Source organism: Methylobacterium amylolyticum (genome assembly GCF_030700245.1).
Taxonomy (GTDB): domain Bacteria; phylum Pseudomonadota; class Alphaproteobacteria; order Rhizobiales; family Beijerinckiaceae; genus Methylobacterium.
The window spans coordinates 55,625-107,696 of record NZ_JAUYZI010000020.1; the positions used below are offsets into that span (position 1 = coordinate 55,625).

50 protein-coding genes and 1 tRNA gene (1 of these 51 only partly in view) are annotated in these 52,072 nt (G+C 71.8%); 26 read left to right on the plus strand and 25 right to left on the minus strand.

From position 1 onward, the window contains the following. The 8 genes from Q8W71_RS15530 to Q8W71_RS15565 form a co-directional block, all read left to right on the plus strand. A protein-coding gene (locus tag Q8W71_RS15530; RefSeq protein WP_305526287.1) for a hypothetical protein crosses the window boundary here: on the plus strand, window positions 1–36 show its 3' portion. It extends 357 nt beyond the left edge of the window; only the last 36 of its 393 coding nucleotides appear in the window; the start codon falls outside the window, past its left edge; the stop codon is at window positions 34–36. 9 nt (window positions 37–45) lie between these two features. Then, window positions 46–339 carry a hypothetical protein gene (locus Q8W71_RS15535; RefSeq protein ID WP_305526288.1) on the plus strand — a complete coding sequence of 98 codons (294 nt, stop codon included), beginning with the start codon at window positions 46–48 and terminating at the stop codon, window positions 337–339. After that, a complete protein-coding gene (locus tag Q8W71_RS15540; protein WP_305526289.1) occupies window positions 329–751 on the plus strand; it encodes a hypothetical protein in 423 nt (140 codons plus the stop codon). The genes Q8W71_RS15535 and Q8W71_RS15540 overlap by 11 nt, the downstream gene beginning before the upstream one ends. 69 nt (window positions 752–820) lie before the next feature. Next, window positions 821–1,861, plus strand: coding sequence for a S49 family peptidase (locus Q8W71_RS15545; RefSeq protein ID WP_305526290.1), 1,041 nt, complete (start codon window positions 821–823; stop codon window positions 1,859–1,861). After that, the gene (locus Q8W71_RS15550; RefSeq protein ID WP_305526291.1) at window positions 1,858–2,877 is read left to right on the plus strand and encodes a hypothetical protein; all 1,020 of its coding nucleotides are present in this window, start codon (window positions 1,858–1,860) and stop codon (window positions 2,875–2,877) included. The genes Q8W71_RS15545 and Q8W71_RS15550 overlap by 4 nt, the downstream gene beginning before the upstream one ends. A gap of 153 nt (window positions 2,878–3,030) precedes the next feature. Beyond that, window positions 3,031–3,435, plus strand: coding sequence for a hypothetical protein (locus Q8W71_RS15555; RefSeq protein ID WP_305526292.1), 405 nt, complete (start codon window positions 3,031–3,033; stop codon window positions 3,433–3,435). Window positions 3,436–3,601: 166 nt separating this feature from the next. Further along, window positions 3,602–5,839 (plus strand): transglycosylase SLT domain-containing protein, encoded by a 2,238-nt coding sequence (locus tag Q8W71_RS15560; RefSeq protein ID WP_305526293.1) that lies wholly within the window; start codon window positions 3,602–3,604, stop codon window positions 5,837–5,839. Window positions 5,840–6,114: 275 nt separating this feature from the next. Further along, complete coding sequence (locus Q8W71_RS15565) at window positions 6,115–6,510, plus strand: hypothetical protein (RefSeq protein ID WP_305526294.1); 396 nt, start codon at window positions 6,115–6,117, stop codon at window positions 6,508–6,510. On the opposite strand, the gene Q8W71_RS15570 is transcribed toward Q8W71_RS15565, so the two are convergent. Together Q8W71_RS15570 and Q8W71_RS15575 are read right to left on the minus strand one after the other, a co-directional pair. Then, entirely contained in the window at window positions 6,482–7,327 is an 846-nt protein-coding gene (locus Q8W71_RS15570) for a hypothetical protein (RefSeq protein WP_305526295.1), read from the minus strand. The genes Q8W71_RS15565 and Q8W71_RS15570 overlap by 29 nt on opposite strands. Before the next feature lie 104 nt (window positions 7,328–7,431). Then, on the minus strand, window positions 7,432–8,718 hold the full coding sequence (locus Q8W71_RS15575) for a hypothetical protein (RefSeq protein ID WP_305526296.1): 1,287 nt from the start codon (window positions 8,716–8,718) through the stop codon (window positions 7,432–7,434). A gap of 542 nt (window positions 8,719–9,260) precedes the next feature. Here Q8W71_RS15575 and Q8W71_RS15580 point away from each other — a divergent pair. Beyond that, the gene (locus Q8W71_RS15580) at window positions 9,261–9,512 is read left to right on the plus strand and encodes a hypothetical protein (RefSeq protein ID WP_305526297.1); all 252 of its coding nucleotides are present in this window, start codon (window positions 9,261–9,263) and stop codon (window positions 9,510–9,512) included. Continuing rightward, window positions 9,509–9,889 (plus strand): hypothetical protein, encoded by a 381-nt coding sequence (locus tag Q8W71_RS15585; RefSeq protein WP_305526298.1) that lies wholly within the window; start codon window positions 9,509–9,511, stop codon window positions 9,887–9,889. Before Q8W71_RS15580 ends, Q8W71_RS15585 begins: the two co-directional genes overlap by 4 nt. A gap of 125 nt (window positions 9,890–10,014) precedes the next feature. On the opposite strand, the gene Q8W71_RS15590 is transcribed toward Q8W71_RS15585, so the two are convergent. The 4 genes from Q8W71_RS15590 to Q8W71_RS15605 form a co-directional block, all read right to left on the minus strand. Then, window positions 10,015–10,209 (minus strand): hypothetical protein, encoded by a 195-nt coding sequence (locus Q8W71_RS15590; protein ID WP_305526299.1) that lies wholly within the window; start codon window positions 10,207–10,209, stop codon window positions 10,015–10,017. Between the two features lie 283 nt (window positions 10,210–10,492). Beyond that, window positions 10,493–12,118, minus strand: coding sequence for an anti-phage dCTP deaminase (locus Q8W71_RS15595; RefSeq protein ID WP_305526300.1), 1,626 nt, complete (start codon window positions 12,116–12,118; stop codon window positions 10,493–10,495). Window positions 12,119–12,223: 105 nt separating this feature from the next. Continuing rightward, the gene (locus Q8W71_RS15600) at window positions 12,224–12,610 is read right to left on the minus strand and encodes an NADPH-dependent FMN reductase family protein (RefSeq protein ID WP_305526301.1); all 387 of its coding nucleotides are present in this window, start codon (window positions 12,608–12,610) and stop codon (window positions 12,224–12,226) included. Between the two features lie 180 nt (window positions 12,611–12,790). Continuing rightward, window positions 12,791–12,866, minus strand: a tRNA-Glu gene (locus Q8W71_RS15605). 136 nt (window positions 12,867–13,002) lie between these two features. On the opposite strand from Q8W71_RS15605, the gene cobU reads away from it, so the two are divergent. From cobU to Q8W71_RS15625, 4 genes are all read left to right on the plus strand, one after another. After that, entirely contained in the window at window positions 13,003–13,530 is a 528-nt protein-coding gene (cobU, locus tag Q8W71_RS15610; protein ID WP_305526302.1) for a bifunctional adenosylcobinamide kinase/adenosylcobinamide-phosphate guanylyltransferase, read from the plus strand. Next, window positions 13,527–14,177: a cob(I)yrinic acid a,c-diamide adenosyltransferase gene (gene cobO, locus Q8W71_RS15615; RefSeq protein WP_305526303.1), complete on the plus strand. Its 651-nt coding sequence runs from the start codon at window positions 13,527–13,529 to the stop codon at window positions 14,175–14,177. The genes cobU and cobO overlap by 4 nt, the downstream gene beginning before the upstream one ends. A 23-nt stretch (window positions 14,178–14,200) precedes the next feature. Then, entirely contained in the window at window positions 14,201–15,640 is a 1,440-nt protein-coding gene (locus Q8W71_RS15620) for a cobyric acid synthase (protein ID WP_305526304.1), read from the plus strand. 177 nt (window positions 15,641–15,817) lie between these two features. After that, window positions 15,818–17,095, plus strand: coding sequence for an MFS transporter (locus tag Q8W71_RS15625; RefSeq protein ID WP_305526339.1), 1,278 nt, complete (start codon window positions 15,818–15,820; stop codon window positions 17,093–17,095). 15 nt (window positions 17,096–17,110) lie between these two features. On the opposite strand, the gene Q8W71_RS15630 is transcribed toward Q8W71_RS15625, so the two are convergent. After that, window positions 17,111–18,286, minus strand: a complete 1,176-nt coding sequence (locus tag Q8W71_RS15630; protein ID WP_305526305.1) for a vWA domain-containing protein — start codon at window positions 18,284–18,286, stop codon at window positions 17,111–17,113. A 251-nt stretch (window positions 18,287–18,537) separates the two neighbouring features. On the opposite strand from Q8W71_RS15630, the gene Q8W71_RS15635 reads away from it, so the two are divergent. After that, window positions 18,538–18,933 carry a hypothetical protein gene (locus tag Q8W71_RS15635; protein WP_305526306.1) on the plus strand — a complete coding sequence of 132 codons (396 nt, stop codon included), beginning with the start codon at window positions 18,538–18,540 and terminating at the stop codon, window positions 18,931–18,933. Here the strand turns inward: Q8W71_RS15635 and Q8W71_RS15640 are convergent. Together Q8W71_RS15640 and gltA are read right to left on the minus strand one after the other, a co-directional pair. Continuing rightward, complete coding sequence (locus Q8W71_RS15640; protein ID WP_305526307.1) at window positions 18,849–19,823, minus strand: DNA-3-methyladenine glycosylase family protein; 975 nt, start codon at window positions 19,821–19,823, stop codon at window positions 18,849–18,851. The genes Q8W71_RS15635 and Q8W71_RS15640 overlap by 85 nt on opposite strands. A 72-nt stretch (window positions 19,824–19,895) precedes the next feature. Next, a complete protein-coding gene (gltA, locus tag Q8W71_RS15645) occupies window positions 19,896–21,185 on the minus strand; it encodes a citrate synthase (protein ID WP_305526308.1) in 1,290 nt (429 codons plus the stop codon). Between the two features lie 367 nt (window positions 21,186–21,552). Here gltA and Q8W71_RS15650 point away from each other — a divergent pair, with 367 nt between their 5' ends. Continuing rightward, complete coding sequence (locus tag Q8W71_RS15650; protein WP_305526309.1) at window positions 21,553–22,392, plus strand: YfdX family protein; 840 nt, start codon at window positions 21,553–21,555, stop codon at window positions 22,390–22,392. Between the two features lie 167 nt (window positions 22,393–22,559). On the opposite strand, the gene gltX is transcribed toward Q8W71_RS15650, so the two are convergent. After that, window positions 22,560–23,990 carry a glutamate--tRNA ligase gene (gltX, locus tag Q8W71_RS15655; protein WP_305526310.1) on the minus strand — a complete coding sequence of 477 codons (1,431 nt, stop codon included), beginning with the start codon at window positions 23,988–23,990 and terminating at the stop codon, window positions 22,560–22,562. Between the two features lie 271 nt (window positions 23,991–24,261). Between gltX and Q8W71_RS15660 the strand changes: the two genes are divergently transcribed. Beyond that, window positions 24,262–26,523 (plus strand): ComEC/Rec2 family competence protein, encoded by a 2,262-nt coding sequence (locus Q8W71_RS15660; protein ID WP_305526311.1) that lies wholly within the window; start codon window positions 24,262–24,264, stop codon window positions 26,521–26,523. Here the strand turns inward: Q8W71_RS15660 and lexA are convergent. The 6 genes from lexA to Q8W71_RS15690 form a co-directional block, all read right to left on the minus strand. Further along, a complete protein-coding gene (lexA, locus tag Q8W71_RS15665; RefSeq protein ID WP_305526312.1) occupies window positions 26,517–27,248 on the minus strand; it encodes a transcriptional repressor LexA in 732 nt (243 codons plus the stop codon). The genes Q8W71_RS15660 and lexA overlap by 7 nt on opposite strands. Before the next feature lie 321 nt (window positions 27,249–27,569). After that, complete coding sequence (locus tag Q8W71_RS15670) at window positions 27,570–29,270, minus strand: methyl-accepting chemotaxis protein (protein WP_305526313.1); 1,701 nt, start codon at window positions 29,268–29,270, stop codon at window positions 27,570–27,572. Between the two features lie 647 nt (window positions 29,271–29,917). Then, window positions 29,918–30,628 carry a DUF1013 domain-containing protein gene (locus Q8W71_RS15675; RefSeq protein ID WP_305526314.1) on the minus strand — a complete coding sequence of 237 codons (711 nt, stop codon included), beginning with the start codon at window positions 30,626–30,628 and terminating at the stop codon, window positions 29,918–29,920. A 448-nt stretch (window positions 30,629–31,076) separates the two neighbouring features. Continuing rightward, the gene (locus tag Q8W71_RS15680; RefSeq protein ID WP_305526315.1) at window positions 31,077–33,341 is read right to left on the minus strand and encodes a xanthine dehydrogenase family protein molybdopterin-binding subunit; all 2,265 of its coding nucleotides are present in this window, start codon (window positions 33,339–33,341) and stop codon (window positions 31,077–31,079) included. Window positions 33,342–33,352: 11 nt separating this feature from the next. Next, complete coding sequence (locus Q8W71_RS15685; RefSeq protein ID WP_305526316.1) at window positions 33,353–34,393, minus strand: FAD binding domain-containing protein; 1,041 nt, start codon at window positions 34,391–34,393, stop codon at window positions 33,353–33,355. Next, window positions 34,390–34,905, minus strand: coding sequence for a (2Fe-2S)-binding protein (locus Q8W71_RS15690; protein ID WP_305526317.1), 516 nt, complete (start codon window positions 34,903–34,905; stop codon window positions 34,390–34,392). Before Q8W71_RS15690 ends, Q8W71_RS15685 begins: the two co-directional genes overlap by 4 nt. Window positions 34,906–35,151: 246 nt before the next feature. Here Q8W71_RS15690 and Q8W71_RS15695 point away from each other — a divergent pair, with 246 nt between their 5' ends. Together Q8W71_RS15695 and Q8W71_RS15700 are read left to right on the plus strand one after the other, a co-directional pair. Next, the gene (locus Q8W71_RS15695; RefSeq protein ID WP_305526318.1) at window positions 35,152–35,403 is read left to right on the plus strand and encodes a type II toxin-antitoxin system ParD family antitoxin; all 252 of its coding nucleotides are present in this window, start codon (window positions 35,152–35,154) and stop codon (window positions 35,401–35,403) included. Further along, window positions 35,400–35,717: a type II toxin-antitoxin system RelE/ParE family toxin gene (locus Q8W71_RS15700; RefSeq protein WP_305526319.1), complete on the plus strand. Its 318-nt coding sequence runs from the start codon at window positions 35,400–35,402 to the stop codon at window positions 35,715–35,717. The genes Q8W71_RS15695 and Q8W71_RS15700 overlap by 4 nt, the downstream gene beginning before the upstream one ends. Here Q8W71_RS15700 and Q8W71_RS15705 read toward each other — a convergent pair. Continuing rightward, window positions 35,714–35,992, minus strand: coding sequence for a hypothetical protein (locus Q8W71_RS15705; RefSeq protein ID WP_305526320.1), 279 nt, complete (start codon window positions 35,990–35,992; stop codon window positions 35,714–35,716). The two genes, Q8W71_RS15700 and Q8W71_RS15705, sit on opposite strands and share 4 nt — an antisense overlap. Window positions 35,993–36,140: 148 nt before the next feature. On the opposite strand from Q8W71_RS15705, the gene Q8W71_RS15710 reads away from it, so the two are divergent. The 4 genes from Q8W71_RS15710 (at window position 36,141) to Q8W71_RS15725 (ending at window position 42,581) form a co-directional block, all read left to right on the plus strand. After that, window positions 36,141–37,376, plus strand: coding sequence for a sensor histidine kinase (locus tag Q8W71_RS15710; protein ID WP_305526321.1), 1,236 nt, complete (start codon window positions 36,141–36,143; stop codon window positions 37,374–37,376). A 101-nt stretch (window positions 37,377–37,477) separates the two neighbouring features. Continuing rightward, window positions 37,478–38,599: an efflux RND transporter periplasmic adaptor subunit gene (locus Q8W71_RS15715; protein ID WP_370875428.1), complete on the plus strand. Its 1,122-nt coding sequence runs from the start codon at window positions 37,478–37,480 to the stop codon at window positions 38,597–38,599. Then, complete coding sequence (locus tag Q8W71_RS15720) at window positions 38,592–41,834, plus strand: efflux RND transporter permease subunit (protein ID WP_305526323.1); 3,243 nt, start codon at window positions 38,592–38,594, stop codon at window positions 41,832–41,834. The genes Q8W71_RS15715 and Q8W71_RS15720 overlap by 8 nt, the downstream gene beginning before the upstream one ends. A 138-nt stretch (window positions 41,835–41,972) precedes the next feature. Then, window positions 41,973–42,581 carry a Uma2 family endonuclease gene (locus tag Q8W71_RS15725; RefSeq protein ID WP_305526324.1) on the plus strand — a complete coding sequence of 203 codons (609 nt, stop codon included), beginning with the start codon at window positions 41,973–41,975 and terminating at the stop codon, window positions 42,579–42,581. A 372-nt stretch (window positions 42,582–42,953) separates the two neighbouring features. Here Q8W71_RS15725 and Q8W71_RS15730 read toward each other — a convergent pair whose 3' ends face one another. The 5 genes from Q8W71_RS15730 to Q8W71_RS15750 form a co-directional block, all read right to left on the minus strand. After that, window positions 42,954–44,720: a DEAD/DEAH box helicase gene (locus Q8W71_RS15730; RefSeq protein WP_305526325.1), complete on the minus strand. Its 1,767-nt coding sequence runs from the start codon at window positions 44,718–44,720 to the stop codon at window positions 42,954–42,956. A 79-nt stretch (window positions 44,721–44,799) separates the two neighbouring features. Continuing rightward, window positions 44,800–45,576 carry a precorrin-6A synthase (deacetylating) gene (gene cobF, locus Q8W71_RS15735; RefSeq protein WP_305526326.1) on the minus strand — a complete coding sequence of 259 codons (777 nt, stop codon included), beginning with the start codon at window positions 45,574–45,576 and terminating at the stop codon, window positions 44,800–44,802. Window positions 45,577–45,629: 53 nt separating this feature from the next. After that, window positions 45,630–46,058: a type II toxin-antitoxin system HicB family antitoxin gene (locus Q8W71_RS15740; protein WP_305526327.1), complete on the minus strand. Its 429-nt coding sequence runs from the start codon at window positions 46,056–46,058 to the stop codon at window positions 45,630–45,632. A 23-nt stretch (window positions 46,059–46,081) separates the two neighbouring features. Beyond that, on the minus strand, window positions 46,082–46,315 hold the full coding sequence (locus Q8W71_RS15745; RefSeq protein ID WP_305526328.1) for a type II toxin-antitoxin system HicA family toxin: 234 nt from the start codon (window positions 46,313–46,315) through the stop codon (window positions 46,082–46,084). A 146-nt stretch (window positions 46,316–46,461) separates the two neighbouring features. Beyond that, the gene (locus Q8W71_RS15750) at window positions 46,462–47,598 is read right to left on the minus strand and encodes a pyridoxal-phosphate dependent enzyme (RefSeq protein ID WP_305526329.1); all 1,137 of its coding nucleotides are present in this window, start codon (window positions 47,596–47,598) and stop codon (window positions 46,462–46,464) included. A gap of 128 nt (window positions 47,599–47,726) precedes the next feature. Between Q8W71_RS15750 and Q8W71_RS15755 the strand changes: the two genes are divergently transcribed. Further along, the gene (locus Q8W71_RS15755) at window positions 47,727–47,975 is read left to right on the plus strand and encodes a type II toxin-antitoxin system Phd/YefM family antitoxin (RefSeq protein ID WP_305526330.1); all 249 of its coding nucleotides are present in this window, start codon (window positions 47,727–47,729) and stop codon (window positions 47,973–47,975) included. Window positions 47,976–48,170: 195 nt separating this feature from the next. After that, window positions 48,171–48,503 (plus strand): hypothetical protein, encoded by a 333-nt coding sequence (locus Q8W71_RS15760; protein WP_305526331.1) that lies wholly within the window; start codon window positions 48,171–48,173, stop codon window positions 48,501–48,503. 31 nt (window positions 48,504–48,534) lie between these two features. Here the strand turns inward: Q8W71_RS15760 and Q8W71_RS15765 are convergent, their stop codons facing one another. After that, window positions 48,535–49,629 carry a molybdopterin-dependent oxidoreductase gene (locus Q8W71_RS15765; protein ID WP_305526340.1) on the minus strand — a complete coding sequence of 365 codons (1,095 nt, stop codon included), beginning with the start codon at window positions 49,627–49,629 and terminating at the stop codon, window positions 48,535–48,537. A 202-nt stretch (window positions 49,630–49,831) separates the two neighbouring features. Here Q8W71_RS15765 and Q8W71_RS15770 point away from each other — a divergent pair, with 202 nt between their 5' ends. After that, window positions 49,832–50,302 (plus strand): DoxX family protein, encoded by a 471-nt coding sequence (locus Q8W71_RS15770; RefSeq protein WP_305526332.1) that lies wholly within the window; start codon window positions 49,832–49,834, stop codon window positions 50,300–50,302. 19 nt (window positions 50,303–50,321) lie between these two features. Here Q8W71_RS15770 and Q8W71_RS15775 read toward each other — a convergent pair whose 3' ends face one another. Beyond that, on the minus strand, window positions 50,322–50,927 hold the full coding sequence (locus Q8W71_RS15775; protein WP_305526333.1) for a glutathione S-transferase: 606 nt from the start codon (window positions 50,925–50,927) through the stop codon (window positions 50,322–50,324). 104 nt (window positions 50,928–51,031) lie between these two features. Next, window positions 51,032–52,072, minus strand: a 1,041-nt coding sequence (locus Q8W71_RS15780; protein WP_305526334.1) for a transposase, incomplete at its 5' end; no start/stop codon positions are given.

Here is a 52,072-nt window from a genome sequence, read left to right on the forward strand (position 1 = left end):
ATAGACGATGATGCTTGGAATACCCTGGACGCTTAGGAGGCAACGATGTCCGCAAAAATCAATCAGACCGTCAAGATCCTTGTCGAAGCACAAGAGTCGCTCGCAGGGATGAGCACTGAAGAGAGGATGCTTGTGGGAGAGCGATTGGTTGTCGCCTTACGGAAGGCAGGCACTCTTCAGCGCCAAGCATTCCAGCATGAGAGCTACGGACAGGAATGCGAGGTCGTAGCGGGAGCGTTTCAGCTCACCATCAATGCCTCATTCAAGCCTCTCCAGAACAGCGGGCCGGGCGCCGACGTCTCGCTGGATGAATGGCTCGGGGGATCTGATGGACGATAGCGGCCTCCCTCTATTCAGCGGCATTCCCGCCATCGAGCCCCCGCCATCGAGGAAGCGCCGCCCTGAGCGGCGCACCCTCTTGGCCGAGCTCGTACCGGTTCACGTCGAGCCACCGGCGCCGCCGGCGGCGGGCAGCGCGGTACTGCTGCCGTTCCCGCCCTCCCGCGACCAGCGCCTGATCGCCGACCTTGCGAAGGCCTTCATCAGCCTGCGCCGGCGCCACGGTCGCCTATGCCGGGCGATGCTCCTCGACAAGCGCTTCCGGCCGATCGCCACGAAGTTGCGGCGCATGGGTGTCCAGGCGCCGGACGTCGAGGCCGAGCTGGCACGGCTGGAGAAGGCCGTGGCCCGTGTGGTCTGGATCCACGACGGCAGACCCGACTGCAGCTCTGGCGGAGGGTCGGCCGCGTGAAGGGAGATGATGTCGAGGCGGCCAGGGCGATCGATAGCACTGCACCTGAGGCCGAACCGCGGCGGGTACGTGGGCGCCTCCTCCGGCGTGATCTCGTACGAGGGCTTCAAGTACCAGGTCGAGAGCGCCGCGCGGGATCCGCGCACCCGGGCGATCCTGCTGGACATGGAGAGCCCCGGGGGCGAGGCGGTGGGCGCCTTCGAGGCGGCCGCCGCAGTGCGCGCCGCCGCGGCGACGAAGCCGGTCTGGACCTTGGTGAACGGGCTGGCGGCCTCGGCCGCCTACGCGATCGCCTCCGCCAGCACCCGCATCGTCTCGATCCCCACGGGGATCAGCGGCAGCATCGGCGTGGTGCTGGCACACTTCGACTACAGCGAGATGCTGGCGAAGGAAGGCATCAAGCCGACCTTCATCCACGCCGGCGCCCGCAAGGTGGACGCCAACCCCTATCAGGCGCTGCCGGAGGCCGTGCGCGAGCGCCTGCAGGGCGAAGTCGGCCAGTTCTACGACCTGTTCGTGGAGACGGTGGCCGCCGGCCGGCCGGGCCTGACCGAGAAGGCGATCCGCAGCACCGAGGCCGGCACGTTCATGGGCGCCGAGGCGCTGGAACTCGGCCTCATCGATGCACTCGGCACCTTCGAGGACGTGCTCGCCGATCTGAGCGCGGGCGGCGGGTCCGTGGCCCAGACGCGACCCGTGGCGGCCGGCCCGGGTGCCACTTCCCCCACCCCTGCGGTCCCGTCCGCCCGTACCACCATGGAGACACCTGTGACCGACACCGAGGCCGATCAGGTCCGCGCCTCCGAGCGCGCCCGCTTCGCAGCCATCCTGAATTCGCCGGAGGCGAAGGGGCGGGAGGCGCAGGCGAACGAGCTCGCCTTCAACACCAGCCTCAGCGCCGAGACCGCGGTGGCGATCCTGCGGACCGCTCCCCGTTCCAGCGGCGACCTCGCCGGCTTCGTCGCCGCCAAGGAGGGGCGCACCGCGCTCAGCCTCGATCCCGAGAAGCAGGCGAAGGGCGGCGGGAACGGCGACGAGACGCTCGACTGGGACGAGGTGATCGCGAGTGAGAACGCGAAGGTCCCAGGCTACCGGAAGGGCGAACGGTGAAGCGCCTACTCAAGAACCTGTTCGCCCTTGCGGGCCGCGAGGATGCGACCGTGCTGGAGATCGGGCCCGGTTTGCCTGAGGCTGAGGCAGAGCTGGCCGCAGCGCATGAGAGGCAGCAGGCGGCGGAGGCGACCTACAAGGCCGGCCTCCTCTCCGTGGACGAGGCCGGCCTGCTCGCTCTCGATACGGCGCGCCGCGATGCCAACGTGAAGGTTGACCGCGCCGAAGCCTTGGTGGCCGCCCTGAAGGAACGGCTCGCCGCCGCCCAGGCTCGCGAGGCGGAGGCGGAGCGGGTCGCGAGGCACGAGGCAGCCCGGCGACAGGCCGACGACGCCGCGGCGGCGCTCTCCGAGATGTACGCGCATCTCGCAACCGGCATCGTCGACCTGATCGAGGGCATCGCCCGGGCCGAGGCGGCCGTGCAGGCGGCGAATGCTGACCTGCCGCGTGGAGCCGAGAAGATCCCTGGTGTCGAGCGGCGCATCCGCAGTTCCCCCGTGTTCCCGGAGGAACTCCTGTCGGAGTCGTTCGAGGACCGGTGGGTTCTCGTGGGTCAGGTACGACCGGGGGAATTCGATCAGGATCGGGTTGTCACGTCCACGCGCGACCGCGGCCTGCTGCCGACCCCGGGGTTCCCGAATGGCCAGGGTCGGCCGGTCGAGCGACGCCGGTTCCGGGTGCAGAAATTCCTCCCGGCAATCGGCGGGGAGCCCGCGAACGCCCTCGCCTCGAGCGTGCGCCTCCCCGGGTTGCTCCACGGGGACGCCACGCTGTTCGAGCCGGTCGAGCGCGACGCTCACGGCCTGCTGGACCCGGTCTACGTTCTGCGGGCCATCGAGAAGCGCCGCAGGGTGGCGCCACGTGGGGAGCCCACGCGGGCGGTCAATGAGCGGCTGATACCGCTCGACGCAACGCCGGTCCCGGCCACGCCGCAGACTGATCACTTTCAATCCTTCGGCTCGCGGTTCCCGGAGGATCGTCAAGCCTCCGGGCGGTTCCCGGCCGGCCAACGCTGATCGCCGGGCGCCCTGCGCGTCCGGCTCGACATCCGGGGCACCTTGTGACGGCGCCGTGGTCACGTCGAACAACGGGAACTTCGTCTCCGCGCCCCGGCCACAGCGTGGAATGGACGGTCAAGGCGAAGGCGACCACAATAAAACGAGGTAGCGATGAGAGCAAAGGTCACAATTCTTGGACGAATGTCGGCCGGCCAATCATTCGAAGTGATCGCCTCGCAGGATGTCACGCTCGGCGACGAGCCCGTGCCGGTCACGCCGGCCGTACCGACATCCGCGGCCGGCCTGGAGCTGCAAGTCCGGGTGGCCTTGGCCGAGGGCGTCCACTTCGCCTCGGGCCGTTGGCTCGATCCAGCGGCTTTGCCGGCGCGGAAGGCGGCCTCCGATGACGGCGATCCGCCGGAGGACGACGGGCCGGCCCCATTTGTTGTCGGGATCTACGGCCTGCACGGCGGCTCACACCGCGACGCGCCGTTCCTGACAGGGGGATCCATCGTAATCGCGCGTCTCGGCGTGCGGCTTACCCCGCGGGGAGCCACATGCATCGGCACCCGCTGATCGACGTTCGGCACGTGCACGGCGACCACGTGGCTGAGGGCACGAGGCTGATCCTCGCGAACTGGGTGGGCCAGCCCGCTCCGCCGGCCCCGGCCGGGACCGCGCCGCACGCGCGGCCCGCGGCCTCGGGACCGCAGCGGTACCGCGGCATCCGCGGAGCGCAGTCGTGAGCGGCAGCGCTGGCACGCCCGAGCCCGCGCCGCCCGCCGGCGGCTGGGCCGATCTGACCGTCGCTGTCCTGGCCGGCGGCGCCCCTGTCGCGGTGATGCGCCACTCCGACTACGTGAGCATGCCCGACAAGCTGAGCACCGGCGCCCTGGAGAGCGCGTTCCGGCTGAAGATCGGCAAGGAGTTCACCCCCGAGATCCGGCGCCAGCTCGACGCGATCAACAGCGACAAGGATCTGCTGGGCGATCAGGGCCGCTACACAGCGGCGGTCGTGCGGGCGACCGGAGGCATCCTCGGCAAGGACAAGAAGGGCCGGGTCCGGGCGAGCGATGCGAAGACGGCCGCCAAGGCGGCTGGGGACTTCTACCGGATGAGCGCCGGCAACGTCGATGTCGAGCGCCTGCTCGACGATGCGATGTCGCGGAACATGACGCTGGCGCAGCTCAACGCTCTGCTGACCGACAAGCACGGCGGCAAGGGTGCGATCACGCAGCGGCAGTGGGACGAGTTCAAGGTCGCCCGCGGCGAGATCAAGAAGGCCGGCGACGACCCGAACTACGCGAAAACCAGGGCAGACTACGTGTTTGCCGGGGTCGGCGGGTCGGTCGAAAATTTGAAAGGCTCCTTCGAGAACTTGGTTCTTCAGATCGGCGAAGCCAACGCGGGCCTGATCAAGTGGACCGCGGATCTCGCCGGCAACGGCCTCGACTTGTTCTCCAAGCTACCGAAGGGCCAGCAGCAGATGTTGAGCCTCGGCGGGGGCGCGGCGGCGATGGGCAGTGGTGCCGTTGGCGCGCTGGTGCTGACGAGCAAGCTGCTCGGGCTCGGCGGCGGCGGCGCGGCGCTCAACGGCTCCGCGGCGGCGCTCACGAAGTCGGCGGCGCTGCTCGATGCGGCGGCGATCAAACTGGCAGGTGGGGTTCCCGGCGCCGGGCCGGACAAGCTCAAGGATGCGGTCAAGGCCGCGCCGCTGGCCGGCTTCGGCCTGGGCGGCGTCGTGGTGGGCTTGGGGGCCGGCGCGGCGGTAGCGGGTATCGCCACCGCCGACCAACTGCCCAAGATCGCTGCGAAGGAGGGCATGGGCGCCATCGATCCCGGCACCGGCGAGAAGCTGGAGATGGAGATCCCGAAGACGACGCCGTGGCTGCGGAACTGGCTGACCGGCAAGCCCGCAGAGGAGGCCGGCAAGGCGATCGGCGCGGAGGTCGGCAAGGGCATCGTCGCCGCGCCGCTGCCGCCGCCGCGGCCGGACGCCTTCCGGCCGATCACGGATCGTGCGGGCGAGGCGGGCACCGAGGCGGGTCAGAAGGCCGGCCAGGGCGTGGCCGACGGCGTGCAAGCGAAGGCTCCGGAGGTCGAGGCGCAGGGCAAGTCCCTGTGGCAGCGGCTGAAGGACACGATGGCCAATCCGATCTTCGTGCCGATCAGCTTCGTCCCCGGCGAGGGCGGTGGCGGTGGCGGCGGTGGCGGCCTGATCCAGCGCGCCAGCTTCGGCGGCGGTGGGGGCGGCGGCATCGGCGGCGGTGCGGGCGGCTTCGTGCGCCGCGCGAGCCTCGGCGGTGGCGGCGGTGGCGACGGTCCGCCGCCCGGCGCCGGCGGCTCGGGCCGGATCACCGGCCCGTTGGCCAAGGCCCCGACCGAGGGCCTGCGCGGCGATGTCCGGGCCTACGTCCGGGCGGCGGCCATCGCGCGCGGCATCGACCCGAACGTGGCCGAGCGCGTGGTCAACCAGGAGAGCGGGTTCAACCCGCACCGCAACAATATCACCTCGAAGGAGCATTCCTACGGGGTGATGCAGCTCAACACGATGGGCGGGCTCGGCGCGGTCGCGCTGCGCAAGGGGCTCGACCCGCGCGATCCGAGCCAGTGGCGCAAGCACATCGACTTCGGCCTCGACGTGGTCAAGCGCGACGGCTGGCGCCAGTGGTACGGCGCCCGGGATGTCGGGATCTCGCGCTGGCAGGGCATCGGGCGGAATGGGCTGACCGTGCCGGACGCGCCAGCCGGCGGGTTCGGCGGCGGCGCGGGGGCACGAGGCATCGGCGCCCATGTGGCGGAGTTCGGCAAGCATGTGGACCGGCTCGCCGACATGAACTTCCACGGCCGGGTCGACGTCGCCCTATCAGGCGGCGGCGGCCGGGTGACCGGCTTGCGTACGAAGGGCCGAGGTATGACCGCCGACATGGGGATCACGATGCCGGACCTGAAGCGAGGCAGCGACGACGACTGGAGCTGACCGTGCCCGATCCCAGGTGCAGCCCGCCGGGTGCCGCTGCGGGCGCGACGCGCGTCGGCAGGGCCGGCCCCGAGCCGGACCCTGCCGACGGCAGCGCCGCGGCTCGACCGGGCGCGGAGCCCCAGCGCCGACGCGGCCCGCCAGCGGATCACCCCCTTCTCCGGCGCAACACCCGTTGCGTCGTTCACGGGATAGATGAGGCGTTTCTGGCGAAGCTCTCCACGCCGGACCCGCGGAACGTCACCGCCTACATCAGCCGGACGCCGACCGCCCCGGTGAAGCGGCCGCCGTCCTCGCGCACCCTGGCGCGGATGCGCGAGAAGGCCGACGAGGCGGCCCGGAACGCTGAGGCAGCCCGGACGCTGCGGGCGCAGGTTCAGCCTGGGCTGAGGCCGCCGCCCGGTCGGCTGTTCGACGTAGACGTAGCCGGGATGGTGCTGCGCGGGCCGCTGGGCGGTATCGGCACGTCAGAGCGGATGGTGCGCACGCTCCACGTCCTGACGCACGGCGGCCGCCACCCGGCCGCCGTGCTGGTGGTCGCGGGCGGGTGGCGCGATGAGCCGGCGCTGATCGAGGCGCTGAGGGGGTTGCGCCCGAGGTTGGCGGCTGTCGGGCTACGGCTCGATCGCCGGAAGGCTGGCGTCAGGATGGCGAAGGAGCGAGCGGCTTGATCATCAACGCTCGCTGAACAGACCAAGGCCTGGACCGGAACGGCATCATGCCCGGCAGATCACCGGGCCGCACGCGGCGGTGGTGAGGCAACAGCGGCAACTGGCCGTACGGGTCAGTAGTCCCGAAGGCCAAGGCACTGACGTAGAGCCCATCGTGAAACTGAGCGAGCGCAGCGACCACCGATCGCTCATCTGTGTTGAAGCGGTAGATGAATTGGTCGTCAGCGTGGTTGCGACGTCCCTGCCGTAGTCCTGCCTGGACGGGCATGATCGAAAGCAGTGCCTTCGCCGTATCCGGCGCCAGTCCCGCGTTCAGGTATGTGCCGCACATGACGAAACCACCAATGGGCAGTGGATGGCCGCAGTGGTGGCGGTACAGGGCCATAGCCAGCTTCGCAGCGAAGACGTCGAGGTAGGCGCGCAGCAGGGGCCCGCTTTGCCGCATGACGATCATCGGCCGGCGGATCCCGCTGGGCGTGCGCAGCCATTCGACGGAGCGCTGCCGGGGATCGAAGAACTCGTTGAGGAAGCCGGGCGCTTGGGCCTCCAGCATGCCGCTGCGCTCCCGCGCCTCTACGATCTTCCAGTCGTCCTGATCGTAGCGGGGACTGAGGCGCGCGATGAAGCCCGCTACGAGATCCGCGGCGCTGGTGCCGTTGTTGCAGGCTGCGCACCCGGCGAACATCAGCCCGTACGGCCTGATCCGTCCCCGGAACATGGAGATGGGCGGCATGTGCTCGACCGACGTGGGCGGCGCGGCGCAGTAGATGCACCGCTCCTCGACCGCCATGATGTCGGCCTTGCTGGGGTGGCGCATCGCTCCTCACACCAAGACGGGGCGGGCATGGATACGGCCAACCCACAGTGCATTGCCAACAATAAATCGTAGCTAATTGAGAGCGTAAGCGATAACGCCGATCGCTATTCAGCCTTCTTAATGCTGGCAATGCTTTTTCGATCAAAGGCTATTTTACTTCCATTAACATCAAGGTTTAGGTTAGACGCTGACCCCAATATGCTGGACGCAAGAGCCTCAAGGGGCGAATATTCAGTGTTGTCGGCAGGGCTCGTTTCAAACAGGTGCTTAGTGATACCCATCAGAAGGGCATCAGGCATCTGTTCCCCTTGTATACCCTTCCATTCAAGAGCAGCCTCGACCGCCCAACTGGCACGATTAATGTCTATTTCAAATTGCTTGGTCTGAAATTGTGCGTCAGCATGCTTGTCGAACCACCTGTTCATCCATGACACATACAGCCCTGCAGTGGTCAAAAATCCGAAGGTGAACACTACCGATTTGATTGCGCTGGTAATTGCCACGGTTCCAAATACATCGTTCGAACTTACTCCCCAGACATATAAGGACCAAGCCGTGCCGACGAATGTCGAAACAATGAGAACGATAAAAACTAAGTGTATGGGCCAACGGAGGGACCTAGTGTCTCTAGAAACCGAAAATGACGCCTGCCGCTTTTGCAGCGTCGTCAGCAGTTCACCTCGGATAGCTCGGCGAGCGTGGGTGTTGGTGCGGTCGTCTAATGCCTTTTGTTCTTCTAATAGTTTGGTCCGCTCTAATTCAAGCTGATCCTGCTTTGCGGCAAATTCAGCTTCCAGTTCTGAGCGCCTAGCGTCGACATGATCGTTGAGCGCCGCATTGCGTGCATCAAATCGCTCTGTCATCTCGACGAAGTATTCGTTAATACGAGCGATCTGTTCCGTGCTTGACGCCTCGATCTTTGAGATGAGTGCTAGGTGAGGCTCAATTAGCTTCGACTGCGGCTGCCCGAGTGCACCAGCATCCAATTGATGCTTCTTTACAAATCTACCGATCTCAATATTGCACTTTAACGCCGTTTCCTCGTCCGGCGGAACTTGTTGGCTTTGATTGTGGGAATAATAATCGCCTATAGACAATACTATAGTCGCGTAAAATGGATGGGGAGACTGAGATCCATTTTCGCCAGTTGCAATAGAATAAGTTGTCAAGTCTATCTGAAATCCATGCCCGCCGGTGCTGGCTTTTTTGATAAGCCCAGCGTCTTCCTTTATAAACGGGCCGAGACGATTATCATCAAGTTTTACTGTGCCTCTAATTCCCGTGATTTGAAAAGTCACTTCCCTTTGGGTGATCTCGCCCAAAATTTCGAATAGATCTCGAATTCTTTTATCTGTTATACCACTTAATGCTCTCACTGCTGTTGCTGGCATGGATTTACCCGGCTTTCACCCCGGGGGCATAATGCCGCCTTCTGATATGATCCTGCAACTCAGAGTTCGTCCGTCACGTCCTGCGACAATGGCTAGACGGGGCGTCGGGACGGGCGTGCGATGAAGGACCGAGGTTCAACGCGGTGGCCCAGAAACGCAAAAACCCGCGCACCTTGCCGGGTGGCGGGTCTGCGTTTAGTTCTGCCTGTGGAGCCTGAGAACTCCCGTGACGGTCCCTTGCCGGGGATAGCGTCACAGCCACAGAGCGGAAATCCAGGCCTTGCCGGGCTTCGATCCCGCTATTCGAACGTGCCGCACATAGTCGTGCGACGCGACCGGTGAAACTATGCCGGGAGTGCCACGGCACCGCAAGGGGAAACTCGGGCGGCGATACAAGAGCCTTCGGGTGAAGGCCGTGGCGCACGTTCTCTGTGGCGTGTTCTCAGACTCCCGGCGCCAGTCCCGATCCGGCTGGTGAGGTTCCTCCCGTGGCAGGGAGGATCCCCGGCCCTGAGAAGCCGGTCCCCACAGAGACCGAACCTATGAACCTCTACACCCCTGTGCTGCCCTCATGGGCGGCCGCGCACGCGCTGGAGCGCGCGCGCCTTGCGAGCCTGCGCGCTCGCATCTCTCAGCAGATCGAAGCTGACCTCGACCGGGTCGACCGCTGCCTCGTCATCCTGAACGCGCTGGACGGCGACCCCGACCTCGAGCCCGGCGCCGACGTCGAACTGACCGCTGCTGAGTGGACAGGCCGCGGCGCCCAGCGCTTCAACGTGGGAGAGGCGGCATGAGCGGCCCGGCATCACGCCGCGGCTTCCTGCGCGGCCTCACCACGCTCCCGCTCATCGGCGGCGGCGTGACCCTCATCGGCCAGCCGACGCACGCGGCCACGCCGATCACGCCCGGGTTGCTCGCGACCTACTCGAACTGGCTCTACCACGAGCGCATGTACCTGATGCACGCCTCAGGGTGGGGCGGGAGGGCCCCGGGATCGGTCCCGTGCGTCACCCCGGCCGACGATTTCCATCATCAGGATGGCCAGGACCTGGAGACGGCCATGCGTCAGACCCAGCAACGTGCGGCCGTCATCCTGGCGGCAGCGGGCTGCCTGCTGACCGACGCCGCGGCGGAGAAGCAGTGGGCCAGCGCCTTCCACCCGATGGCGTAGGCTGCGGCTGGGCAAAGACGCTCGTCCCAGCGAGCCGATCGTGACGTCGGGTCCCGGCCGCTTCGAGCGGTCCGGGGCCCCGCGCCGGGCACGCCGGCATCATGAGCATGCCGGCGCTCTCCCGATCAGCACACGAAGACCTTCTCCGGCTCGTCCTCCATACGGCGCCCTTCCGGGTCTTCCGGGTCCCGCAGGTCGGCCTCCACGATCACCGCGTCCTCCGTGAGCCGCACCCGCACGTTCGGGACGCCGGCGGCACGCATGGCCCGGATGGCGCGCGCGATGTGGGCCTGGGTGACGCGGGCGGCGGTTCTGGGCATGCAGTGGCTCGCTTCAGCATGGGCGAGCGTTCAACTGTAGGCTTCCGGCCGCGCGGGGGGGCGTGCTCAGGCCTATGCCCGCCAGCTATGTGGTGAGATCCGGCGGCTCAGGCGGGCAGGGGCTTTCCAAGCGGACCGATGTCAGCCGCGGTCACTTCCCTTGGGCGCCTTGCCGCTCGGAGACGCGCCGGAAGGCTGATTTGAACCGGGCCGGCTGGCGTTCATCACACGCTGAGCAAAAGCCTGCTTTGAAGGCGTCCAGGATGAGGTGCGGGTATCCGCCTTATCCGCGAGCGCCATCATTCGCGACGGTGGCCGTGGGCTGGTCATCCCGCTCTCCTCGCGAAGGTTCACTTTCCGGTTCTAGCCGCTCGAGACGCTTGAGGGAAGCGAGATAGGTGGCCTCAAGTTCCGAAGCGAGAGACGCAAACGCGACGCCCTTAGGTCCAGTTTGTGGCGCCGTCGGAGCGAGAGCGTAGCCCCGCTCATCCTTTCTAGGTACGAAACTAAACAAATCTAGAAATCGACTTGGAGATACCCCCACGAATGCATCGAACTTGACAGCGTTTGGGTCTGCCTCCCTATCTTCGTCTACTTGTATAGCTCTGCGATAAAGCTTCTTTGCTCGGCTTTTCGGGTATGGTTCTATGTACACCACCCTTGAGATGCCCGCGGCCACGACGTGCCGGGCGCACATATGGCAGGGGAAAGTTGTACAGAAGAGAATTGCCCCCTTGACGCTAACGCCCCTCATCGAAGCGTCGCAAATTGCAGCCATCTCGGCGTGCACGATGCGACCGAACTCTAGGAGGCTGGCAACCATTGTGCCGGCCAGAGGTCGCGTGCCCTCGAAAAGGGCTCTAGTGGCTAGCGTTTCCGGTGTTTCATCGGCAATATCTGCATTTAGCCAACCCGCCTTCTTGAGTTCCTCAAAAACATCGGAAACGATCTCCATTTTTGTGTTCGCGGCTGAGTCGTATCCAATTTTGTAATCTCTATAATCCAGGTCGGTATTTGCTACATCATCCCAATTTACACCGCCACCAGCTCTTGGAACTTCATTGCAGCCGGCAGCTAATATTTCGCCGCGCTCGGTTGCAATGATGGCACCGACCTGTCGAGAGAGGTCGGCTGATCGTTGAGCAGTGGCCTTCGCCTGAAACATTAAAAATTCGTCCGAAGTCGGGGTAATATATGGCGCCCCAAAAACCAGCTGCACGAACCTACGGGCGTCGGTCCGAAGCTGTGGGCCCGCCTTGAGGAAAAAATCGGCGAGGGGAAATACATCTTCAAGTCTTTGGCCCGTATTGCTTGATCTTTCTTTTTGATCAATATCGATAAGTGTGGACGCGTCATCCACATATGCATCCTCATTCAGTATTTGCCTACTGCGGGCAATCTTGCGGCATAAATTTTCGATCCTGGCTTGCCTGGGTTCATATACAGAAATTAGATAGGAGCGCTGACCAAACAGCTTCCTTATCATCTCAATTTCTTCGCTTCTTTTAAGAGAGCTTATTATAAAACACTTTCCTTCTGCGGGAACCGTAACGTCTTTGTCTGCATTGCAATCGGCGCGATGGCTTTGAATTGCTCCAAGAGCCAATATGGCGACGGCTTCATTTGCTTTCATCTTTTTTCTTATCTCGTTGCCAGCATCCATGCCGGCACGAATGCGCTGATCTTCTGGGACTATATCAGAAAGATGCTCGAAGCCCGGAAGTTCGGACATTAGTTGACTTAATCGGATCGGCACCGGCTCATAGCCAACTGATCTCAGCTCGCTTGAAATGGCGTCAGTTACTTCGCCGGTATCAGTTCCAACTGCGGCGCAAAGACAAAATACTAACTCGGGCAAAAGCCGCTTGTCCGCTGCTTCGGGCAAAGCCATCGCACCGGCACTCGGCATCCTCGTGATCTCCTACTCAAGGGGTTTGAGGCGGTCCTGATGTTCAACTTGCCCGGTACCGTCAGCGTCATGCTCTTTGGATGCCGGTGAGGGGAGAGGGCCCGGTCAGGAACCCTTTGCGCCACACACCCGCGTGACGGCGTCGCCGCTGTCATCGGGCCGCGTGTTGAAGCCGATCGGCATAGTCGGCGCGGCCTCCCGGGCCGCGTTGATGAGGGCCTCGAACACCGGCAGATGCCGCGGCCAGCCGCGAATGCCGGCGCCGATCACGAGGCAGTCGTAGGAACCCGACGTGAGCATCTGCTTCAGCATCGGGCCGGCCTGGTCATCGGGCCGCACGAAGAACTGCTCGGCCGCCCAGCCGCGGTTGCGCATATCCTCCAGCGCGACCGCGATCCCGGCGTGGATTTTCTCGGCGTTCAGCCCAGGCGGCAGGGCAGGGTCAGAGAAGTCGACCGCCTCCGGCTCGTAGCCCACCATCAGCACGCGCATCGGCCCCTCCCCACGGCAGCGGATCGAGGCTGTCGCTCTCGCGAGGTAGGGGCGAGGGGCGCGGCCTCAAGCCGCGACCCCAACCCCGCGTGGCCGAAAACCGCCGCAGCGCTTTTTGGGCCGAAGTTGGGGTTATTGGGCCGCCGCGCCAATAAAATCCGGCTAAAGCATTGATTTTATTGGCGCGCCCTACGGGAATCGAACCCGTGTTTTCGCCGTGAAAGGGCGACGTCCTGGACCGCTAGACGAAGGGCGCTCGGGCGGGGCCCGGGTTCTATAGTCGGCCGGGGGCCGCCGGGCAACCGCCGGGGCGGGGCAAACTGCGCTTTGCCAACCTGCGCTTTGCCAACCGGCTCTTTGACCGCGGGGCGCGGGGCGGGCAAAGGAGGCGGATGCCGCAGACCCCGCCCCGCCTCACCCTCGTCCTCGGCGGGGCGCGCTCCGGCAAGAGCGCCTACGCGGAAGGCGTGATCGAGGCCTGCCCAGGGCCGTGGCTCTACCTCGCCACCGCCCAGAGCTTCGATGCCGAGATGGCCGAGCGCATCGCCCTCCACCGCGACCGGCGCGGGGCGGGGTGGCGCACGCGGGACGTGCCCCTGGCGCTGCCCGAGGCGCTCTCCGAGGCGCAGGGGCCCGTGCTCGTCGATTGCCTGACCCTGTGGCTCACCAACCTGATGCTCGCCGAGGCCGACCTCGCCGCCGCGAGCGAGGCGCTCGCCGCGGCCTGCCGGACGGCGCCGGGGCCGGTGGCGCTGGTGGCCAACGAGGTCGGGCTCGGGATCGTGCCGGAGAACGCGCTCGCCCGCCGCTTCCGCGACGAGGCTGGGCGTCTGCACCAGCGGTTGGCGCGGCTCGCCGACCGGGTCGTGCTCACCGTGGCCGGCCTGCCCCTCGTCGTGAAACCGGGAGCCACGCCATGACCGACGCCTCCGAGACCGATAAGACCGATACCCCCGAGACCCACACGCCCGACGAGGCGGAGCGCCACCGCGCCAAGATGGAGCGGCGCAAGGCGGTGCAGGACGCCGAGGTGGCGGCCAAGACGATCGAGAAGGGGCTGCTGATCGTCCATACCGGCCCCGGCAAGGGCAAGACCACGGCGGCGCTCGGGCTGATGCTGCGGGCGCTCGGGCGCGGCTGGCGGGTCGGCGTGGTGCAGTTCATCAAGGGCGGCTGGGACACCGGCGAGCGCCGCGCGGTCGCGGCCTTCGGCGACCGGGTGGTCTGGCACACGCTGGGCGAGGGCTTCACCTGGGAGACGCAGGACAAGGCCCGCGACGTCGCCGCCTGCCGCCACGCCTGGGAGGTGGCGCAGCGGCTGATGGCCGACGCGAGCATCCGCCTCGTGATCCTCGACGAAGCGAACATCGCCCTGCGCTACGACTACCTCGACCTGGCCCAGGTGGTGGAGACCCTGCGGGCGCGCCGGCCGGACCTGCACGTCGTCGTCACCGGCCGCAACGCCAAGGCCCCCCTGATCGAGGCCGCCGACCTCGTGGTCGAGATGGGCAGCCTCAAGCATCACTTCGCGGCCGGCGTGAAGGCGCAGGAGGGGATCGAGTTCTGAGCCCGCGTCCGACGAGAGCCCTGATGATCCAGGGCACCGGCTCCGATGTCGGCAAGTCGCTGATCGTCGCCGGGCTCGCCCGCGCCTTCACGGAGCGGGGTCTGCGGGTGCGCCCGTTCAAGCCGCAGAACATGTCGAACAACGCCGCCGTGACCGCCGACGGCGGCGAGATCGGCCGCGCCCAGGCGCTCCAGGCCCGGGCCGCGCGGGTCGCCCCGTCCGTTCACATGAACCCGGTGCTGCTCAAGCCCCAGAGCGAGGTCGGCGCGCAGGTGGTGGTGCAGGGCCGGATGGTGGCGACCGTCAAGGCGCGCGACTACCAGGCCTGGAAGCCCCGCCTGATGCCGGCCGTGCTGGAGAGCTTTTCGCGACTTCGCGCGGAGGCCGACCTCGTCCTGGTCGAGGGGGCGGGCTCGGCCTCGGAGGTGAATCTGCGGGCCGGCGATATCGCCAATATGGGCTTTTCCCGCGCCACCGACACGCCGGTGGTGCTCGTCGGCGACATCGACCGGGGCGGGGTGATCGCGAGCCTCGTGGGCACGAAGGCCGTGATCGACCCGGAGGACGCGGCGATGATCGCCGGCTTCCTCGTCAACCGCTTCCGGGGGGATCCGAGCCTGTTCGCGGACGGGATGCGGCTGATCGCGGAGAAGACCGGCTGGGCGGCGCTCGGCCTCGTGCCGCATTTCGCGGACGCGGCGCGGCTGCCGGCGGAGGACGTGCTCGGGCTCGCGGGCTCCGAGCGGGGGGCCGGCGCGCTGACGATCGCGGTGCCGGTGCTGCCGCGCATCGCCAATTTCGACGACCTCGACCCGCTGCGGGCGGAAGCGGGCGTCGCGGTGACCCTGGTGCGCCCGGGCGAGCCGATCCCGGCGGAGGCGGCCCTGGTGCTGCTGCCGGGCTCGAAGACCACGATCGACGACCTCGACGCCTTCCGCGCGGAAGGGTGGGACGTGGACCTCGCCGCGCATGTGCGCCGCGGCGGCCGGGTTCTGGGGCTGTGCGGCGGCTACCAGATGCTCGGCAGGACGCTCGCCGACCCGCACGGGATCGAGGGCGCCCCGCGGACCGTGCCCGGCCTCGGCCTGCTCGACGTCGAGACGGTCATGAGCCCGGACAAGCGCCTGGAGGCGGTGACCGGCATCAGCCTGCCGGACGGGGCGCCGTTCTCCGGCTACGAGATGCATATCGGGGAGACGCGCGGGCCGGACGCGGGCCGGCCGCTCCTGCGCCTCGCCGACGGGCGCGCGGACGGGGCCGTCTCGGGCGACGGGCGCGTCTTCGGCACCTACGTCCACGGCCTGTTCGCCGACGACCGGCAGCGGGCCGCGTGGCTCGCCCGCCTCGGCGCGGCCTCGGACGGCGCGTCCTACGAGGCCGGGGTCGAGTCGGCGCTCGACGGCCTCGCGCGACACATCGCGGCGCATGTCGATTGCGACCGGCTGCTCGCCCTTGCACGTTGAGCACGGGGGGCTCAATCCACACGTGCAAGAGGGTCCGTCCCGCGCGGACGCACCCGACAAGAACGCGCGAGGATACGCCCGATGGCGATGCAGCCGCCCCCCAGCCAGGACCCGGCCGCCGGGACCCCGGTCGACGCGTTCGGCGAGAGCACGGTCCGCACGGTGACGCTGCGGCTGATGCCGCTGCTCGGCCTGATGTACCTCATCGCCTACATCGACCGGCAGAACATCTCCTACGCCAAGCTCCAGATGGTCGGCAGCCTCGGCCTCAGCGAGACCGCCTACGGGCTCGGCGCGTCGCTGTTCTTCCTCGGCTACTTCCTGTTCGAGGTGCCGGCCAACGTCTTCCTGGAGAAGGTCGGGGCCCGGCGCTGGTTCGCGCGGATCATGTTCACCTGGGGCATCGTCACGATCCTGCTCGGCTTCACCACGAGCACGGCGATGTTCTACACCCTGCGCTTCCTGCTCGGCGTGGCCGAGGCCGGGTTCTTCCCCGGCGTGCTGTTCGCGATGACCCTGTGGTTCCCGCAGGCGCACCGGGCGCGGATGATCGGCTGGTTCATGATCGCCTCGGCCTTCGCCAACGCGATCGGCGCGGCGATCGGCGGGGCGCTGCTCGAACTCGACGGGATCTGGGGCCTCCAGGGCTGGCAGTGGGTGTTCCTGGCCACCGGCCTGCCGGCGGTGATCCTGGCGGTGATCGTGCTGCGGATCCTGCCCGACGGACCCGCCACCGCGCCCTGGCTCAGCCCGGAGCAGAAGACGTGGCTCACCCGCACCATCGAGAGCGAGCGCGCGGACGGCGGCCACGCCGACCACGGCAACCCCTTCGCCGCGCTCCTCGACAAGCGGGTGCTGATGCTGGCCGGCGTCTACATCGCCTTCCCGCTCTCGGCCTACGGCCTGAGCTACTGGCTGCCGACGGTGGTGAAGAGCTTCGGCGTGTCGAACCTCGCCAACGGCTTCATCAACATCATCCCGTGGATCATCACCGCGGCGGCGCTGTGGTGGGTGCCCCGGCACGCGGCGCGGACGGGGGCGAGCGGCAACGCGCTGACCTGGCACGTGGTCGGCCCCGGCCTGATCGCCGCGGTGGCGCTGGCGCTCAGCGTGGTCCTGCCCGGCGCGGCGGTGAAGTTCGCCTGCCTGTGCGTGGCCGCGGCCGGCACCTTCTCGGCCCAGCCGGTGTTCTGGTCGATGCCCGGCTCGTTCCTGAAGGGCGCCTCGGCGGCGGCCGGGATCGCGGCGATCAACTCGGTGGGCAACCTCGGCGGGTTCATCGCGCAGAACGTGGTGCCGTTCATCCGCGACCAGACCCAGAGCAACCTCGTGCCGATGTTCTTCCTCTCGGCCTGCCTCGCGGTCGGCTGCGCGCTGATGTTCATCGTGCTGACCGCCCTGCGCCGGGACGCGGCGCGGCGCGCGGTGCCGGTGGGGGCGGCGCGCCCGGCCTGACGCGGCCCGGGGGCTCTACCGCACCAGCGCGCGGGCGGCGGCGTCGAGCCCGTCCAGGGTGAGGGGGAACATCCGGCCGCCGAACAGGCGGCCCATCATGCCGATCGACTGCGTGTAGCCCCAGTGCGTCTGCGGCACCGGGTTCAGCCACGCCGCCTTCGGGAAGTGGTCGAGCAGCCGCTGCATCCAGGCGGCGCCCGGCTCCTCGTTCCAGTGCTCCACCGAGCCCCCCGGCACCGCGATCTCGTAGGGGCTCATGGACGCGTCGCCCACGAACACCACCCGGTAGTCGCTGCCGTAGGTGCGGATCACGTCGGCCAGCGGCGTGCGCGCCGCGTGGCGGCGGGCGTTCTCGGTCCAGACCGATTCGTAGACGCAGTTGTGGAAGTAGTAGTGCGCGAGGTGCTTGAACTCCGAGCGCGCCGCCGAGAACAGCGCCTCGGCCTGCTCGATGTGCCAGTCCATCGAGCCGCCGACATCGAGGAACAGCAGCACCTTCACGGCGTTGCGCCGCTCCGGCCGCATCCGCACGTCGATGTAGCCCTGCCGGGCGCTGGCGCGGATCGTGCCGTCGAGGTCGAGCTCGTCCGCCGCGCCGGTGCGGGCGAAGCGGCGCAGGCGGCGCAGCGCCAGCCGCAGGTTGCGCGCGCCGATCTCGCGGTCGTCGTCGAGGTCCTTGAAGTCGCGCCGGTCCCAGACCTTCACCGCGCGGAAGTTGCGGTTGCCGTCCTGGCCGATGCGGATCCCCTCCGGATTGTAGCCGTAGGCGCCGAAGGGCGAGGTGCCGCCGGTGCCGATCCATTTCGAGCCGCCCTGGTGGCGGCCCTTCTGCTCGGCGAGCCGCTGCTTCAGGGTCTCGAACAGCTTGTCCCAGCCGAGCGCCTTCAACTCGGCCTTCTCGGCGTCGGTCAGGTACTTCTCGGCGAGCTTGCGCAGCCACTCTTCGGGGATCGCCGCCGGCTCCACCGCCTCGCCGACCGTCTCCAGGCCCTTGAACACGGTGCCGAACACCCGGTCGAACCGGTCGAGATGCGCCTCGTCCTTCACCAGCGCGGTGCGCGACAGGAAGTAGAACTCCTCGACGCGCTTCTCCGGAAGGTCCCGGTCGAGGGCGCCGAGCAGGGTCAGGTACTCCTTCAGGGTGACGGGGACCTTCGCCTCGCGCAGGCCGGTGAAGAACTGGAGCAGCATGGGCCGACACCACGCCAGGGCGGGGCGCGGGTCAAGTCCGCGCCCGTCCGCTCCCGCGGGGCGGGCCGCGCGCCGGCAGAGTCTCCGGGTCGCGCGCCGCGTTCGGGTGCATCGACTGGGCATAACCTGTCGAAGCTGTTGATAATCGCCTCGTTCGGCCGCGGACGGTCACAGAAATCAGCATCCGCATCGCCCATGTGATGGACATCGGGCGCATTCCGGCGCCGCACCGGCAAGCGAGGAGACCTGCGATGGCGGTCGCCCTGCGGAATCTGGCCGCGTTCAAGCGCTTCCTCGGCAAGCCCGGGGCGACGATCCAGGTGGTGCGCAACACCTTCGTCGACCGCCAGTCCGACGCGACCCGGGCGGCCTACGCCGCCAAGGGCCTGTACGCGCCGCGCACGGTCCAGGCGCTGTCGCGCAAGGCGGCGGTGTTCACGCTGCGGGGCCATCCCGGCAGCGTCTGGCTGTACTGGGACAAGGGCAGCCGCGGCTGGCGCTTCTCCGGGGACACGGTGACGGTGCCGCTCGTCACCGGGCTCGGGGCGCCGGACGAGATCGTCTACCGTTGCAGCTTCGCCCCGGGCTTCGAGCCGCGGCCGCCGCGCCGGGCGGCCGTTCCGGAGGCGGCCGCGGCGCCGGCCTGAGCCCCTCCCGCCTCGTCCGCCGCCCACAGGTGCTGGGCGGCGTAGGCGCGGAACGGGCGCCAGCCCTCGGCCCGGGCGAGCAGCCCCGCCGGGCTCGGCCGGCCGGCGCCCCGATCCAGCGCTCGCAGCAGGCCGACATCGCCGACCGGCAGCGCGTCCGGCAGCTTGAGCGCGCGCATGGCGATGTACTGCGCCGTCCAGGGACCGATGCCGGGCAGGGCGGTGAAGCGCAGCACCGCCGCCTCCAGGCTCTCGGCCGGGGCGAACAGGTCCGGATCGGCGAGCGCGGCCGCGGCGAGCCCGCGCACGGCGGCGCCGCGGGACCGGGGCATGTTGAGGGCCAGCGCCACGTCGGCCTCGACGAGCTGCCCGGGCTCCGGGAATAGGTGCGTCAGGCCCGGGGCGGGATCGGGAGCCGGCGTCCCGAACGCTGCGACCAGCCGGCCCGCGAGCCGGATCGCCGCCGCCACCGACACCTGCTGGCCGAGGATCGCCCGGCAGCCGGTCTCGAACGGGTCCCAGGCGCCGGGCAGGCGCAGCCCCGGCCGCGCCGCGACGAGCGGAGCGAGGTCCGGGTCGCGCCCGAGGACCTGCCCGACCGCGGCCGGGTCCGCGTCGCAGTCGAACACCCGCCGCAGCCGGGCCGCGACCGCGGGCAGCGCCTCCGGGCCGGGGCCGGAGACGGTGGCGACGAGGCCGTCGCCGCTCGGGGCGACCGTCAGCCGGCCGGGTCGGCCGCCGACGCGGATGGTGCGGGCATAAGCGCCGCCCGGGTCCGGCACCTCGACGCCGGGGATCGCGCGCACGGCGAGGAAGGCGCGGATCGCCGGCCAGTCGTAGGGCGGCCGGCAGGGCAGGGGGAGGACGTGGCCGCCTTCCGGATCGGGCATGGGCGCGAGGGCGACGAGGCGGCGGAGGCGGCCCGCGTGCCGCCTCCGATCACGCACCGCGGCGCACGCGGCTCAGCCGCGCGCGTCCACCGCCACGTAGTCGCGCCGGGGCGCGCCGACGTAGAGCTGGCGCGGGCGGCCGATCTTCTGCATCGGGTCCTCGATCATCTCCGCCCACTGCGCGATCCAGCCGACGGTGCGGGCCACGGCGAACAGCACCGTGAACATGTCGGTCGGGAAGCCCATCGCCTTCAGGGTGATGCCGGAGTAGAAGTCGATGTTCGGGTAGAGCTTCTTCTCGATGAAGTACTCGTCCTTGAGCGCGATCTGCTCGAGCTGCACGGCGACCTCCAGCAGCGGGTCGTCGTTCTTGCCGAGCTCCTTCAGCACTTGGTGGGTGGTGGCCTGCATGATGCGGGCGCGCGGGTCGTAGTTCTTGTAGACCCGGTGGCCGAAGCCCATCAGGCGGAACGGGTCGTTCTTGTCCTTGGCCTTGGCGACGTACTTGGCGACGTTCTCCGGCTTGCCGATCTCCATCAGCATCTTCAGCGCCGCCTCGTTGGCGCCGCCGTGGGCCGGCCCCCACAGGCAGGCGATGCCGGCGGCGATGCAGGCGAAGGGGTTGGCGCCCGAGGAGCCGGCCAGACGCACCGTCGAGGTCGAGGCGTTCTGCTCGTGGTCGGCGTGCAGGATGAAGATCTTGTCGAGCGCTTTGGCGAAGACCGGATTGACGACGTACTCCTCGCACGGCACCGCGTAGCACATCCGCAGGAAGTTCGAGGTGTAGTCGAGGTCGTTCTTCGGATACACGAAGGGCTGGCCGATCGAGTACTTGTAGGCCATGGCCGCGAGGGTCGGCATCTTGGCGATCATGCGCATGGAGGCGATCATGCGCTGGGTCTCGTCGGTGATGTCGGTCGAGTCGTGGTAGAAGGCCGAGAGGGCGCCCACGCTCGCCACCATCACCGCCATCGGGTGCGCGTCGCGGCGGAAGCCGGTGAAGAACCGGTTCATCTGGTCGTGCACCATGGTGTGGCGCGTGACCCGGTAGTCGAAATCGGCCTTCTGGGCGGCGGTCGGCAACTCGCCGAACAGCATCAGGTAGCAGGTCTCGAGGTAGTCGCCCTGCTCGGCGAGCTGCTCGATCGGGTAGCCGCGGTAGAGCAGCACGCCCTCGTCGCCGTCGATGTAGGTGATCTTCGACTCGCACGAGGCCGTCGAGGTGAAGCCCGGGTCGAAGGTGAAGGCGCCGGTCTTGGCGTAGAGCTTGCTGATGTCGACGACGTCCGGCCCGATCGTGCCGGATCTCACCGGCATCTCGATCTCCTTGCCGTCCACGGTGATGGTGCTGGCTGCGCTCATGGAACGTGGACCCTTCTCAAGCGACGTGGCGGATGCCGGCCCCGAGCCGTCCGAGGCGGCCTCGGACAGGAGCGTCCCGCATTTTGCTGCGGGTGCTCACGGATACCGGTTACGCAAACGGCGGTGCAACAGCAACGCCCGCGTGCGCCGCCCGAGGTGACAACCGTCCCGAACCGCCAAGCGAAAACCGGGCCGCGGGTTCCGCACCCGCGCCCCGCGTCACGAGCGCACACGGTTCCGTGAGGCAGATTAATCACTTTTCATGAAACGGATTGGCAATGCTGTCGATTGTCCCGACAGATCCGAGGGAAACACGAAGATAGCTGCAATTTTCGGTTGCTAATCTCGGACGATGGGGAATTTTGCCATGACACGACTGAAGACTCTCGCGGCTGCTCTTGCCGCAACGACCCTGCTCGCCGGTGTCGCCGAGGCCGCGGACAGCGCCGCGCACCCGGCCGGGACGCCCCCCGCCATCAGCGCGCAGCAGAAGCAGGTGGACGCCGCCGTCGGCAAGCTCTCGGTCGACGGCATCGCCGCCTACCGCGACGTCCGCCTCGCGCGGCTCGCGATCTACGAGGCCAAGCCCGACCAGGCGCGGATGTTCGTGAGCCACGCCCAGTCGGCCCTCGACAAGGCCAAGACCGACGACGCCACCTTCATGAAGGCCGAGGCCGACCTGAAGTCGCCGGCCGGCATGGGAACGGCCGCCAACATGGCGGGCAACGACGGTCCGAAGGCGGACGCGGGCAAGGATGCCAAGGCGGACACCAAGGCGGCTTCGGGCAAGACGGCCTCGACCCAGCCCACGAAGTGGATCCCGGTCGACGCGCAGCTCGTGCTGGCCGACGATTTCGTCGTGAAGAACAAGGATCAGGCCAAGGCGATCGACGAGGCCAACCAGCATCTCAAGGCGGGCGACCGCAAGGGCGCGATCGAGCGGCTGAAGCTCGCGGGCATCGAGGTCGACTTCACGATGGCCGTGGTGCCCCTCGACAAGACCGTTCAGGGGGTCAACGACGCCGCGAAGCTGATCCAGGACGGCAAGTATTACGAGGCCAACTCCGCGCTGAAGGGCGTCGAGGACGGCGTGCGCTTCGACGTGATCGACGCGACCGCCGTGCCCCAGGCCGCCAAGACGGCCAAGACTGGCACCACGGCCGCCTCCGAGGCGAGCGGCACCGCGGCGCCCGCCAAGGCGCAGTGAGGCGGCGCGCCGGGAGAGCGCACCGACGGCCCCGCGCCGCGATGCCGGCGCGGGGCTCATGCCGCCGACCCGATCCCCGTCCGACCCGGTCCGACGGATCGCCGCGCGATGCGGATCGGACGTCGCTCAGGCGCCGCGCGGTCCGGCCGATCCGCCCGCCGCTTCGATCACGCGGCGGGCGGATCGGCGGTCTGGTCGCCGAGCCGGGCGAGGCTCTCGGTCCGGCCGAGCACCGCCATCACGTCGAAGAGCGGCGGCGAGGTGGTGCGCCCGGTGAGCGCGGCGCGCAGCGGCTGGGCCACCTGGCCGAGCTTGCAGCCGGCGGCCTCGGCATGGGCGCGCACCGCCCCCTCGGTCGCCGCCGCGCTCCAGTCGGGCAGGGCCTCCAGCGCCGGCAGCACCGCTGCGATCCGGGCGCGGCCCTCCTGCGAGAGCAGCGCCCGCGCCTTGTCGTCGGGCTGGAGGGGACGCGCCGCGTAGAGGTAGTAGGCGCTGTCGAGGAGTTCGATCAGCGTCTTCGCCCGCTCCTTGAGGCCGGGCATGGCGAGCGTCAGCTTGTCCCGCAGGTCGTCCGAGAGCGGCGCATCGAGCCCGCGCGCCGGCCCGACCCCCGGCAGGATCGCCTCGATCGCGGCCACGAGGTCGGCGTCGGCGCTGGCGCGGATGTAGAGCCCGTTGAGGTTCGACAGCTTGGCGAAGTCGAACCGCGCCGCCGAGCGCCCCACCGCCTTGAGGTCGAAGGCGGCGATCATCTCCGCGGTCGAGAACACCTCCTGGTCGCCGTGGCTCCAGCCGAGCCGCACGAGGTAGTTGCGCAGGGCGCTCGGCAGGTAGCCGAGGTCGCGGTAGGCGTCGACGCCGAGCGCCCCGTGGCGCTTGGACAGCTTCGCCCCGTCCGCCCCGTGGATCAGCGGGATGTGGGCCATGGCCGGCACGTCCCAGCCCAGCGCCTGGAAGATCTGCGACTGGCGGGCGGCGTTGGTGAGGTGGTCGTCGCCGCGGATCACCTGCGTGACGCCCATGTCGTGGTCGTCGACCACGACGGCGAGCATGTAGGTCGGGGTCCCGTCCGAGCGCAGCAGCACGAGGTCGTCGAGGTCGCGGTTGGCCCAGGTGACGCGGCCCTGCACCGCGTCGTCGACGGTCGTCTCGCCCTCGGTCGGGGCGCGCAGGCGGATCACCGGCTTGACGTTCGCCGGCGCCTCGGACGGGTCGCGGTCGCGCCAGCGGCCGTCGTAGCGCGGCGCCCGGCCCTCGGCCCGGGCGGTCTCGCGCATCTGCGCCAGCTCCTCCGCGCTCGCGTAGCAATGGTAGGCCCGGCCCGCCGCCAGCAGCCCCTCGGCCACCTCCCGGTGGCGGGCGGCGCGGGCGAACTGGAACACCACGTCCCCGTCCCAGTCGAGGCCGAGCCAGGACAGGCCGTCGAGGATCGCGTCGATCGCCCCCTTGGTCGAGCGCTCCCGGTCGGTGTCCTCGATGCGCAGGAGCATCCGGCCGCCGTGGTGGCGGGCGTAGAGCCAGTTGAACAGGGCGGTGCGCGCCCCGCCGATGTGGAGGTAGCCGGTGGGCGAGGGGGCGAAGCGCGTGACGACGGACATCTTGTTTCGGGCTGGAGGGCGGATCGGCGGAAACGGCGCGTTCGGGTGGCGGGCGGGGCGCCGGCATCACGGGCCCGCGGGGCGGGTCACGGGACGGACGCGGGACGTGTGACGGGGCGTGTCATGGCGTGCGGCCGGAGTCCACGCCCCTTCTGCGTCCAGGTCCTCGGGGCGGACCGTCCGGGCTCGTCCCCGCGGCTGTAGCACGCCCGGTGCGATGCGTTAAGAAACCCTGTCCGGCGGCTCGCCCGGACCGGCACGGCGGCGCGGCATGCAACGGATCGGCGCGAGGACGGCGGAGGGCGCGGTCGCCCCCGTCCGCGCGCGCCCGGCCCCGCTCTCCGCATTCTTGCCGACGCTCCTGTCTCCGCTCCGGGACGGGCTCGCCCGGGATCTCGCCCGCGAGGCCGAGCAGCGCCGGCTGTTCCCCTGGCTCGCGGTGGCGTTCGGGGCCGGGATCCTCGCGTTCTTCGCCGCCGCCGACGGGCAGCCCTGGCTGCCGGCCCCCCTGCTCGCGGCCGCCCTCTGCCTCGCCCTGACCCCGCGCCTCGGGACGCGCCCCGCCATCCTCGCCCTGACGCTGGCGCTGGCCGCCGGATTCCTCGGCTTCGCGGCGGCGGCGTGGCGCGTGCATCGCGTGGCGGCGCCGGTCCTGGCGCGCACGACGATCGCCCCGCTCACCGGCCTGATCGAGGCGCTCGACGAGCGGGAGGAGGGGGCCAGGCTCGTCATCCGGGTCGAGAGTCTGGGGGACTTGGCGCCCGAGGTCCGGCCGCTGCGGGTGCGGGTGTCGTTCCGCAAGGCGCCCCCGCTCCGGCCCGGGGACGCGATCGCGGCCAAGGCGCGGCTGCTGCCGCCCCCCGAGGCGGCCCGGCCCGGCGGCTACGACTTCGCCCGCGACGCCTACTTCCAGGGGATCGGCGCGGTGGGCTCGCTCGTCGGGCCGATCACCGTGCGGCCGGCCCCCGACGCGCCCCTGCGGCTGCGGCTCGCGGCAGGGCTGGACGCGGCGCGCAACGCGCTGACCCGGCGGATCGCCGAGGGCGGGGGCGGGCAGGCGGGGGCGGTGGCCGCCGCCCTGGTGACCGGCAAGCGCGGGCTGATCGCCCCCGGCACCAACGACGCCCTGCGGGCGGCGGGCATCTACCACGTGGTGTCGATCTCCGGGCTGCACATGGTGCTGGCCGCGGGCGTGGTGTTCTGGCTGGTGCGGGCGATCCTCGCCCTGGTGCCGCACTGCGCCCTGCGCTGGCCGATCAAGAAGATCGCGGCGCTCGCGGCGATGGCGGGGGTGACCGCCTACTGCGCCTTCTCGGGCTGGGACATCGCCGCCGAGCGCTCGCTGGTGATGACGCTGATCATGCTGGGCGCGATCCTCGTCGACCGGCCGGCCCTGTCGATGCGCAACCTCGCGCTCGCCGCCTTCGTCGCGCTGGCCCGGGAGCCCGAGGGGCTGCTCGGCCCGAGCTTCCAGATGTCGTTCGGGGCGGTGGCCGGGCTGATCGCCTGCGCGCGGCTGATCGACGGGCGCCTGTTCGCCCGGGAGGGGGCGGGGCGGCTCGGCCGCGCGCTCGCGCTCGGCCTCTCGGCGGTCGCGGGCACGCTCGCCACGACGCTGGTCGCCCAGGTCGCCACCGCGCCGTTCGCGACCTACCACTTCCAGACGCTGCAACCGTTCGGGCTCGTGGGCAACGCGCTGACCCTGCCGCTGGTCTCGCTGGCGGTGATGCCCTGCGCAGTGCTGGGCGTGCTCGCCTACCCCTTCGCCCTCGACGGGCCGGTCTGGTGGCTGATGGGGCGGGCGGTGGCCGGCATGCTGGCGATCTCGGAGTGGATCGCGGGCTTCGGGCGGGCCAACGTCGTCGTGCCGGCTTTCGGGACGGGGGCGCTGGCGCTGCTCGCCGCGGCTCTGCTCCTGGCGACGCTGCCCGTCTCGCGCCTGCGCCGGCTCGCGCTCGCGCCGGCCGCGCTGGGCCTCGCGCTTGCCGCCCTGCCCGCCCGCTACGACGTCTACGTCGACCGGCAGGGGAGCGGCGCGGCGGTGCGGGGCGCGGACGGGCGGCTCCAGGCGCTGGGCCGGCCCTCGGCCTTCGTGCTGGAGCAGTGGCTGCGGGCCGACGGCGACGGGCGGCGGGCCTCCGCCGTCGCCGAGGCGGGGGCGCGCTGCGACCGGCTCGGCTGCACCGCCCGGCTGCCGGACGGGCGCGCGGTGGCGCTGGTGCGGGACCGGCGGGCCTTCCCCGAGGACTGCGCCCGGGCGGCCGTGCTGATCACCCCGCTCAGCGCGCCACCGACCTGCGCCGGCCCGCTGGTGATCGACCGCCGGGCGCTCGCCGCGCACGGGGCCACCGCGCTCCGGGCCGGGCCGGACGGCTTCACCGCCGCCTACGCCCGCGCGTCCCCCCGGGCGCCGCCGTGGCGGGAGCGGCCGGAACAGGCGGTCGTGAAGCCGGCGGATCCGCCGACGGAGAGCAACGAGGGGGAGGGGGGGCCGGAGGCGTCGGGCGACGCGTCCCCCGCGCCGCTTCAGTAGCGGCGCACGAGGCTGACGAGCCGGCCCTGGATCCGCACCCGGTCGGGGCCGAGCACGCGGGTCTCGTAGGCGGGGTTGGCCGCCTCCAGGGCGATCGACGAGCCGCGGCGGCGCAGGCGCTTGAGCGTCGCCTCCTCGTCGTCGATCAGCGCGACGATGATGTCGCCGGTGTTGGCGGTCTCCTGCTTGCGGATCACCACGAGGTCGCCGTCGAGGATGCCGGCCTCGACCATCGAGTCGCCGCGCACCTCCAGGGCGTAGTGCTCGCCGCCCGACAGGAAGTCCGGCGAGAGGGTGACGGCGTGGCTCTGGTTCTGGATCGCCGCGATCGGCGTGCCGGCCGCGATCCGGCCCATCACCGGGATGGAGACGGCGCGCAGCGCCTCGGCGGCCACCGCGGGGGGTGGGGCCGGGGGCTGCTTGGCGCGCCCGCCCTCGACCACGCTCGGGGTGAAGCGGCGCGGCTCCGGGGCGGCGGGCTGGGCGGCGGCCTGCGGGCTCTGGCCCAGCGTCTCCGGCAGGCGGATCACCTCGATGGCCCGCGCCCGATTCGGCAGGCGGCGGAGGAAGCCGCGCTCCTCCAGGGCGGTGATCAGCCGGTGGATCCCGGATTTCGACTTGAGATCGAGCGCGTCCTTCATCTCGTCGAAGGAGGGCGGCACACCGCATTCCTGCATGCGCTGCTGGATGAAGCGCAGGAGATCCAACTGCTTGCGCGTGAGCATCGGCGGGCGACTCGCGGTGATGCGGTGAAACCGCAGAAACAAATCACGAACAGGTTAAACGTTCCGCACCTGTTCCGCAAGTGTCCGGCCACGCTTCGGCTGGATCCGGTTCCGGTCGCCCGTCCGCGCCTCGTCCGGGCCGGGGATTCTCACTCCGCCCGCCGGGGTCGGGGATCCGGCGGGGGAGAGGCCGCCGGGCGGCACCGCCCCCGGTCCGATCGGATCCTCCCATCCCTTCATCTCCTCATCCCGAGGCACGGGGTGGGAAAGCCCGATCCCGGACCGCTGCGGCGCGGACCGGGATCGGGGAGGCGGCCGGCGTCAGGCGGCGCGCACGGTGGCGAGGAAGCGGTGCACCTCCACCGTCAGCCCCTCGGACTGGCGCGACAGCTCGGAGGCCGAGGCCAGGACCTGGCTCGCCGCCGCCCCGGTCTCGTCCGAGGCCTGCGCCACCCCGGCGATGTTGCTCGTCACCTCCGCGGTCCCGGTCGAGGCCTGCGCCACGTTGCGCACGATCTCCTGCGTCGCCGCGCCCTGCTGCTCCACCGCCGCCGCGATCGTCGTCGCCACCGCGCTGATCTCGCGGATCTGCCCGGTGATGCCGCCGATCGCCGCCACCGCGTGGCCCGTCGCCGCCTGCACCTTGCCGATCTGCTCCGCGATCTCCTCGGTCGCCCGCGCCGTCTGGCCGGCGAGCGCCTTGACCTCGCTCGCCACCACCGCGAAGCCGCGCCCCGCCTCGCCGGCCCGCGCCGCCTCGATCGTCGCGTTGAGCGCCAGCAGGTTGGTCTGGCTGGCGATGTTCGAGATCAGCCCGACCACGTCGCCGATCCGGGCGACCGCGCCGTTGAGTTCCTGCACGAGGTGGGCCGTCTGGTCCGCCTCGCCCATCGCGCGCTGGGCCAGCGCCGCCGAGCCCTGCACCTGCCGGCCGATCTCCTGCACCGAGGCGCCGAGTTCCTCGGCCGCAGCCGCCACCGTGCCGACGTTCGAGGCCGCCTCCTCGGCCGCCGCGGCCACCGTGGTCGACTGGCTGGCGGTCTCGTTGGCGGTGGCGGTCATCTGCTGGGCGGTGGCCTGCAACTCGGTCGCGGCCGACGACACCTGCCCGACGATGCCGCCGACCGCGCCCTCGAAGCCGTCGGCGAGTTCCAGCATCGCCTGCTTGCGCGCGGCGGCGGCGGCCGCGTCGGCGATCTGCTTGCGCTCGGCCTCCTCGGCGGCCTTCCGCGCCACCATCGTCTTGATGGCCTCGACGGCCCGGCCGACGGCGCCGATCTCGTCGCCGCGCGCGGCTTCCGGGATGGCCGCGTCGATCTCGCCGCCGGCCATGCGCCGCAGCACCCCGACGAGGTTGGCCAGCGGGCGGGTGACGCCGAACACGACGATGCCGGCCGCCAGGGCGAGCGCCGCCAGCAGGCCGACCGCCGCCGCGACGATCAGGACCAGCGTCGACCGGTCGGCCTGCGCCTGCGCCCCGGCCTTGGCCGCCGCGAGTTCCCCCGTGAGCAGGTCGATCCGGGTCTGCGCGGCCTCGCGCACCTTCGCCCGCAGCGGCGTGCCTTCCTGCTGGGCGATCCGGCTCGCCGCCGCCCGGTCGCCCTTGAGGGCGAGGGCGTTCGACCGGTCGACGATCGCGAAGTAGCCCTTCATCAGGTCGCGCAGGGCCTGGTTGGAAGCCTTGCGCTCCGGGGTGTCGGCGAGGGCGATCAGCTTGTCGACCGCGCCGTAGGCCGTGGCGACCGCCGCATCGTAGCGGGTCCTGAAGTCGTCCAGCCCGCGCTCGTCCACCGCGAGGATGATGTTGCGGTTCTGGATCGTGGCCTCGCCGACGTAGACGCGGAGCTTGAGGACGTTCTCCAGACGTGTCGCCTGGACCTCGACGAGGGTCCGCGTGCGGCCCGCGAGGTCGTCCAGGGCGCCGCGCGCGTAGGCCACCAGCCCCACGGCGACCAGGGCGATGATCAGCAGCGGGATCGCCGACTTCAGCAGCAGGGAACTGTTGCGCAACACTCTCGTCATCGTCCCGTCTCCGTCGCCTCGGGCCATGCCCCGGGCAAGATTGACGAGGAACCCGGTCCTGCCCGCCCCCGGCAGGCACGGCCCGTCGGCTCCTCACGGCGACATGGAGTACGGGACGAAGATTAAATAAGGCTCGCCTCGTGACTGATTTCGTCAGATTCAGCCGGCGGATGAGGCTTTCGTTCTGTTGACTTCTCCCGCGCGCATCACAACCGGAGACTGAATTTTTCCGTCAAGGTTGCGTCGGTGAAGCGGAGGCGACACCGCTGCTCGGTGCCGTGCATGGGGCCGGTCGTCACGCTTCCGGAGAGAACACCCTCTGTGTCGATCCAATCTTGCGGCTGCGGCCGCAAAACGTCTCGACAGGTCCGCGAAATGCAGCCTTGAATAGGCAGGCGGAGACAGAACGATGTGCGGCTCGGACCCGCGATACGGGCTCGGTCGGGATCGGCTCTCTCCGCCTTCGCGAGCGGAGCGACGCGACCCCGCGGCGCCACGTCCTGTGAGGTCGCGCGGCCCTGGGTCGCTTCGCCTGCGGTTCGCGATGACGGCGCGGGCCCGGATCGCCGAACGGTTCAGACGGACACGACGTCCCGCGGCCTGCCGGATCGGGGCGCGGAGGCGCTCCGGCCCCGGGGCGGGGCGCCCTACTCCTCGTCGTCCGCGTCCTGATGCCGGCCCTTGAGGCGGGCGAAGACCGAGTCGGCGTCGATCCGCTCCTCGCGGCCGCCGCGGGGCGCATCGTCCTCGTCGGGCTCCGGCTCGCGGGCGGTGGAGACCTCGGTCGGCAGCAGGGAGGCGCCGCCCTCGGCCGCCAGCGCCGCCGGGCGGTCGGCCGCCGCGCGCTGCACCTCGAAGTCGAGGGCGATCTGGGTGGTCAGGCCCAGGGTCACCGGGTCCATCGGCTGGAGCGAGCCGGAATTCCAGTGGGTGCGCTCGCGGATCTGCTGGATCGTCGACTTGGTGGTGCCCACCAGCCGGATGATCTGTGCGTCCTTCAGCTCGGGGTGGTTGCGCAGCAGCCAGAGGATGGCGTTCGGCCGGTCCTGGCGGCGGGAGAGGGGGGTGTAGCGCGGGCCCTTGGTGGTGCGCTTCACCTCCGGCAGCTTCACCTTCGAGACCGCGGGCTTGAGCTTGTAGTGCGGCGCCTTCTGCGCCTTCTCGATCTCGTCGCGGGTGAGCTGGCCGGTGGAGACGGGGTCGAGCCCCTTGATCCCGGCGGCGACCTCGCCGTCGGCGATGCCCTTCACCTCCAGCGGGTGCAATTTGCAGAAATCGGCGATCTGCTCGAACGCCAGGGAGGTGTTCTCGACCAGCCACACGGCGGTGGCCTTCGGCATCAGCGGGCCCTGGGACATGCTCTCACGCGGCTCCAACCTGGCGGAACGGGTCGGGCCGGGAATCGGGCCGCGGGCTCCGGATCGCACCGATCCGGACAGGTCCCGTGTCACGCTCGAATAAGGGGATGGCGGTATATAGGCCCGGGCGGGGAGGGGCGCAATCGCCGAGACGGCCGGGACGCCGATCCCGCCCGGACGGAAGGCGGCGTCCGCCCGAGCCCCCGGGACGATCCCCCCTTCACGCCCCGGCTGCGCGGCCGGTCCACACTCCGCCGCATCCTGCGACCGGGCAGACGGCGCTGCCGATCGACGGGGTCGGCCCCCGGCTTCACACGGCGTTTTGTGGACACTGCCCGCAGGGCCTCTCCGCCGTTCGCGCCCGGATCGGGAAATCTCGATCCGGGCGGAGAGGAAGATGGCGTCCTGCTCGAGGGACGGCGCGGCTCTCCGCGAAATCCCGAAACAATCAGCCCAGCAGCTTGTCCAGGGTGATCGGGATGTCGCGCACCCGCATCCCCGTGGCGTGCCAGACCGCGTTGGCGATGGCGCCGGCGGTGCCGGTGATGCCGATCTCGCCGACGCCCTTGACGCCGAGCGCGTTCACCACCGCGTCGTCCTCGTGGACGAGGATCGCCTCCATGGCCGGGATGTCGGCGTTCACCGGCAGATGGTACTCGGCGAGGTTGTCGTTGAGGAAGCGCCCGGTGCGCGGGTCCATCTCCGCCCGCTCGTGCAGGGCGAAGGACAGGCCCCAGATCATCCCGCCGTAATACTGGCTGCGCACGAGGCGCGGGTTGATCACCCGGCCCGCCGCGAAGGCGCCGACCAGCCGGCTCACCCGGATCTGGCCGAGGTCGGGGTCGACCTTCACCTCGGCGAACACGGCCCCGTGGGCGTGCATGGCGTAGGATTTCTGGGCCGCCGGGTCGGCGCCGGCCTTGCCCGTGCCCTCGATCCGCGCCCGGCCGGCGCGGGCCAGGATGTCGGCGAAGGACTCGCTGCGGCCCGGGTCGTCGCGGCGGGTCAGGCGCCCGTTCGCGGCGGTGACGCCCGCGTTGCCCGCCCCGTAGAGCGGCGAGGCCGGGTCGGCGGTCGCCAGCGCGGCGAGCTGGGCGACCACGTCCCCCGCGGCGGCGTGGATCGCGTTGCCGGCGGTTGCCGTGTGGCCCGAGCCGCCGGCGATCCCGGCGCTCGGCAGGTCGGACGAGCCCATCCGGAAGGTCAGCGCCTCCATGCCGATGCCGAGGCCGTCGGCGGCGATCTGGGCGAGCGCGGTCCAGGCGCCCTGGCCCATGTCGAGGGCCCCGAGTTCGACCGTGCCGGTGCCGTCGGCGCGGATCTCGGCCCGGGCCTGCCCCTCGAAGATCAGCGCCGGGAAGGTCGCGGTGCCGACGCCGGTGCCGACCAGGAACCCGTCCCGGTCCCGGGTCTGGCGCGGCTTCAGCGGCCGCCCGGCCCAGCCGAACGCCTCGGCGCCACGACTGTAGCACTCCCGCAGGGCCTTGGAGGAGAACGGCTTGCCGGTGATCGGCTCGACCTCGGCGTAGTTGGCCAGCCGCAGTTCGAGCGGGTCCATGTTCAGGTCGTGGGCCAGCTCGTCGAGCGCGCTCTCGATCGCCACGCTGCCCGAGGCCTCGCCGGGGGCGCGCATGAACAGCGGCGTGCCGGTATCGAGCCGCACCGCCTCGTGGCGGACCGCGATGGCGGGGCTGGCGTACAGGGTGCTGGTGACGCGCCCCGCCGGCTCGAAGAAGTCGTCGAAGCTCGACGAGGCCGTGAGGATGTGGTGGTCCAGCGCGGTGAGCTTGCCGCCCGCGTCGGCGCCGAGGCGCACCGTCTGCCGGGTCGGGCCGCGATGGCCCATCGGGCCGTACATCTGCGCGCGGGTCGGCACGAGCTTGACCGGGCGGCCGACGAGCTTGGCCGCCATGCAGGCCAGCACCTGCGGGCCGGCCGGCACGCCCTTCGAGCCGAAGCCGCCGCCGAGATAGGGGCTCTCGATGTGGATGTCGGAGGGCCGGATGCCGAACAGGGCGGCGAGCCGGCCTTGCGCGATGGCCAGCCCCTGCGTCGGCATGTGCAGGGTCAGCCGGTCGCCCTCCCACTGCGCCACCGCCGCGTGCGGCTCCATGGCGTTGTGGTACTGGGCCGGCGTCTCGTAGGTCGCCGCGATTTTCTGGGATGCGGCCGCGAGCCCGGCATCCACGTCGCCCTCACCCTCGGAGGCGGGGGCGCCCACGCCGACCGAGTCGGGGGTGAACACCTCGCCCGCGTTGAGCCCGATGCGCGGCGTCTCGGCCGCGTAGGTCGGGGCGAGCAGCCGCGCCCCCTCGGTCGCCGCCTCCAGGGTCTCGGCGATCACCACCGCGACCGGCTGGTTGGCGTAGCGCACCCGGTCGTTCTGGAGGACGTCGAGGCGGAAGGTGAAGGGCACGTCCTTCAGGTCCGGGTCCTTGGCGAGCTTCGGGGCGTTCTCCGGCGTCATCACCGCGACGACGCCGGGATGGGCCTCAGCCGCCGCCACGTCGAGGCCGGTGACGCGGCCCCGGGCGATGCGGGCGACGCAGAGCGCGGCGTGGAGCGTGCCGGGGGGCAGGTTGTCGGCGGCGAAGCGGGCCTGTCCCCGCACCTTGAGCGGGCCGTCGCGGCGGGTGAGCGGCTGGCCGATGCTGGAGCCGTGGCGGGTGTCGCCAGTGGGCGTGGATGGCGCGGGCACAGACGTCGCGGTCATGGGAAAGAACCTCAGACGATGCCGAAGGGGGAGGCGGGCAGGGCCGGCACGCGGGCGGGCGTGCCGGCGGCGGCGAGCGCCAGCGCCCGGGCGGCCACCCGCCGGGCGAGCTCGATCTTGAAGGCGTTGGCCTCGCCCGAGGGCTTGGCGTCGGAGAGCGCGATCTCCGCCGCCCGCGCGAACGCCTCGGGGGCGGGGGTCTGGCCGGCGAGCGCGTCCTCGGCCTCGCGCACCCGCCAGGGCTTGAGCGCGAGCCCGCCGAGGGCGAGCCGGGCGCGCCCGATCCGCCCGCCGTCGAGGGTCAGCGCCGCGGCCGCCGAGACCACGGCGAAGGCGTAGGAGGTGCGGTCGCGGACCTTGAGGTAGCGGGCGTTGCCCCGGAACCCCGCCGCCTCCGGCGGCAGCAGGATTGCGGTGATCAGCTCGCCCGGCTCCAGCGCCGTCTCCCGCTCCGGATGGTCCCCCGGCAGGCGGTGGAAGTCGGCCAGCGGCACGGTCCGGGTGCCCCCGGGGCCTTCGATCTCGACGACGGCGTCGAGTGCGGCCAGCGGCACGCAGAAATCGGAGGGGTGGGTGGCGATGCAGTGCGCGCTCCAGCCCGCGACCGCGTGGAGGCGGGTGGGATGGCCGAGCGCGGCGCAGCCCGAGCCCGCCGCGCGCTTGTTGCAGGGGGAGACCGCGTCGGTGAAGTACGGGCAGCGGGTGCGCTGCATCAGGTTGCCGCCCACCGTCGCGGCGTTGCGCAGTTGCGCCGAGGCGCCGGCGAGCAGCGCCTCCGCCACCATCGGGTAGGCCTTGGCGAAGGCGGCGTCGTGGGCGAGGTCGCTGTTGCGCACCAGCGCGCCGACCCGGGCGCCGCCGTCGGGCAGCATCGCGATCCCCGACAGGCCGGGCAGGCGGGTGATGTCGACGAGGTGGGCCGGCGTCTCCACCCCGCCCTTCATCAGGTCGACGAGGTTGGTGCCGGCCGCGAGGTAGGCGGCGCCGGGCTTTTGCGCCGCCGCGATTGCCCCGGCGATATCGGAGGCGCGGGTGTAGTCGAAGCGGATCACGCGGCGTCCTCCTGCGGCTGCGCGCGGCCGGCGGCGTCGCGCGACGCCCCTCGCGACGCCTCTTGCACCGCTTCCAGGATGCCGGCGTAGGCGCCGCAGCGGCAGAGGTTGCCGCTCATCCCCTCGCGGATGCGCTCGGGATCGGTCCCGGCCCGGCCCTCGCGGATCAGGCCGACCGCGCTCATGATCTGGCCCGGGGTGCAGAAGCCGCACTGGAAGCCGTCATGGGCGATGAAGGCCGCCTGCACCGGGTGCAGCGCGTCGCCCTCGGACAGGCCCTCGATGGTGGTCACCTCGGCCCCGTCGAGGCTCGCGGCGAGCTGGAGGCAGGCGTTGATCCGCCGCCCGTCGACGAGGACGGTGCAGGCGCCGCACTGGCCGCGGTCGCAGCCCTTCTTCGCGCCGGTGAGGCCGAGCCGCTCGCGCAGCAGGTCGAGGAGGGTGACGCGGGGATCGTCGAGGTCGATCGTGCGGGGCTGCCCGTTCAGGGTCAGCCTGAGGGGGATGGTCATGCAGCGGTCCCGGCTCTCTTAAGCTGGAACCGTTACAACTAGACGGCGGCACGGACCGGGCGAGCCCCCGGGTGGGGACGATGTGCGCGATCTCACGTCGCGGATCGGGCGGTGCTCGTCGCGGCGCCTTCGTCCGCACGCCGGCCGCGGAGCCGTGTCGCCGCCGCCTTAACAGATGGTCGTGCAGGCCCCGTTCCTGCTAACGTGCGGCTTCCGATCGTGCGGCTTCGCGAGAGAGGTGGGGCGATGGACGTCTCCGTCGGAGAGCGCTGGGAAGACTTCATCGCGCGCGTCGTGCGCGACGGCCGCTACGGCTCGGCCAGCGAGGTCGTGCGCGAGGGCCTGCGCCTCGTCGAGGAGCGGGAGTCCCGCCTGACGGCACTGCGGCGGACGCTGGATGCCTCGATCGCCGCCGGCGGTCACGCGGGCGAGGCGGAGATCGACGCGGCGCTCGACGCGACGGCGGCCGAGCTGGAGGCGCGCGGCTTCCGCGCATGAGACGTGCGGTCTTCCTCGCCGCTGCGCGGGCCGACCTCGTCGACATCCTCGTTCATATCACGGAGAGCAGCGGCAGCATCGCGACGGGTCGGGCCGACGTCGAGGAATTGCGGGCCCAGTGCCACAAGCTCGCCGGACTTCCGGGAACCCTGGGACGTGCGCGGCCCGAGTTGCGGCCGGACGTCCGAAGCTTTCCCTACCGCCATCACATCCTGTATTTCCGCTACGTCGGCGGCGCGTTCGAGGTCGTGAACATCCTGCACGCCCGCCGCGACGTGGCGGATCTCTTCTCCGGCGGCGACGCGTTGCGTTAGCGCCCGACCGCACCCCGCAGCGCGGCCACCAGCGTCTCGACCGCCTCCTGCGCCGCCGCGCCGAGGTCGATCTCGGTCTCGCCGGCCGTGGCGAGGCCGCGCGCCTCCAGCTCCTTCACGCCCTCCGGGTCGGCCTCGTGGCCGGCGCCGTCCCGGCGGATCACCGAGGTCACGCGCTCGCCGCTGACGAGGCGGTGATAGGCCGCGAAGGCGAGGATCGAGAGCGCGTGGTCCGAGAGTCCCGCCACGTCGTGTCCCTTCACGTCTTCGGCCATTGCCCCTCACCCTCTTCAATCGTCAGTTGTCCGTCGGCAGTCGAGAGAGCGAACGCGCCCCCGCCCGCGAAGGTCCCGGGACGGTCCCGGGGCAGACGAAAGGCCGCGGCGTCGCCTCGGCGGGCGCATCCTGCTAGGCTCGGGCATCATGAGTGCCGTACCTGAACAGGCCCGCGTGGAGCCGAGCCCGACGGACCCGAACCCCGGCGCGCTGCCCCCCGCCGAACTCGACTTCCGCCTGCGCCAGCAGGCGATCCTCTCCGAGTTCGGGGTCGAGGCGCTGCGCGGCACCGACGTGGACCGGCTGCTGCAGCGGGCGGCCGAGCTGTGCGCGCAGGGCATGGGCGCCGAGTTCTGCAAGGCGCTGGAATACCTGCGCGGCGAGGACACGCTGCTGGTGCGCGCCGGCGTCGGCTGGGGGCCGGAGGTGCTGGGGCAGGCCCGGGTCGGCGCCGACCTCGCCTCGCCCGCGGGCTACGCCCTCAAGACCGGGCGGCCGGTGATCTCGAACCACCTCGCGCAGGAGACCCGGTTCCGCACGCCCCAGCTCATGGCCGAGCACGGCATCCGGCGGGCGATCAACGTGCTGATCGAGAACCGCGACGGCGCCTTCGGCGTGCTGGAGGTGGACGACACCCGCGAGGGCGTGTTCGCGGAGGCCGACATCGCCTTCATGCAGGGCTTCGCCAACCTGCTCGGCGGGGCGATCGAGCGCCAGCGCACGGAAAGCTTGCTGCGCGCCGCGCTCAGTCGCCAGGACCTGCTCGCCCGGGAGATGAGCCACCGGGTGAAGAACAGCCTCGCCATCGTCGCGAGCCTGCTCGCCCTCCAGGCCCGGGCCGCCGACAGCGAGGCGGTCCAGGCCGCGCTCTCCGACGCCCGCAGCCGGGTCGAGGCGATCGCCGGCGTCCACGACCAGCTCTGGCGGCAAGGCGATAAAGTTGCGGAGGGGGAGGGGGTGCCGGGCGAGATCGACCTCGCCCCCTTCCTGGAGAAGCTCGTGGCCAACCTCGCGAGCGGCGCGCCGGGCCACCGGCTCGTCTGCACGGCGGAGCCGCAGCGGATGTCCGCCGACCGGGCGATCCCGATCGGGCTCCTCGTCAACGAGCTCGTCACCAACGCCCTGAAATACGCCTACCCCGCCGAGACCTTCCCGGACGGCGGCGAGATCCGGGTGCGGGCCGAGCGCCACCTCGACGGCCTCGCCGTCGAGGTGGGCGACGACGGGGTCGGGCTGCCGGCGGGCTTCGAGATCGGCCGCGCCTCCCGCAGCCTCGGCATGCGCGTGGTCGGCAGCCTCGCCCGCCAGCTCGGCGGCAAGCTGGCGACGCCGCCGGAGGGGCGGGGCGCCCGCTTCCGCCTGGAGGTGCCGCTGGAGGGGTGAGGCGCCGTCCCGCCCCCACGCCCCGCGATCGGGTAGATTCCGAAACAGAAACCGGGCAAAAGTGGCAATTCGCTTCGTGCGGGGCCGGGGAGGGGTGCGTGGTGCGACGGCGGGCCATCCTGTCCGCGGGGCTGGTGCTCGGCGCGGCCGCCCTCGGCGCCATCGCCCTGACCGAGACGGGCGCGGGCCTGCGGGCGGGGGCTGCCCCGGCGATGATCGCCCCGCTGCTCGCCGACCTGCGCGCCCGCCTGCCCGCGATCCCGTTCGCCCGCCCGCCCGAGCCCGAGCGGGGCCCGCCCCCGACCCGCACCGCCGTGGAGGACGGGCGCACCGTGGTGCGGCTCACGGGCCCCGAGCGCGCCCGGATCGGCCTTGTCACCGCGACCCTGCCGGCGACCGCCCACCGCCAGGAGCTGACCGCCTACGGCAGCGTCCTCGACCTCGCCCGGGTGACCGAGCTGACCAACAGCTACGCGGGCGCGCTCGCCGCCCTCCAGACCGCCCGGGCCCGGGCCGAGGTCTCGGCGAGCGCGGCGCGGCGGGCCCGCAGCCTCGGCGTCGCGGCGATGGCCGCCGCCCAGATCGAGGCGGCGGAGGGCGCCGCGCTGACCGACCAGGCCGCCGTGACCGCCGCCGAGTCGCAGTTGCGCACGCTCGCCGCCACGGCCCAGCAGGAATGGGGGCCGGTGATCGGCCGGGCGATCGTCGCGCGCAGCCCCCTGGTCACCCGGCTGATCGAGCGCGCCGAGTTCCTGATGCAGGTCACCCTGCCGCCGGGGGAGGGGCTCTCCGCGCCGCCGCGGGACGCCTTCGCCGAGGTGCCGCCGCAGAGCGCGCGGGTCGCCCTGAGCCTCGTCTCGCCCGCCACCCGCACCGACCCGCGGGTCCAGGGGCAGAGCTTCTTCTACCGCGTCTCCGGCGACAGCGGCCTCCTGCCCGGCATGAGCACCATGGCCTTCCTGCCGGCCGAGCGGGAGGCGCGGGGCGTCCTCGTGCCCGAGGACGCGGTGGTGCACGGCGAGGGCGGCACCTGGGTCTACCGGGGAGTGGGGGAGGGCGGCTACGTCCGCCACCTGGTCCCGCCCGACGCGCCGATGTCGGCCGACGCCTTCGTGGTCGGGGATCTGGCGGACGGCAGCGAGATCGTGCTGCGGGGCGGCCAGGCGCTGCTCTCCGAGGAGATGAAGGCCCGCATCCGCGTCGTGGGCGACGACGATGACTGAGCAGGTCCCGGATGAGGCGGGCCCGGCCGGGCCCGTCTCCGGCCCCCAGGCGGCGCTGGTCGGGTTCGCGGTCCGGCTGCCGCGGGTGGTGCTGGCGCTGGCCGCGGCGCTGCTCGTCTTCGGCCTCTTCGCCCTGCGGGACGCCCGCTACGACGTCTTCCCGGAATTCGCGCCGCCGACGGTGACGATCCAGACCGAGGCGCCGGGCCTCGACCCGGAGCAGGTCGAGGTGCTGGTCACCCAGGCGGTCGAGGTGGCGGTCGGCGGCCTGCCGGGGCTGGAGACCCTGCGCTCCTCCTCGATCCAGGGCCTGTCGGTGATCACCGCCGCGTTCCGGGCGGGCAGCGACGTCGACCGGGTGCGCCAGCGCGTCGGCGAACGCCTCGCCGCCCTGGCGGGGCGGCTGCCGCAGGGGGTGATGCCGCCGGCGATGACGGCGCTGACCTCCGCCACCTCCACGGTGCTGCTGGTCGGGCTGACCTCCGACACCCGCGACGCGATGGACCTGCGGGCGCTGGCCGACTGGACCGTGCGCCTGCGCCTCCAGGCGGTGCCGGGCATCGCCCAGGTCTCGGTCTACGGCGGCGCGGTCCGCTCCCTCCAGGTGCAGGTGCGGCCCGACGACCTGATCCGCTTCCAGGTCGGCCTCAACGACGTGCTCGCCGCCGCCCGCAAGGCGACCGGCGTGCGCGGGGCGGGCTTCGTCGACACCCCCAACCAGCGGGTGGTGCTGCGCACCGAGGGGCAGGCGCTCACCCCCGAGGCGCTGGGGCGCACGGTGCTGGTCAACGAGGGCGGGGCGAGCGTGGTGCTGTCCGACGTGGCCACCGTCACCGCCGCGCCGGAGCCCGCCATCGGCGGGGCGCTGGTCGACGGCAAGCCCGGCGTGCTGCTGATGGTCGGCGCCGGGATCGGGGTCGACACCCGCGCGGTGACGGCGCGGCTGGAGGCGGCCCTGGAGGAGCTGCGCCCGGCGCTGACCCGCGAGGGCGTGTCGTTGCGCCCCGACCTGTTCCGCCCGGCCAACTTCGTGGACGCGGCCAACGGCAACGTCATCCAGGCGCTGGCGCTCGGCGGGGCGCTGGTGGTGATCGTGCTGCTCGTCTTCCTCGCCGACTGGCGCAGCGCCCTGATCAGCGCGGCGGCGATCCCGCTCTCGCTGATCGCCGCCGCGCTCAGCCTCCAGGCCTGGGGCGAGAGCCTCAACACCATGACGCTCGGCGGCCTCGCGCTCGCCATCGGCGAGGTGGTCGACGACGCGGTGATCGGCGTCGAGAACGTCGCCCGCCGCCTGCGCGGGGCAGGGGAGGGAACAGGAGGCGGGGCAGGGGAGAGGACGGGTCGGGGCGGGGCGGCCCGGATCGTCCGCGACGCCATCCTGGAGGTGCGCGGCTCGGTCGCCTACGCGACGCTCGCCGTGCTGCTGATGTTCCTGCCGGTGCTGGCGCTGACGGGGGTGGCCGGGCGCCTGTTCGGGCCGCTCGCGCTCGCCTACATCGCCGCAGTCCTGGCCTCGCTCCTCGTCGCGCTGACGGTGACGCCGGCGCTCGCCCTGCTGCTGCTCGGACGGGGCGGGGCGGCGCGCGCCGCCGAGCCGCCCGCGGTGCGCTGGAGCCGGGCGCTCTACCTGGGTCTGCTCGCGCGGATCGGCCGGGCGCCGCGCACGATCATCACCGGAAGCGTGCTCGCGACGCTCGCCGGCGCCGCCCTCCTCCCGACGCTGGGCGCCGCCTTCCTGCCCGACCTCAAGGAGGGCCACCTGATCCTGCACATGGCCGCCGCCCCGGGCACCTCGGTGCGGGAATCGGAGCGGCTCGGCGCGCTGATCACCGGGGACCTGAAGGCGATCCCGGGGGTGCGGGCGGTGGCCTCGCAGATCGGCCGGGCCGAGGCCGGGCAGGACACGGCCGGCCCGCACTACAGCGAGATCCACATCGACCTCGACCCCGGCCTCGACGGGGCCGGCCAGCGGGCGGTCGAGGCCGGGATCCGCGCGCTGATCGCCGGCTTTCCCGGGGCGGCCTTCTCCCTGAAGACCTTCCTGACCGAGCGGATCGAGGAGACGGTCTCGGGGTTCACCGCGCCGGTCGTCGTCAACGTGGTGGGCAACGACCTCGACCGGATCGAGGCCGCCGCCCGCGCGGTGGCCCGGGAACTGGCGGAGGTGCGGGGCGCGCGCGACGTGCAGCAGGCCTCCCCCGCCGGGCTGCCCCAGGTGACCGTGGCCCTGCGCCCGGCGGACCTGCGCCACTGGGGCCTCGACGCGGTGGACGTGCTGGAGGCGGTCCGCACCGCCTACCAGGGCGACGTGGTCGGCCAGACCTACCGCGGCAACGCCGTGTTCAACGTCCTCGTCATCCTCGACGCGCGGGCGCGGGGGCGCCTGAGCGCGGTGGGCGACCTGCCCCTGCGCACGCCCGGCGGGCGCTACGTCCGCCTGTCGCAGGTCGCCGAGGTCTACGAGAGCGCCGGCCGCTACCAGGTGCAGCACCTCGGCGCGCAGCGGGTGCAGGCGGTGACCGCCAACGTCGAGGGCCGGGACGTGGCGGGCTTCGTCGAGGCCGCCCGGCGCAAGATCGCCCGCGAGGTGCGGCTGCCCGAGGGCGTCTACGTCGCCTTCGCCGGGGCGGCGGACGCGCAGGCCGCGGCGCGGCGCGACCTCCTGGTCCACGCCGCGCTCGCCGGCTTCGGCATCGTGCTGCTGCTCGCGGTCGTCACCGGATCGGGGGCCAACCTGCTGCTGGTGCTCGCCAACCTCCCCTTCGCCTTCGTCGGCGGCGTGGCGGCTGCGGCGCTCACCGGCGGCGTGCTGTCGCTCGGCTCGATCGTCGGCTTCGTCACCCTGTCGGGCATCTCCCTGCGCAACAGCGTGATGATGATCGCCCATTACGAGCATCTCGTCACGGTCGAGGGCCGGCGCTGGGACGCGGCCACCGCGGCCGACGGCGCCGCCGACCGGATGGTGCCGATCCTGATGACCTCCCTCGTCACCGGGCTGGGCCTGCTGCCGCTGGCGCTGGGGGCGGGCGAGCCCGGCCGCGAGATCGAGGGCCCGATGGCGCAGATCATCCTCGGCGGCCTCATGAGCTCCACCCTGCTCACGCTCGCGGTGCTGCCGGTTCTGGCCCTGCGCTTCGCCCGGTTCCGGGGCGGGGAGGGGGGTGGCAAGGGGCGTGGCAAGGGGCGTGGCAAGGGGAACGGGACGCGGGCGGGCGAGGGGACCCGGGCCGCGTGAGGCGGGCTCCCTCCTCCGCGCGGGCCGAGGCGTCGCGTCTTTGGCGACGACCCGCCGCGTGATGTACGATCCGTGCCGCGCTCCCCGGCGGACCGGTTGCCGTCTCGACACGTCGCATCCGGAGCGCCGGAGGGCTTCATGGCGGACCCCGTCCAGCGATCGTCCGCGCTGACGATCGCCGCGTTCGACAGCTTCGTCGCCGGGCAGCGCGACGATCGCGACTGGGAGCTCGTCGACGGCGAACTGGTCATGATGACCAACCCGACGGAGAACCACGAGCAGATCGCCGGCAATGTCGGCGCCCCGCTCAAGCTGGCGATGGATGCGGCGGGCTGCCGGAGCTACCAGGGCGGGATGCGCGTCCAGCGCTCGGATGACGGCCGTGGCCGCGACAAGACGAAGCCCGATATCGTCGTCCGCTGCGGTCCGCGGCAGAACCAGACCTACGTGACCGATCCGGTCGTGGTGGTGGAGGTGCTGTCGCCGTCGACGATGGATCACGACCGCGGCGGCAAGCTCGCATTCTACAAGTCGCTCCCGACCCTGCGCCACATCGCCCTGATCTACCAGGACCAGATGCGGGTCGAGCACTATCGGCGGGATGAGGCCGGGTGGACGATGGAGGTCCTCGTGGCGCCGGGCACCCTGCTCCGGTTCGAGGCCGTCGACTTCGAGATCGACCTCGACCGCATCTACTTCGACGTTCCCGTGCCCCGCGCAATCATCGGCGCCGACAATTCCCGGTAGCGGCTCGTGCTACCGACAGAGGCGGTGGGGCAGGGCAGTCGAATCGGCTCCGGTCGCGTTCCCGACGCCTTCCTGCAGGCCCGGGCCGGTGCATTTCGACCGTCGTTAAAGCCGTTCCAGCCCCCGGTCCGGCGTTCGCATAAGATATATTATGGAACCTGAACCTCTGGCCGACCGGGTGAGGGGAGTTTGCATTCCAATCTGGCATGCCGGATCGCCGGCCTCCGGCAGGTCCGGCCCCGACGCCGGCATGCCACGGCCCGAACCCCGTCGCCCCGCCGCGGGTCGCCGCACCGGATCCGTCGCAGGCCGGCCGCATCCCGGGTGAGGGCGGTCCGGGCCCCCTGCCCCGCCGCCCGGTCACACCGCCCGTCACGCGGCGCGGCCGACGAGCCGGCGCACGTCGCCGACCACCCGGCCCCCGGCCGCCCGGCAGGCGATCTCCTCCGACAGGCGGCCCCGCCGCACCCGGATCGCCGCGGGCGGCTCCAGGCCGTCGGCGCCGTCGAGGAAGCCCGCCGCGTCCATCGGCGCGTCGCGGCCGCCGCCGAGGCCGCGCCACCACAACACCGCCTTCTCGCGGGCGTAGCCGCTGCCCCCCGGCTCCAGCCGGACGCGCCAGACCCCGTCCGCACAGGCACCGTCCGCCCAGGTCAGCACCACGTCGAGCCCGTCCGCGGCCGCCTCCAGGCGCCAGCCGGTGACCGGGCGCCAGTCCTCGGCCCGATCCGGTCCGTCCGGGGCAGGGCCGTCCGGGGCGGGGCCGTCCGGGGCGGGGCCGTCCGGGGCGGGGCCGTGGGGAACCGGGTCCCGCCCGAACACGGCGTCGGAGAGGATCGGCAACGCGTCCTCGGCGGAGGCCTCGTGGCCGGGCTCCCGCTCCGTCTCCGGCTCGGTCCAGCACGCCTCGCAGGTGGAGGCGTTGAGGGCGATCAGCGCCCCGCAGCCGGGGCAGGGCTTGGCGCGCAGGCCCCCTGCCCCACCCCGGACCTCGGCCGCGGTGCGGACGGTGACGGCGTCGACCGGCCCGTGCATCCGCACCAGCCCGGCATAGTCGAGGATCAGCGCGTCGGCCTTGCCCGGCGCCCGGCGCAGCGCCCGCCCGACCTGCTGCACGTAGAGCCCGGTGCTGCGGGTCGGCCGCAGCAGGGCGACGAGGTCGACCTCGGGGGCGTTGAAGCCGGTGCCGAGCACGCCCACCGACGTGAGGCAGCGGATCGTCCCGGCGCGGAACGCCGCCACGATCCGGTCGCGCTCCCGCCGGCCGGTGCCGCCGTCCACCGTCTCGCAGGAGAACCCCTCCGCCCGCACCGCGTCGCGCACCGCGGCGGCGTGGGCGAGCCCGGCGCAGAAGGCGAGCCAGGAGCGGCGGTCCCGGCCGTACTCCGCCAGCTCGGCCACCGCGGCCCGCGTGATCCAGGCGCGGTTGACCGCGGCCTCCAGCTCGCCGGGGATGTAGTCGCCGCCCCGCCGGCCGACGCCCGTCACGTCGAGCTGCGTCAGCGTCGCCTTGGAGACCAGCGGCGCGAGGTAGCCGCGGCGGATCAGGTCGCCGGTATCGGCCTCGTAGGCGATGCCCGAGAACAGCCGGCCCGGGCCCTGGTCGAGCCGCCCGGAATCGAGCCGGTAGGGGGTGGCGGTGAAGCCCGCCACCCGCATCCCCGGGGTGAGGGCGCGCAGGCCCGCGAGGAAGCGGCCGTAGCGGGTCTCGGCGGCGCGCGGGATCAGGTGCGCCTCGTCGACGATCACGAGGTCGCGGGGGCCGATCCCCTCGAGCCGGTCGGCGACCGACTGGATGCCGCAGACCAAGACCTGCGCCCCCGCCTCCCGCCGCCCGAGCCCGGCGGAGAACACGCCGGCCGGCGCCTCCGGCCAGTGGTTCGTCAGCTCGCAAAAATTCTGGGCGACCAGTTCGCGGCTGTGGGTGACGATCGCCACCCGGGCGAGGGGGTTTTTTTCGAGCGCCTCCCGCGCGAGCGCCGCGATGACCAGGGCCTTGCCCGCGCCGGTGGGGAGCACGACGAGGTGCCCGGGGGGCTCCGCCTCCCCTCCCCCCTCCCGCGCCGACGCCTCCGCCCGCGCCCAGGCGGCCCGGAGCGCGTCGAGGCTCGCGCGCTGGTAGTCCCGCAATCGCAGCATGGCGGGCGTCTACCCGGCCGGACCCGCCCTGTCCGTGGCCCGGGAGTCACGGCGCGGCGAGAGTCACGGCGCGGAGGCGTCACGGCGTACCCGCCTCCGCCCGCCGCACCAGCAAATAAATGTCCATGATCCAGCCGTGCCGGGCGCGGGCCTCGGCCCGGACCCGGCGGATCTCGTCGGCGACGGCGCCGAGGCGGCCCGCGACCAGGATCTCGTCCGGGCTCCCCAGATAGGCGCCCCAGTGGACCGTCAGGTCGGGGTCGAGGCCGGCGAAGGTCGGGTCGCCGTCGAGCATCACCACGACGCTGTCGACGCCGGCCGGCCAGCCGGCGGCGAGGCGGCGCCCGGTGGTGATCTGCACCGCGCCGCCGATCGTGTTCAGCGGCACGCCGTGGCGGGCGGCGAGCACGCTCACGCTCGACAGGCCGGGGACGATCTCGCAGGTGAGCGCCAGCCGCCCGCGCGCCCGGATGCGGTCGAGGATGCGCAGGATGCTGTCGTAGAGCGCCGGGTCGCCCCAGACCAGGACGGCGCCGACCTCCCCGGCCGCGAGGCTCTCCGCGAACGCCGCCTCCAGCCGCTCCGCCCGCTCGGCGTGCCACGCGTCCACGGTGGCGGCGTAGTCGGCCGGCCGCCGCGCGCGGGGCGGGTCGGCCACCGTCACCAGCCGGTAGGGCTTGCGGATATGCGCCGCGCAGATGCGGGTGCGCACGGTCACGAGGTCGGCGGTCTCGGCCCGCTTGTCGAGGACGAACACCGCGTCGACATCACGGAGCGCCCGCACCGCCTGGAGGGTCAGGTGCTCGGGATCACCCGTGCCGATGCCGACGACGCGGATCTGTTTCGGTTCGGGCATGCTCCGCCGCCATCTCGCGCCCGGCCGCGCCGGGGCTCAGGGCGTATACAGCCTCAGGCGTCGGCCGGAAGCCGGACTCTCAAGCGAGCCTTCATGCGCGCCTTGGCGGCCCGGGCGAGAAAACCGGAACGGCTCTCGCCGGCCGCCTCCGCCGCGCGGTCGACCTGCCGCAGCAGCCCCTCCTCCATCGAGATGGTGACCCGCACCACCCGTCCCGGAAGCTCGACCTGGACGAGGCCGACCATGGCCCCCGCGCTGTCGGCGCGGAAGTCCGGATCGGCCTTCAGAGCGTCGAGCGGGCGGGGGACGGGAACCGGATCCCCGTCCGCGATCAGGCCGTCCACGTGGAAGGCCAGCATGTCCGCCGCCTTGCGGTAGAGCGTGTCGAGATCGCCCGCCACCGTCGTCGCGCCGGGGAAGTCCGGGAAGGAAGCCCCGTAGGCACCCGCCTCGGTATGGATCAGCATCACGACGTGGACCATCGCCTCGCGTCCTCTGCCGGGCGTCACCAAGCCCACCCCGCCTGCCGGTAGATGCTGCGGAGCGTGCCTGTCGGGATTTCCAGCGTGCCCATGTCCACCGTGACCTTGCCCGGCTTGGTCGGATGCTTGAACTGCACGTGGTCGCCTGGACCCTTCCGGTAGATGTCCCAGCCGTCTGCCCGGAGTGCGCCGATCACATCGCGTGTCTTACGGCTGCGCGGCGACCTGGGCATCCGGCCGTCCTCGACGGACGCCATCCTGGCGCCCGTTCAGTGTGTAAAGATACGCATCGTGGCGTGCTGTTCAATGCCGGGTTGGAACCGACCTTGTACAGCGGCTACAGCCCGCACGATCGTCAGGGTGATTGCGCATGGGGCTCTCCTGACGGTCCGCCCCGGCCGGCCTACGGCGCCTGCCCCAGCAGCTCGGCGATGCGCGGCGTCGCCTTGATGCCGGTGCCGGTGAGCACCGCGACGACCGTCTCCCCGGCGCCGATCGCGCCGCGGGCGGTCAACCGGTCGAGGGCGGCGGCGGCCATGGCGCAGGTCGGCTCGACGTAGAGGCCGGCGGCGGCGAGGTCGCGCAGCCCCGCCTCGATCTCCGCCTCGGAGGCCGCCACCGTCCCGCCGCCGGACCGGCGCAGGGCGTCCAGCACCGCGCGCCCGCGCACCGGCCGGGCGATCGAGGCGCCCTCGGCCAGCGTCGGGCGCGGGTCGACGGGGACGAAGTCGTCCGCCCCCGCGTCGAAGCCGGCGTGCAGGGGGGCGCAGTGGGCCGGCTGCACCGCGTAGAGCCGGGGCAGCCGGTCGATCGCGCCGCGGCGCAGCAGCTCCGAGAAGCCGATGTCGCAGCCCAGCACGTTGCTGCCGGCGCCGCAGGGGATGATCACCGCGTCGGGCGCGCGGAAGCCCAGATCCTCCCACAGCTCGTAGGCGAGCGTCTTGGTGCCCTGGAGGAAATGGGCCTGCCAGTTGTGGCTGGCGTAGAAGATCTCTTCAGCCTGCGCGACGGCCGCCTCCGCCGTGTCCTGGCGGGTGCCGGGGATCAGCTCGACCTCGGCCCCGCAGGCGCGCATCTGCACCGTCTTGGCCGGCGAGGTCGAGGCGGGCACGAGGATCTTCGCCCGCAGGCCCCCGGCGGCCGCGTAGGTCGCCACCGCCGCGCCGCCGTTGCCCGACGAATCCTCCAGCACCGCGTCGATCCCCTGCTGGCGCAGGATCGACAGCATCACCGCCGCGCCCCGGTCCTTGAAGCTGCCCGAGGGGGCGAACCATTCGAGCTTGAAATGCGCCTCCCGCCCGCGGAAGCGCCGCCGCACCAGCGGCGTGCAGCCCTCGCCGAGGCTGATCGGGTCGGCCACCGCCACCGGCAGCGCCGCGGCGTAGCGCCAGAGCGAGCGCGCGGCGGTGTCGATGTCCCCGCGGTCGAGGCCGGGCAGGGGCGTGATCATCAGCGGCCGGCCGGCATCCGAGCGCCAGCGCGGGACGTCGATCGGGTAGGTGCTGCCGTCGAGCGGGTCGATGTAGGCGGGTGTGGTCATCGTGTCTCCGAACAAGTCTCGCCGCGGAGGCGCCACGAGGACGGTCCCCGTCCCTGGTCCGCGAGGCGCGTTGTGTCCCGTCACCCCCGGTCTTGTCCCGGCTCGCGGCATCCGGCTAGAGTCATGGCATGGATCCTGTCAGTGCGATGGATGCCAGGGATCGGCTGGATGCCCTTCTCGACCAGGTCGAGCGCGGGCATGAGGTCGTGATCACGCGCAGCGGCAAGGCCGTGGCGCGCCTCGTGCCGGCCGCCGACCGCGACCGGTCGCGGGCGGCCGTCGAGGCGTTGCGCGCCCTTCGCGCGGGCTTGGCGGCGCGCGGCGTCGCGTTCACGGCCGCGGAACTGAAGGATCTGCGCGACGAAGGCCGGCGGTGACCGTCCTCGACACCCTGCGGTCGTTGCCGTCGAACGCGGCGGTGCCGGCGATGCGGAAGCGGTCCGGCCCGAGTCGGCCGGTGACGATCTCGGCCGCCGCGTCGAGGATGCCCATCTCGGGCCGGCCCCCGGGAGCGATCGGGCCGCGCCGGTGTTGACCCCGCGGGCCCCGGCGGCCCGGCAGGACGCACCGCGATGCTGACCCGGACGGCGATCTACGAGGGCACGGTCCGCGCGGGCCGGGAGGAGGAGTTCTTCCGCCGGGTGCGCGACGAGCTGGAGCCGTTCTGGCGGCGCTTTCCCGGCGTCACGGCCGTGCGGGTGCAGCGCCTCGTCTCGAAGGACGCCGACGCCCGGCCGATCGCGATGATCCTGGAGATGGACTTCCCCGATCAGGCGGCGCTCGACGCCTGCCTCGCTTCCTCGATCCGCCCCGAGTCGCACGCGGCGACGGAGGCGGTGATGACCCTGTTCGAGGGCCGCTTCTACCACCTCGTCAGCGAGGCGCACGCGCTCCCGGTCGGGTGACCCGCGCGGGGCCCGGCTCCGTGCCGCACCGTCAGGCCTCGACCCGCACCGCCACCCGGTGCCACGCGGTGTTGAGGTAGCCCTTGCGGTTCCAGACCGCCTCGGGGGAGGCCGGCTGCGTCTGGCCGGCGGCGTCCCAGGCGCGCACGGCGAGCTCGCACGCGCCCGCGGGCAGGTCGAGGTCGGCGGACCAGAACGTCCAGGCGTGGGGCGCGCCCGCCTCCAGCCGCGCCTGGACCCAGCTCCGGCCGCCGTCGCCCGACACGTCGACGCGCGCCACCGGCCGGTCGCCGCAGACCGCGTAGCCGCGCAGGCGTGCCGGGCCCGGGCGCAGCACCGCCCCCCGGGCCGGCTCGCAGATCGCGCTGTTGAGCGGCATCCCGTCGATGATCAGGCCTAGCGCCGGGGCGGCGCCCTCGGGATCGACGTCGGCCGGGTAGAGCCGGTAATCCGCCGCCTGGATCGGGTTGTCGGAGGGGCGATCCTGCACGGTGACCGCGTCCAGCCATTTCGGGCTGCGCACGCCCGCGTAGCCCGGCACCACGGCGCGCAGGGGGAAGCCGTGCTCGGGCAGGAGCGGCGCCCCGTTCATCGCCCAGGCCAGCACGGTCTCCGGCGCCAGCGCCTTGGCCAGCGGGATCGAGACGCCGTAGGGCCGCCCCGTCTCGTGGACGGTGTCGCGGCTCTCGAAGGCTACGTGCCGGTCGTCAGGGCTGCCGTCTCGGCTGCCGTCCCGGTTCACGCCCCCCTCCCCCGCGCCGGCCGCGCGCAGCACGTCGGCGAGCCGCACGCCGGTCCAGTCGGCGGTGCCGATGGCGCCCGCCTCCCACGGGTCGCCGGTGACCGGGGCGACGGCCCGCAGGTCGCCCCGGCGGTTGCCCGCGCATTGCAGGGTGGCGGTGACGGTGACCACCGGGAAACGGGCCCGCAGGTCGTCGAGGGACAGGGCCAGGGGCGCGCCGCCGCCCGCGACCCGCAGCCGGTAGGCGGCGGCGTCGATCGCCGGCAGGTCGCCGTGACTGCGCACGTAGAAATCCTCCGCCGCCGTGCGGAAGGCGGCGCGCAGCCGCGCCAGCGGCGGCTCGGCGTTGTAGGGCGCCCGGCCGTGGACGATCAGGCGCGCCATCCGGGCGGTCGGATCGCGGGCGGTCGGATCCTGGGCGGTCGGGTCGGTGTCGGTGGGCGCTGGCATTCGGTCTCGGTCCCGGGATTCCCGGAGCAACGCGCCGGCCCCGCACCGGTGGCGGCGCCCGAGAAGAAACCTTTACCGTCCTCGTGGTTTGGGGATGCGATGGCCGGCGCGCCCGGCCCCGGAGTCTCGCGCGGACATGCTCACCCTCAGCGTCGCGGTCGCCTTCCTCGTGCGGCTGATGCTCGTCCTGCTGTTCCTGCCGTTCAGCGCGCTCGACAAGATCGTGAACTTCCGGGGGGCGGTGGGCCAGGCGCGGGAGGCGGTGCACGCCACGGCGCCGGCCGTCGTCCTGATCCTGATCGGCCTGTGCGTCGAGATCGGGATGTCCCTGTGCATCCTGACCGGGTATTTCGACCGCGCCGCCGCCTTCGTGCTGGCCGGCTATTGCGGCGTCACCGCGCTGCTGTGGAAGCAGTTCTGGGCGCCCGGCGACTTCTGGGCCGGCGGCAAGGGCCGCGAGCTGTTCTGGGACTTCCTGAAGAACTTCGCGCTGGCCGGCGGCTTCCTGCTGATCACCTTCGGCACGGGGGCGGGGACGGTGGAGAGCTTCTTGGCGAACCCGCTGGCCTCCTCCAACCCCTACGCCGTCGCCGCGCCGCGGCCCTGATCCGGCTCAAGCCACCCGCTCAGCCTCTCGGCGCGGTGGCGGCCATCGCCGGGCGGGCCGAGAAGGCCGCGTACCAGGCCGCGCTCGCAGGGCGGCCCTCGCGCCACGCCAGCTCGGGGAAGCGGAAGTCGAGGTAGCCGAGCGCGCAGGCGATCGCCACCGCGCCGATGTCGAGGGCGGGCATGGCGGGCACCAGCGCCTCGATCCGGTCGAGGGCGGCGGTGATCTTGGCCACCTGCCCGGCGTCCCAGGCTGCCCACCGCTGGGCCTCCGGGCGCAGCACCCGCTCGTAGCGGGTGAGGAGCGCGGCATCGAGCAGCCCGTCGCCCAGCGCCTGCCGGGTCAGCGCGTCCCAGCGCGCCGGCCCTTGCGGGAACAGGCCCGGGCCGTCGCCGAGGCCGTCGAGGTACTCGCAGATCACCCGGCTGTCGTAGAGGACGGTGCCGTCGTCGAGCAGCAGCGCCGGCACCTTGCCCAGCGGGTTGTGGGGGGTGACGTCGGGGGCCGCCCCGGTCGGCGCGGTGGCCGCGGTGGCGACGGTGATCCGGCCGGTCAGCCCCCGCTCGTGGGCCAGCGCCAGCACCTTGCGCGCGTAGGGGGAGGCTGGGGAGTAGAGGAGCTTCATCGGCCGCTTCCCGTGTGTCGGACGGCCGGACCTCGCACCGTTTCAGCGCGGAATCCAGCGCCGTCGCGGGATCCGGGTTTCGAAAGGGCTGCGCCCCAGCCCTTTCAAGGTGTTTTGCTTGCCAGGCGGGTTGCGGTGGAGAAGTGGGGTCCGCTGGTGGGCCCGGACTTTGCCGTTCGATCCTTGGGTTTTCGGCGGCCGGCTCTGACGCGTGCGGGGTCGATGCGGCGGGCCAAGCTCAGCAGGCGCGCGGCCAGGGCTGGCGGGTCGATCGGGCCGCAGGCCGCCCAGTGCTCGGGCGGCAGGGCGATGCACAGGCCATCGTAGCCGCTGCGGATCTGCAGCACGAGGTGATACAGCGACACCTTCGGCGCGGCCCCCGCGTCCGGGGCGTGCGCGCGCTCCACGCAGCGCTCGATCAGCGCCAGCACGTTGTAGGCCAGCAGCGCCACGCTGAAGCCGAGAAGCGCCGCGCGCGGATGACCGAGGCTCGGGATCTCGCTGCGCAACACGCCCTCCAGACGCTGGAACATGCCCTCGATGCGCCAGCGGTCCCGGTAGGCCTGCGCGATCTGCGCGGCCGTCACCGTGGCCGGCAGGTTGCTCCACAGCCGCAGCACCCGGTCGCCCGCCTGGGTCGGCTGCGCCAGGGTCAGTTCGATGCGCCGCCACGGGACGGCCTGCTCCGGGCCCGACGGCTCCTGGGGTAGATGCTCCTGGGGCGGAGGCTCCTGGGGTGGATGCTCCTGGGGTGGATCGAGCGTGATCGTCTGCTCGCGCAGGCGGCCCGTCTCGGTCCGGCCCGCCGCGTGCCAGTCTCCCGCATCCCGCAGGCGGGGATGGTTGGCGTGCTCGCGCACCACGAAGCTGGCCCCGGCCGCCGCCCAGCCGCGCAGCAGCGCGCCGGGGCAGAAGTGGCGGTCGCCGATCCAGACCTGTCCCGGACCGGCCCGTTCCAGCAGGGGGGCGGCCAGGGCACGCTCGTGCTGGTAGGCGTCCTCGCCCGCCACCAGATCGGTCACCAGGCCGCTGTCGGGATCGTAGACCACCATCGCCAGCCCGGGCAGGGCCGCCCCGCGCACGCCGCGCAGGGCCTTCAGGCGCTTCTGGCTGGCCGGCAGGTGGTTGCCGTCGAGGATCCGGAT

Excerpts from the sequence above, each read along its gene's own strand:
- Q8W71_RS15625 (WP_305526339.1), top strand. The coding sequence starts at position 15,818 with ATGCCGCTGCTCGGCCTGATGTACCTCATCGCCTACATCGACCGGCAG.
- Q8W71_RS15725 (WP_305526324.1), top strand. The coding sequence starts at position 41,973 with ATGGCGGACCCCGTCCAGCGATCGTCCGCGCTGACGATCGCCGCGTTC.
- Q8W71_RS15675 (WP_305526314.1), bottom strand. The coding sequence starts at position 30,628 with ATGTCCCAGGGCCCGCTGATGCCGAAGGCCACCGCCGTGTGGCTGGTC.
- Q8W71_RS15695 (WP_305526318.1), top strand. The coding sequence starts at position 35,152 with ATGGACGTCTCCGTCGGAGAGCGCTGGGAAGACTTCATCGCGCGCGTC.
- Q8W71_RS15585 (WP_305526298.1), top strand. The coding sequence starts at position 9,509 with ATGAGCGGCCCGGCATCACGCCGCGGCTTCCTGCGCGGCCTCACCACG.
- cobF (WP_305526326.1), bottom strand. The coding sequence starts at position 45,576 with ATGCCCGAACCGAAACAGATCCGCGTCGTCGGCATCGGCACGGGTGAT.
- Q8W71_RS15590 (WP_305526299.1), bottom strand. The coding sequence starts at position 10,209 with ATGCCCAGAACCGCCGCCCGCGTCACCCAGGCCCACATCGCGCGCGCC.
- Q8W71_RS15535 (WP_305526288.1), top strand. The coding sequence starts at position 46 with ATGTCCGCAAAAATCAATCAGACCGTCAAGATCCTTGTCGAAGCACAA.
- gltA (WP_305526308.1), bottom strand. The coding sequence starts at position 21,185 with ATGAGCGCAGCCAGCACCATCACCGTGGACGGCAAGGAGATCGAGATG.
- Q8W71_RS15760 (WP_305526331.1), top strand. The coding sequence starts at position 48,171 with ATGCTGACCCGGACGGCGATCTACGAGGGCACGGTCCGCGCGGGCCGG.
- Q8W71_RS15705 (WP_305526320.1), bottom strand. The coding sequence starts at position 35,992 with ATGGCCGAAGACGTGAAGGGACACGACGTGGCGGGACTCTCGGACCAC.
- Q8W71_RS15710 (WP_305526321.1), top strand. The coding sequence starts at position 36,141 with ATGAGTGCCGTACCTGAACAGGCCCGCGTGGAGCCGAGCCCGACGGAC.
- Q8W71_RS15620 (WP_305526304.1), top strand. The coding sequence starts at position 14,201 with ATGATCCAGGGCACCGGCTCCGATGTCGGCAAGTCGCTGATCGTCGCC.
- Q8W71_RS15600 (WP_305526301.1), bottom strand. The coding sequence starts at position 12,610 with ATGCGCGTGCTGATGGTGGGCTACGAGCCGGAGGCGGTCGACTTCTCT.
- Q8W71_RS15700 (WP_305526319.1), top strand. The coding sequence starts at position 35,400 with ATGAGACGTGCGGTCTTCCTCGCCGCTGCGCGGGCCGACCTCGTCGAC.
- Q8W71_RS15640 (WP_305526307.1), bottom strand. The coding sequence starts at position 19,823 with ATGCCCGATCCGGAAGGCGGCCACGTCCTCCCCCTGCCCTGCCGGCCG.
- Q8W71_RS15740 (WP_305526327.1), bottom strand. The coding sequence starts at position 46,058 with ATGGTCCACGTCGTGATGCTGATCCATACCGAGGCGGGTGCCTACGGG.
- Q8W71_RS15575 (WP_305526296.1), bottom strand. The coding sequence starts at position 8,718 with ATGCCAGCAACAGCAGTGAGAGCATTAAGTGGTATAACAGATAAAAGA.
- Q8W71_RS15595 (WP_305526300.1), bottom strand. The coding sequence starts at position 12,118 with ATGCCGAGTGCCGGTGCGATGGCTTTGCCCGAAGCAGCGGACAAGCGG.
- Q8W71_RS15750 (WP_305526329.1), bottom strand. The coding sequence starts at position 47,598 with ATGACCACACCCGCCTACATCGACCCGCTCGACGGCAGCACCTACCCG.
- Q8W71_RS15635 (WP_305526306.1), top strand. The coding sequence starts at position 18,538 with ATGGCGGTCGCCCTGCGGAATCTGGCCGCGTTCAAGCGCTTCCTCGGC.
- Q8W71_RS15770 (WP_305526332.1), top strand. The coding sequence starts at position 49,832 with ATGCTCACCCTCAGCGTCGCGGTCGCCTTCCTCGTGCGGCTGATGCTC.
- gltX (WP_305526310.1), bottom strand. The coding sequence starts at position 23,990 with ATGTCCGTCGTCACGCGCTTCGCCCCCTCGCCCACCGGCTACCTCCAC.
- Q8W71_RS15540 (WP_305526289.1), top strand. The coding sequence starts at position 329 with ATGGACGATAGCGGCCTCCCTCTATTCAGCGGCATTCCCGCCATCGAG.
- Q8W71_RS15730 (WP_305526325.1), bottom strand. The coding sequence starts at position 44,720 with ATGCTGCGATTGCGGGACTACCAGCGCGCGAGCCTCGACGCGCTCCGG.
- Q8W71_RS15650 (WP_305526309.1), top strand. The coding sequence starts at position 21,553 with ATGACACGACTGAAGACTCTCGCGGCTGCTCTTGCCGCAACGACCCTG.
- Q8W71_RS15775 (WP_305526333.1), bottom strand. The coding sequence starts at position 50,927 with ATGAAGCTCCTCTACTCCCCAGCCTCCCCCTACGCGCGCAAGGTGCTG.
- Q8W71_RS15570 (WP_305526295.1), bottom strand. The coding sequence starts at position 7,327 with ATGCGCCACCCCAGCAAGGCCGACATCATGGCGGTCGAGGAGCGGTGC.
- Q8W71_RS15720 (WP_305526323.1), top strand. The coding sequence starts at position 38,592 with ATGACTGAGCAGGTCCCGGATGAGGCGGGCCCGGCCGGGCCCGTCTCC.
- cobO (WP_305526303.1), top strand. The coding sequence starts at position 13,527 with ATGACCGACGCCTCCGAGACCGATAAGACCGATACCCCCGAGACCCAC.
- lexA (WP_305526312.1), bottom strand. The coding sequence starts at position 27,248 with ATGCTCACGCGCAAGCAGTTGGATCTCCTGCGCTTCATCCAGCAGCGC.
- Q8W71_RS15765 (WP_305526340.1), bottom strand. The coding sequence starts at position 49,629 with ATGGCGCGCCTGATCGTCCACGGCCGGGCGCCCTACAACGCCGAGCCG.
- Q8W71_RS15580 (WP_305526297.1), top strand. The coding sequence starts at position 9,261 with ATGAACCTCTACACCCCTGTGCTGCCCTCATGGGCGGCCGCGCACGCG.
- cobU (WP_305526302.1), top strand. The coding sequence starts at position 13,003 with ATGCCGCAGACCCCGCCCCGCCTCACCCTCGTCCTCGGCGGGGCGCGC.
- Q8W71_RS15660 (WP_305526311.1), top strand. The coding sequence starts at position 24,262 with ATGCAACGGATCGGCGCGAGGACGGCGGAGGGCGCGGTCGCCCCCGTC.
- Q8W71_RS15745 (WP_305526328.1), bottom strand. The coding sequence starts at position 46,315 with ATGGCGTCCGTCGAGGACGGCCGGATGCCCAGGTCGCCGCGCAGCCGT.
- Q8W71_RS15670 (WP_305526313.1), bottom strand. The coding sequence starts at position 29,270 with ATGACGAGAGTGTTGCGCAACAGTTCCCTGCTGCTGAAGTCGGCGATC.
- Q8W71_RS15755 (WP_305526330.1), top strand. The coding sequence starts at position 47,727 with ATGGATCCTGTCAGTGCGATGGATGCCAGGGATCGGCTGGATGCCCTT.
- Q8W71_RS15555 (WP_305526292.1), top strand. The coding sequence starts at position 3,031 with ATGAGAGCAAAGGTCACAATTCTTGGACGAATGTCGGCCGGCCAATCA.
- Q8W71_RS15630 (WP_305526305.1), bottom strand. The coding sequence starts at position 18,286 with ATGCTGCTCCAGTTCTTCACCGGCCTGCGCGAGGCGAAGGTCCCCGTC.
- Q8W71_RS15680 (WP_305526315.1), bottom strand. The coding sequence starts at position 33,341 with ATGACCGCGACGTCTGTGCCCGCGCCATCCACGCCCACTGGCGACACC.
- Q8W71_RS15690 (WP_305526317.1), bottom strand. The coding sequence starts at position 34,905 with ATGACCATCCCCCTCAGGCTGACCCTGAACGGGCAGCCCCGCACGATC.